Genomic DNA, 57,671 nt, shown 5'->3' with positions numbered 1-57,671 from the left:
CTGACCCGGCGGTGACCGCTGTCACTAACATTTGCGGATCCTCTCCCGATGAAGGCCCTGCTGCTCAAGAAGCTGCCGCTGAGGAGCTGCTGGCCGTACTGTCACGTCATAGTCTTCTGCGCGGCTATGCCGACTCCAAGGGAACAGCCCGGTTATCAATGTTGCAGACGATCCGCGAGTTCGCCCGCGACTGTCTCGAATTACATGCTGATGCCGCAATGGTGAGGCGCCGGCACTGCGAGTACTACCTAGGTGTGGCCGAGTCCGTGGCCCCTCTCCTATGGACAGCGGATCAAGTGGACGCCTTCCGCGCCCTGCATGCAGATGCTCCCGACCTACGCGGCGCTTTCTTGTGGGCTGCCGGACCTGACGGATCCGCTGATCTGGCGTTACGGCTGATGGGGGAACTCTGGCATTTCTGGGAGCTCACCGGGGACGTGGTCGAACAGTGTGAAACCGCCCTGAGGCTAGTCACTGGCACACCGGATGCTTCACCGGCCCTCAGAGCACCCGCACTGAGTGGAACAGCGACGTTTTGCTGGATGCTGGGCCGCAACGACGAGGCCACCGACCTCCACCACAAGGCACTCAACGCATTCGAAGCCGCCGGCAACGACCAAGGGGTTGCCTGGAGCATGGCCTGTCTGGCAGTGCAGGCGTCGGAGCGTGATGACAATGTCACAGCGGAACGGTTGGCCACCAAAGCGCTATCGCTGCCACTTGCCAGCCCGCGCACGCGCATCTGCGCCCAAATCGTACGGAGCCTGGTGGCTTACTACTCCGGTGATATCGATAAGGCTCTTGCCTTGCGCCGCGAGAGTGCCGAACTAGCCCGGCACGTGGGCGACCGATGGATACTAGCAATCGCCCTAACTAATTTGGCTGAGTGTATGGAGCAAGTAGGTGATTACCCTGGAGCTGAACGGCTGCTCCTGGAGGCAATAAGCGGAGCAGTTGACCTTGGCGGGCAGGGCCAGATCGCGGGATTCCTCGAACAACTGGCAGACGCCTACGTTGAAACGCGCCGCACGGAACTCGCCATTCGCGTACTTGCGGCAGTAGATGCTTATCGCAAGGAACGGGGGCTTCCGCTCTTCCCGGCAGAACAACGGCATCTCGATTCGGTTCTGGCCAAGGCAAGAACTCAAGCAGGGCTCGTTCCCTTCGCGTTGGCCTGGGCGGCTGGACAGGAGCTGACTATCGCCCAGATCGTCAATGAAGTACTCACCGCTAATCCACAGGGTGACCAGCAGGACCCATCATTCCCGCAGCAACCGCCATCAGCCTCCATTCAACCACCAATGACGGACTTGAACGCAGCACCGTGGGCTTGACCAATAGCAAAAGGTGCCGTTGCGCTGAATAACTGTTCGGTCCAAGAGGCTGTCAGTCCACGCAGTCAGGCCATAGGTCCCCACCCCATGTGGCGAAGTGATCGTCCGCCATCCTGAGGGGCGGCCACGTTCTGCTTTCCGGGCGAGGCACTTCTAGCGTGGCTGAGAGGGGGGCACCAGCACCTGTTTGGCCGTTGCGGGCCCTGCACGTCTCAATGCGCTTCATGATCAGCATCTCCTCTAAGTCGCTACAGTCAGCGAGGGCTTCAGGTCTGTTGTGACCTCCAGCTGAAATCTTCGGGCTGGTATTAACAGGGTGGCCGGGAGGGCTTAAGCGATCCTTAAATGAGCTCACGACGTTCTCTCGATAACGATGGATTTTGAGAGCGCATCGAATCGAGAAGCAAGAAGGAGCGACTTGCCTTGGTTTCTAGATAGACACTCCCAGCGCCGCTTTTCTCACAAATAGTTCTCGTTTCGGTACGCTTCTCGATGAGCCCCTGATCGGGTTTTGAGAAGAGAGAAGACCCCGACAGTCCATCGCATCGGATATGCAAGAGTCACCACACGGGATCAGAACCTTGGCCTACAACGCGATGCGCTGCGAGCCGCGGGCTGCGACAAAATCTACGAAGACACCATCAGTGGCACACGGGCCAAACGCCCAGGACTGGCGAACGCATTGGACCAGCTGCGTGAGGGTGACACTCTGGTGGTGTGGAAGCTTGACCGGCTGGGCCGAAGCGTAAAGGACCTTCTGGACTTCGCCGGTGGCCTAAACGATCAGGGAATCGGATTTATCAGCCTGACCGACTCCATCGATACCACCACAGCGTCGGGACGTTTCTTCTTCAACGTCATGGCGTCGCTCGCCCAAATGGAGCATGAGCTCATGATCGAGCGCACCCAGGCAGGCCTCCAGGCAGCAAGAGACCAAGGCAGGATCGGAGGCCGCAAACGAATCATGACAGACGCCAAGATCCGCTCGGCCCGGACCTTGCTCAACCAGGGAACGCCGCCGAGAGAAGTAGCCGCTAACCTCGGCGTCTCTGTACCTACGCTGTACCGCTGGGTCCCAGCGACCAAGACCGCCGCAGCTGCAGCACCATGACGAGTCCTTTAGTGCAGAGCACTCTTGAAAAACCGCCCCCTTGTGCACGCGACTCCTGACAAACCTACGTCAGCACTCGCCGGCACTCGCCTTGTCCTTCCGCATGAACTGGTGCAGACGACTTCGGAAACTGACATTTCGAAGGCTTGCCGGCGGCAGGTCAGAAACGGTCGTTATTGATGCGACGTGTGCCCTTGAAGCACAGGGCCCAAGGGGTAGATACAAGAGCGAGAGTTCCGGGGAGACCTCACGAGTCAGGAGAGACTCGCGCATCCTGGCGGCCACCCTAGTAGGACACGAAACCACCACCCTGACCGCTTCCACTGCCAACAGGCAATATGGTGGGCAGAAGTTAGATCGAATTCAGAGTTGGGGATAAAGCGTCGTGTTTTCTGAGTCCTCCGGTACCTACGAGCTGGTGGACTTACCGGAACCGGGGCCTGATACGTATTCACTGGGCGTATCAGGTCCTACCTTGCTGCCTCGCCAATACATAGCGTTCTACTCTCCTTCCGAATGGGAGACGTTCGTCTATGAGTGGGCCCGTGCCTTGGAGGGATACTTTCAAGTCCAGATCCCAGGGGGCGGCGGGGACCGCGGCCTGGACGTCGTTGGGATGCTGTCGGAGCAAGGCACGGACGGCCTATGGGATTGCTTTCAGTGCAAGCACTACAACAGGGCTTTAAAACCCGGAGACGCCTACCCGGAGATGTATAAAGTGATCTGCGGTGTCGTGGATGAGGTGTATGCCCTTCCACGAAGGTATCGATTTTTAGCACCACATGGCTGTGGTCCAACTCTGACCAGGCTGCTAAGTTCGCCCTCCAGGCTCAAGGAGGGCTTCCTTGGTTGGATGGAGGGCAGTTCCAGCCCTCTCCACCATGCGGAGGAACAGAAGAAAGCGCACATTCGCGCCAAGGCACTCGAAATCGATTACAGCTTGTTTAAGGCTGAGGACCTTGAAGATGTTGTGTCTGTTCACCGGCGCTCACCCAACCACGTGCTTCGATTCGGATCCCAGCCCATCACGCGAGCACGGGAGTTGGCGCAGACACCCTCAGAAGTTGACCTGGCCCGCGAAGCGGTTTACGTCAAGAAGCTGGTGGAGGTCTACAACGAACGACATGGGACAGCGTGGAAAACTGAAGCCGAGATCTCAGATGCTTCTTCTCGCGAGCACTTCAAACGCGCGCGTGAAGCCTTTTTTAGCGCAGAGGACCTGCGAGGTAGTGCGCGAGATCAAGTGCCAGCTGCGGTGTTCAGCGATCTCCAACAGGATATCTACGACGGCGTAGTGGATATCGAGCAGATGGATCACGCCAATGGAATGAGCCGGTTAGCTAAGGTCACTGAGAAAGCCTCGACTGTACCTCTGGATTCGAGTCCCTTGATCAGAATCATCCGCCCTCGTGACCGTACTGGGCTCTGCCACCAGTTGGCTAACGATGACCGACTCAACTGGATCCGAGCGGAGTCATAGATGCTTCTCTTTAACGGTCCTGTGGAGGTGGGTATCCGCGCAGTCATTCTGCTTGACGCTGTATTTCCTCAGGCTCTAGATCTGAATCGGATCACCATTCTGGACCACTTGACGCTGCATAGCGGCATGGCAAGTGATCTCCCAAGTGTTCACCCTGACCGGACGAACTCCCTAGGTGAACTCGGCCTGAAGAGGGGCGTCATGGAGCAGGGCCTTCAGTTGATGCGCAGCGCCGGCATGGTGTCAGTAATCGTGTCTGAAGCAGGAATTTCCTATCGAGCGACTGAAGAAGCTGCGGGCTTTCTTGGCCTGATGGAGGCTCCCCTCGTAGCCGCCCTAGAAACGCGCGCAGATTGGGCAGTTCACCACTTCGCGGCACTCAGTGACGCCCAAGTACATCAATTGATGCTCGCACCGTTGCATAGCACGCAAGAAGAACCAGGAAACGGAACGGTATGACTCCCGCCCGAATGAAACTTAGACATCTCACCTTCATTGGGCGGGGAGTGGATTCGGCAAGTATCGAATTCAACGCGAGGCTTACCGCTATAGTCGGCCCTTCTGACACAGGTAAATCATTTATTCTCGACAGCATCGACTATGCGCTGGGCGGCAAGGAGCTCCGCAGCATCCCCGAGATCGACGGATACACCCACTTGCTGCTGGGTTTCAGTATCGATGAGAATCCAACGACCACTTTGCTCCGCCCTCTCAACGGAGGAAAGTTCGAGCTCTACAATCATGACCTGCGTGGTTTCCCTACATCACCCGCAGACCGAGTACTTGAACCAGCGCATAAGGGAAACAACGACAACAGCCTGTCCAAGTATCTACTCGCGGAACTAGGCTTCGCTGACCGAAGGGTCCGAACGAATGCCAGGAACGCTACACGCGGTGTGAGCTTCCGAGACCTCGTCCGGCTCTGCGTCATCTCAGAGGGAAGCATTCAAGCAAAGACGGCTCCAGCTCTCTCTGGGCAGTACTCATCCGGAACCGTCGAGAAATCCGTTCTGAAGCTGCTGCTAGAGGATATAGATGACTCTGAGCTGGTTGAGGCTCCATCCCAGGTCGAAGAAAAGCTCAGTCGCGGTAAATCTGCCCTTCTCGATCAAATTGTGGCAAAGCTTTCCAGCGAATTATCGGATCTTCCCGGCGATGCCACCCAGCAACTCCTACGCTTGGATGCCTCAATAACTGAGCACTACGCGCTGATCGAGGGAACTGTCACGGAACGAGATTCCGTTCTAGGCGAACGGGAAAACCTCAGAGTGGAGCTGTCACGACATGAGGAAAGAGTTGCGGAACTTGAGGAACTGTCAGCACGATTTGGGCTGCTGAGCAGCCAGTACCACTCCGACATCCAACGACTGGAAATGGTCGCCGAGGGCGGCACTCTATTAGGGCTGTTCGAGCCCGGGATTTGCGTATTGTGCGGTGCTCAGAGAGAACACCAGCAGCACGGCCCAGAAGACGTTTCTGGCGCGGAAATGCTCAGAGAGGCGGCGGACGCGGAAATGGCAAAGACCGCAGCCCTGCTCTTCGATCTTGAAGCGACCATTGATTCGATGGCTTCCGAGAAGCGGGACACACAGCAGATGATCCACGCTGCTCGCCAAACTATGGGAGAGCTTGGAACTAGGGTGACAGAGCTAGATAAAGCTCTATCACCAAAGAAGAATGACCTCAACGAACTCGTTGCTGCCAAAGGCAAGATAGAGCGTGCCCTATCAGCCCAAGAGCAAATACAAAGCATCGAGAGCCTGCGAAGCACGATTGAACTAGAGGGAACGAAGCCCAGCAATGGAGGGCCAGCCGGCGACGAAGAGCGGCGCGAACTTGCATCCTTGATTGCCGAGATCCTCCGCAAATGGGGGATGACAGGAACTAGCACAGCGCGCTTGGACGAGAAGACTGAGTTGATCCTAGATGGGCGCCCTCGGGGTTCCAGAGGGAAAGGCACCAGAGCACTACTCCACTCTGCGTTCTCACTCGCTCTGGCCGACTATTGTCTACGCAGAGAAAATCCACACCCCGGCTTCGTCGTACTTGACTCTCCCCTGGTTACCTATCGACAACCAGATCCTGGTGAAGATGAAGCTATCCCGACGTCCGTTTCCGATTCCTTTTACCGGTATTTGGCCACGGAGTTCGACGGCCAGGCAATTGTCCTCGAAAACCAAGATCCCCCTGCCGAAGCATCACCAGACATATCTGTCGTCAGGTTCACGAAGAGGGAAGGCCAAGGAAGATACGGGCTGTTCCCGACCGCATCAGGAAGGCCATAGACCGCTAGCTGAAAACAAAGCGGAAGGGCCTGCTCATTAGAGCCGGCCCTTCCTGGTTTTCCCCCTGCAAAGTCTCCGGTTGGCTTGGGGTCCGCCCGCCACAACCAGCCCTGTCGGAACACGAAGTCACCCTCCACGAGGAACGCCCCGTTGCTGAGAAGGAAACCGTGACGGATGAAGTCACCGCCGAGGAGGAAGTCCGCAAGGAACAACCCATCGACACCAATGGCATCGACGGCATCGACGACACCCGCCGCTAGCCCCATAACCGGCAGACCCCACTCAGGCCAGGGAGAGGGGCGCCAAGCCCCTCGCCCTGGCCAAAGTCCGCGGGTACCAGGTTCGGTAGCCTGACGGCGGCCCTTCACCTAAGCAAGGCCGGAGCGCCCCTCCCCCGCCAGACGGCGACAAAAGACTGATCCAACGCTCATCGGCAGAGATTCCCCCGCCCTATCCTCCGCCGACGCGCGTGTCCGCGCTTTCGCCACAGACAGGCGCGCATAGGGTCTGTAAATGGAAGCGAACCAAGTCGGCGAGCTGGAAGGTCAGACCTCGATCAACGAACTGCTCGACGAACCAGTCGGCACTAATCCCATCCAGATGGTGCTGCCGCTCCATATCCAGCTCTCCTCCGGGGAAATCCGACGTCTGTCATGACCTCGAGAAAGTCGAAAATGCAGCCCCGCATCCTTGGGAGATGCAACGACTCGGCTGGTCGGTGCTCGCGAAAAGCGAGACCCCGTCGGACGAGATGGATGCCAAGGGACATCAAATCTCTTCAGCGCCGGCCGCCCGCCGCAAAGCTTTTTGAAATACATCGGTCAGCTGTTGCAGGCGAGTGGGATCCAGGACTACTGCCTGGCCATGAGCGATGTTGCCCCTCTTCCGCCACCACTCATCGATGTCGTCTGACGCAATGTCTCTGATGCTCACGGTGGACAGAAACGCCCGGACGTGGTCGGGAACCCGATTCTGGGTTGTGTAAAAGACACTATTAATGACCCGATCACTCACTTCGTCTAGTCCCGCAGCTGACAGAACCGGTTCAAGCTTTGACCTAAGTTCGCGCCGCCCCTGCTTAGTAAGCATTGTGGAAACCCTTGGTTGATCCCCAATAGTCCCTACTGCCAACGCTTCCAGCCCAGTAACAGAGAGAAGCCAGCGGTTTTCGGGGCGGGAAGAAAGGACGAGTATGTAATTCAACTCCAGGCAGCTCTTCACATATTCAGGCAGTTCATCACGGCGTTCGAACACAGCAGCCTCAGCCTCAAGGTCTCCTCGACGGGCAATCGCAGCGACGTGGGACTCTATGAATACAACTCCTTGGTCACTCTCAACGACTTCTGCCTGAATGCCCGAGATACGGACTTGGAATGCGCAGTTCCAAGCGGCAAGAATGGCAAGAAAGTCCTCAACGAGCCGGATGGCGTCTAGTTTGGCTGTCCCCGGATCCTGGCTCGAGACCTCAACTTCAGTTACGTATGCCTCCCCGCTGCGACGCAAGGTCATACCTTGAGGCAACTCGGTATCCGGCAACTCAGCTATAACGCTTGACCGCAAATCCTCATGGGATACCGGTTCGAATGGCACCTGCACTCGAAACTTCGCCATGGAGCACAGAGTACAACCCCTTTGAGTGCATAGAACGGCCGCTCGCCCGTAAGTCCCCAAGGAGCACACCCAGAAACGGTCGTTATTGACCATCCCGAACGGCAGGCAGATACTCGTTCGGCCAAACCTCATCTCGGAAGAGTGATGCTCCCGGAGCCTCGTCCACCGCAAAACGCTCTGAGCCGGCGATGATCAGTTGAAGGTAAAGAGGGTCCGTTCCTGCAGATCGATCATGGCGGTCCGGAGCCCCGGGTTGTCCTTCCAGGACGGCAAAGTGGCGATGAGACTGGAGCTGATGAAGTCCATCATCTCGTTGATCGTGAATAGCCCTACGCCTTGGGGCGACCACCGCACCTCGGGTGTGATCGGCGGGTTGCGGCTGGAATCTATGCCCGGTAGCGGGGTGATATTCATGCCGAGCATTGGGATCACTTGCTGAATCCCAGGGAGGGTCATGAAGCGGCGGGCGCCGTCGGCGAGGCCTTCGTGGTTGTAGCTGAAGTGCGCCTGCGGGCCGATGCCGTACCGGCCGTTCCGCTTCTGCGTCCATCCCAGGGACAGCCTGGGCCAGTAGGAGCTGTTGGGGTCAATCAGGTAGACACTGGAGCCGTGCAGGACGGCGTGCTCGATGGGGAACTTCGTGTTCAGTGGTTTCCGTGGTGTGCCGGGGGCCCGGAGGCGGTGGAAGACTGTTACGCCGGGGATCGCGGTGAGCATGTTGATAAGGGCTGCGCTGATCCAGATGTGGCTGACGACGCTGCCGTCGCTGCCTCTGCCCCAGGGGCCCGTGACTTGGCGGTCGCCGTAGACACGTTGCCCTATTGGTGTGGTGCGGGATTCGTATTGGCTGTAGTCGGCGTTCCTCCATGCCCAGGTTTCGGGGCGAATATTGTGCTTGTGCAGCTGCGTTTCGAGACTGTAGGGGTCGGTGGCGCCGTGCTTGGCCATGGCGGTCCATACGGAAGGTCAAGGGCCCCGGAACCGCGGCGATTTTGAAAAACCGCTGTATGGGACTGAGCAGCGGCCGGCTGGAGGACCGGCTTACGGACACCATGCCCCATCCTCAGATGGCAAGTAAGGATGTATTCGGGGCCGCTCGGTGGTTTTCGCTCCAATGTTCCTCGTGGGCCTATCCGGAATGGTTCTGGGGCTATTGTCGAGGAAGACGGCAATGCCAGTGTCGTCCTGGAGTGGCTTGAGCGGACGACCCTCGGCGGCGGGATGGAAAGCACAATGACTAGGTCCGCAACTTCTATGGAGAGGCTGACAGTGAGACTGCACGGAACCACGGGAACCCGTGTCCGGCGCGACGGCGGCGCGTCTTCTCGCTGTCGATACCCGAGAGCTTTAGCTGACTTAGCTCCCGGTCCGTCAGCACACCATCGAAAACGTCAGTAGTACCGCATGATCCAGCGCTGTCGCCGCCACCTGCCTGCGATGGTAAAAGGCACTTCGCAGCCTCGCATGCAGCGCTTGTCGGCCACGGATTTCGATGTGCGTCAGCAGTGCTTGCTCGGGCTATACGAAGTCAAGCGGCCCAGCTGATACTCCTAGCGTGCGCTCAAAGATTGGCAGCGACCGGACATCCTCTGGATGAAGAGGCTGGGCTGCGACTCGCTCTCCCCGGTAGTCGTAGGCGAACAGCGGGCCGGTGACGGAAATGATGTTTGCTAAGTCCTTCAGCTGTCCTGCGTCAAATACCCGTAGTGTACGTAGCTCATTTGCAGCCTCGTCTGTGAGATTGACCGCCGCGCGATCGAACAGACGTACCACGTCAAGACCACTTATCGCCGCGAGGCGGTCGAGGACAGCATCCGTGTTGACGAACCCCGCGCCAACCTGGTGAGCGCCGTAACCTGGCATCGGTTGGGCCGCCGTGAGCAGCAGTGAGCGGACGATCTCGGGAGTGCCAACCACGTCCAAAACAGCGCCCGCTCGCTTCGCGACCGCAAGGCAAGCGGCGACAGCCGTTGGGTCAACGCCGACGACGGGAAGTGCAGTGAGGGTTAAAAGATTACGAGGGCTGGTCCAGATCGAAGACCCGAAGCGATCGACGATTCCGCATCCCACGAGGGGAATGCCATGCGGGTCCGCGCCCTCCTGCACGCGTACTTCGCGGCCCAACTGACAGATTGCGGCGACTACGACCCGGACGAAGTAGGTCACCTTTGGGGCTGCGAACGACGTCCCCTCAGGGTGGGGAGCTACATATGATCGCCCGTCCGCCACAAGATCCGGTCCGGAATTCGGGTCATCTGGGGTTCCGATCGCGGAGTAGGGAGCGAGTTTGGACCCCGTCTCGTCCACCGTCGCACCGACTGACAGCACCCAAGGGGCGCGTGCCCATGCCGCTACGGATCCTTCACCTTGCGCACCACAGTTACCTGCAGCCAACACGAGCAGGACGTCGGCGATTGATCCTGCCAGAGTCGCGATATTGACAATGTCGTTCGAGACGAAGGGGAAGTCCGGCGACCCGGGACCGGCACTGACGTTGATGACGGGAACGAGCGCGGGGGGCGAGGGCCAATCTAGCTCATCATCGAAATCAATCCCGCGGTCGCGCACGTGCACCGGATAACCCTGCGCATCGCCCAGGGCCCGCCCTGGGAACAAGAGCCCGTCGCGATTTCCCGCGTTCTGGGCGCGCGCGATCTGGAGAAGCACGTCGATACCGTTCGCGAACGTGCGCGACTGCTCGAGCGCCCCGAGCGCGGGGACGACCTTCTCAACTCCCGGGATTCTTCGGATATGTTGGATCTGATCGGGGTTTGAATTTATTTCGATTACGGGTACGAGGCGATATGGTCTCGCCCGTAAGCCAAGGTCGCGAACGGATGACAGAACTGCTCCGTATTCGGTGTGGGATGTCAATACGAGAAATTGCGTGTTGGAGAGAGCGATCGTCTCCGATCGGGGCGGACTCAGGCACGCACTCCGACCGTTGTCGAATAGCGTGAAGCAGTCCTCTGTTTCTTTTCCCATGGCTCTGCTACCTTGCATTTTTATCGAGTTGTACCCGAAGCGGCCTTGAGCAACCCTCGGACGATAAAGCCCGAAGGAGAGGTCATGGGAGAAACGGACAACGTCTCGGCTGCGACGGAGAGTTGGAGGTTGCGCGCCGAAAGCGTGATCGATTTCGCGGAGATTGCGGCGCCGGTCGACGAAGGCGAATTCGCGCCGTTTTCAGCCGAGGGAATCGACGACCCGCACGGGGAACTAGACGCAAGAATCGACCGCCTGCTCACTGCGGCTGATGTTGCCGTCGACGCGGCAGGCGAGCTCGGAGGCATCGACATCCTGCTCGGTAACCTCGAGGTCACGAATGTTCTTCTGACCGCCAGCCAGGAGCCCTCGGTCTTCAGTGAAATGGGGGTTGATGGCGGCTCAGTTTCTTTCGATGAAGCGCGGGTGCACATGGCGGCCTTGAAGAGTTCGGCGGAGGGCGTCGGGGAACCGACGCCAAGGAAGCTACCCGACTCGGTTAGGGGCAAGTTCGACGAACTGCAAGACGCCGGAGGAACAGAGCTCGTCGAGCTTGCGAAGAGTCCCACGGTGCATGCAGCTGTCGTAGGCGGAGTGAAAGGCATCGCTGTAGTGGCGGCCGACAAAGCTAAGAAGGCATTCGATGCCGTCGAGAACGCGCTTTCGTGGCTCAAGAAGGCTGCCGTGCGCGTCGTCGAGTGGGTCGTGACCAAACTACGGAAGATGTTGCCCGACGGCTTTCAATCTAAGTTTGACGAGCTGGTCAAAAAGGTCGCGGACAAGCTAGTCGATGGTGCCCCCGGTATCCTGGGTGAGCTGCTCGGGGCGCTGCTCGGACGACCCGGCGCTGAAGAAACGTGGGACGCGCTGCCGGCAGATCGGGTATTGGAACTCGAGCCCAGCCTTGACAAGGCTACGATGAACCAGCTCACGCGGATCGGCTTCATCACCAGGGGCCGTAAAGCCGTCGACAAGTTCGACATTGTCGTCACAGCGCTTACGGGCACAAAGGTATTTCCGCAGGTCCAGATTGCGGCTCTCGCACTAGTCGCCGCGGTCATTGGCTTCGTCGGGTTTCAGGTGTGGGACGGTTTCCACGATCTAAAACGACTAGCGGAGGCGTGACCACGGCCTAATCAGGCCGTTGATGAAGTTCGTGACTCGCGAACGCACTCCTGACGGGTCGGTAGCCTCCGCTGATCCCCTCAGGGACAGCACTATCAAGCGCCAGATAGCGACGTGAAAACGCCGCCATTTATTGCCGAAAGCCACAGGAAGGGGCAACGGCGACCGTCTCATAATCGGTCGTTATTGACCCGCACGCTTCGAGCGGCAGTAGCCTTCTCGCGTCTACCAAGCCAAGAGCTCTTCAACACCGCACTACCTGCAGGTAAGAGGCCCACTCGAAATGGCGTACCCTGCATTCATGAATATCAAGGGCACCGTTGCGGCGTCGGTGCTATATCTCGTTGCCATTGCGGGACTCACATCCTGTACCTCAGCTCTTCCTGCCGTGCCGGCCGGGTCCGTCGCGCCATCAACTGATGCACCATCGACCTACATGCCATCGACTTACACGCCACCGGCCTACACGCCCGAGCCGATGACGCCGCGACCGACGCTACAACCGGCGATGCCGGACGCTGACCACATATATACAGCTGTTTCGGCGCAATATAGGTTGCATGGAATTACACTCACAAGGCTTGAGTGGGATCGTCTGCAGGATGCAGTTTGCACCGACTTCGCCACTACAGGCGAAGGCCTTCTGATATCTGAATCCACCACAGGCCTAGATCCTGAAGACCAGCAATCATTAGCCGAATGGAACAGGGCAGGAGCAGCCATTAATGGCTGCAACAACGGTGTCAGCATGAGTTCTGTCGCCGGAATCTCATGGTCTTTGCTCCTTAGGAACCTCCTTCATCAGCGAGAAATGGACCTTATTCGTCGTGTAGGTGACTTCAACCTGGAGCTGATGGACTGGGGCCAAGAGAATCATGTCGACGTTAGCGGGGGGCTTCTCGACATGCCCCGAAGCACGGGCGGAAGCTTTGGCTACTGCGCCGATGGTGAGACAACCCAAAGCAAGGGCAAGCAGGGAGCCTGCTCTTGGCACGACGGGCTTCGAAGATAGCCCCTTGGCACTCGACCCCTCTTTCGCGGGACCTTATGCGGACGAACCAGAGGAACCGATAGCACCAACGTGAGCTAACAGAAGGCATGAAGAGAAGCCGCGGCGTCTTACTGAAGCCTTCTCCTGGATCTCGTTACCGGACGGCACCTTTGAAGATCGCCGGCTTATCCTCGAAGGTCGGCCTGTTGGCAGCTGGCCGGTGAAGCGCCTTGGGCCAGTCCGCCGGCCCAGGAAAGGGCACCCCCGCTCAGCCGGGCCAGGGGCCTTGCGCAGCATTTTCTTCCGCCACCGGAATGGCCCGCTGACGTGCAGAAACGGCCGTTATTGATTCTCTCTGAATCACTGCCTGAGCAGTTCGAGAACAGCGCCACCAATCGGCCACTCCCCCATTGCGCCCAGGAGCGCATCCAGAAACGGTCGCTATTGACTGTCCACCACCCCCACTGGGAAGAGCGTTTCCAAGTCTTGCTTCACAGTTTCTGTCTCGCACATTTACTTTGGTCCGTGGCTGGCGACTGTGTCTCATAACCGACGGGCTTATGCAGATTCCACCAGAAGGCTGTGAGACATAGTTACGAGAAGTGCAGCCCGGGAGACCGCGGGCGATGCCACAGGCCAGGGCAACTCCCCGTTTGCTGTTGTTGAGTCGGCGAGACGTCTCATTTTCCAAGGGTTGCGAGACATAACAGCCTCCACTTGCGTAACCAAGCGTTGCCCACATTCAGCCGCAACCAGGCTGGCTTCAGCAACAGAAAGAGTGCTTAAAAGGACTTCTTCGAATCCAGGTGCTTCCTACGGGCCGTCGATAATACATCAGTGGCAGTAGGTACCGGTGGGACCATGATCTTCCGGCCTACGAAGGGGTAGTCATGGATGAATGCCGCCGCAAACCGCTTTCCGTTCGCTGTTCCAGAAAGCTACTGGCGGGAGATAATTGGAACTGAATCACCGAAGCTGGGCCGGCGGCGGTAGTGCCTGTGACGCGGGCACGCCTCCCGCAGCCGCCGCCGGCCCACCCGCAGTGTCACTGTTTTGAACGGAGGTCCCTCCAGGTGTTCATCCTGTCGGCAACGGGTTCAGGGGCACGTCGGAAGCCGATGATGAGATGACTGGCATGGCCTTGGCGCCGCGGCATGCCTGACCAACCCTCCCGCCCCCGGGCAACTCACTGAACTCGTCAAACCAGCTCTTGCCGCCAGTGCATTTAGCACGCACGACCGGGATCGCCGGACCTGACCACACCGTCGTGCAGGTCCGGCCGGTGCAGGGGTGCTGCGACGCTGCGACGCTGCGGAAATTCTGGGCTGGCTACCAGCAATTGTTCGGCTGGCTGCCATCTGGGGCTGGCACACTTAATGACATGCCGGTCACACGCAATGTCGCCTGGGACGGTCGATTGGAGTCCTTCAAAGGCAGCGATACCACGAGTTATGTGGTGGCCGCCGCTGCCGCCGCCGAGATCTGCGGTGTATGTGGGGCGCTTCTGCAGGAGGGCGAACCCCTCTCCCTGATCGTGGATATCGCCGAAAGTACCGCGCCTGACGGTACCGCGTACCTCACGTTCCGTGACTGGGCTTGCCACCGTAGCTGCGGGGACCCGGGGCTGCAGATCCACCGGCGGTCATGATTCCGAACCCGTCCGCACAAGCATCTGCAAGGGTTTCAATGGTTGTGTCGGGGCACGTTTCACAGGCGAGGAGTCTGGACGACACGATTCTGGCGGCCGGAGACGGTTATTTGGTGCCGGTAAGGGTAGTCAGCGCGCCGACCGCCTTCTGGATGGCATCGGTCGATAGATCGGATAGCGGTACATTCGGTTTGCGGCTGGCGAAGCGGCTGGACCGGAGGTTCGACGCCACATCCTGGAGTGGAGGGATATCTGCCAGCTGTCGCAGGAACGAATCCAGCACTGAAACGTCCGGCAATTCTTCATCAGACATCTTGGACATTCGCGTGAAGTTGAATTCCACCGATGTTCCCTGACTGCTGAAGGTCAAGAGGGATACGGTGCCCAGGCGAATATTGCGGTGGTCGAAGATCGGCAGGTTCCCAGCGGGCTTCTTGACCGTCTTGGAGCCGACGAACGTCAATCCCGCTGAGCGTGCGGTGGTGAGGAAGAAATCGAACCGGTCGAGATTATCCCGGTCATGCTCTTGCAGCCAGGAACGGAAAGTATCCTCATCCCACGTAATCAGGTCGCCTCTATCCGGAGCCGATTTGGCTTCGGCCAATTCCTGCCCATAGACATGGGGCATCAGAATCTCGATGGAGCCCTGCCGGAGCCGAGAATACTCAACGGCGATCACCGCCGTCCCCGGCCCTGCCATGGCATTGAGGTATTCGACCATCCTCTTAAGCGCCGGGTTGATGACGTCCACGGCGAGGACGATGCGGAACCTGCCCTCCGCTAGGTTCTGGGCGAGGGACTCTCTTAGAGAAAGCCCACCGTCGGCGTCATCGAGAAATAACGCAGTGGATGTACGTGCCCGCCATTGCGCGGCGAACTCTTCGACATCCATCTTCCACAGACGAGAGGCATAGTCGAACATCTGCCCCACCACCTCGCGCCGGATCTGCGGGTTCGACGCCAGTTTGCACTCGACCAGCGTCAACTCCCCTGTCGAGTCCACGACAACAATGTCCGCAGGACCAACGTCCGATTGGAATTCCCGGCAGGTTCTCGCGGCCGCGCTGACTCCCGGAATGAGCTCCGGGTGTGCCGCCAAGATCTCCTGCAGTTCAGACTCCAAGGCGTAGCCGGCATCGGCTGGCTCAAGCCAGGTTCCGTCACCTTGGCGAATCAGTATTCCACTCATGGCTGCGTCCCGCTTCCGTTCGGATCCACCCGTGCACTCTTGGGCAAACCGTCACTGTTCCTCGTCTCCAACGGTAAACATTGCAACCTAATGCTCATCGGTCAAGCCACCCCAACGACGACGGAACGCAGTTTCCTACTGAATTGGCCGCGTCGGATTTAGGGGATCTTCGGCGCCCCTGGTCTTTGCCCGGGCTTCGTGCCTCTCGTATCGTCACGGTCTCGTCCCGGGAAAACGAAGATGCACTGGAGTCGAGAGCACCGCCGGTTGAGGTCCTACACGCTGGCCTACGACCCCCGGGATCTATTCGACTCAATCCTCTAGGCTCTGAGCCATGAAGGCACTTACTGTGAAGCAGCCTTGGGCTTGGGCCATTATTCATGGCGGCAAGGACATCGAAAATAGGAGCCGGAGGACGAACTACCGGGGCGAACTCTACATTCACGCAGGCAAGGGGGAAGACCCGGACGCATACGGCTTCCCCGCGCTGCGTGCCGCCATCCAGACCGAACTGGTCCTTCAGCGAGGGCAGGTGCTGGGGACAGTTACGCTTTTCGGCTGTCACCACTCGAGCGTCTGCGGGAACTCTTGCTCCGAGTGGGCTGAGGACGGCTACTGGCATTGGGAACTCGCTGACTCCCAAGCCATCCCGCACCCATACCCGGCAACAGGAAAGCTCGGTCTCTGGGATCTGGAACGGGAACCAAGCCAAGGCGCACCGTCGGTCGAGAAATCCCCGACAGAAAACGCCTGAGTTTGGAGATCCCTCTTCGACCTCGTGGCCAGTGCCGTTGAATGCTAGCTGCCCGATGTCCGCGGCGGTTCACAAGTGGGCTCGGGCACCTTCCCGTGATCTCAGCAAGGGATCCTCTCCTAAGACAGTCTGTAAGCTGGAAAGCTGATTTCACGATCAAGTTCTAGACCGATTAGCGCGTACGCCACATGTGACTGTTAGTTCAAAATGGCGGTTTCGATGTCTTGAAAACCGCTCTCCCTCGACAGTTTGAGCTCGAAGGGGTCTAACTTCTGGGCATCGTGTAGGTAGGCATCGAACTTCAGTGACGGCTCATTCTGTTGAACGAAAATACCTCTAGGTTCAACAAACCGATAGCAGCATACTCAGAAGCACGTGATGGGAGTTGAGGCTTGCCGTCTCGGGAGCTTCATCAAGCTGTTAGGAGCAACAGTGAAAACAAAGCCTTCCGGACTGAGGGAACCGGGCAGCGCCGGCTTCTGGCTTATCATCGGCGGGATACTGGTGGCTGCGATTGGTTGTTTCCTGTACTTGTACTGGCAGTTTTGATGGTTTGGACACCAGTCGATTCTGCCGATCGGGGCCGTCGATGTGTCAGAGGTGAGCTGCTCAGTCGCGCGCCTTCAGGTTTTTCCAACGTTGAATTCCCACTGCCTCCTATCCCGCCTCCAGCCGGGCCGTCCCGGCCGGTTCCTCCGCAGCCGAGGGACTCAAGAAAACCACCGGAGCGAAGGTCATCAAGGCTTTCAACACCACCTTTGCCGGCACCCTGATGTCCGAAGTTGTCTTTTGCGTCCATTCCAGTCGGTCTGATGTCGCCACGCCGCAGTGTCTTGAGTGCACAGGGATCCCGCCGGGCCCGGCTTTGACGGGGGGTGCAATGCCGGCCAGGCGGACTGGCCCGGAGGGCGCCTCCTCGGCCAAGAGAGATCTTTTCGCTGCGACCTCGGGGAAACCTGACCAATCCTATGAACCGAAACCCCGCCCTCAGAAAGCCCAACCCCAAGGCGGGGTAATCCCCAAGAACGGGGGTTCGCATCAGCGGAGGCACCCCGCGCTGTTCCAAGGTCCACAGGGTATTCACGATGAAGCGATGGCAGAGTCCTCATACAGGGCAGGCGGAACGAAGTGGTTCCGTGGTGGTCGAGATAACCGTCAAGGCCGCCGGTGGCGACCGCCCAGCGGCCGGCAGCAAGAGCAGGCGAAAGGACAGAGACGGTGACTGGTCCCGAACTCCTCCCAACGGTTATCCAACAGCACCCCGTGCCGCCCGCAGCGCAGGCCCTGGTTCAACCGGTACCGTCGGCCCCGGCCGGACCGGGCGAGCTCTTGCGGTTTCAGCTCAAGTGCCTGGTTGGCGAAATCCTCGCTGACCCGGATCTTGATCCGAACATATATGTCTCCCTGCTCGATCATCTGGCCGAGTACCCCGGGCATCCCGAGCAGGCTCTGCTGGCCCACCTCGGTGAGGTCCAGGACCCGGAGGATCTGCCGCCGTACTAAGCCGGCAAGAAGCAACCGCTGCAGTCGTCTCATCCATGGTTGTGATCCGTTAGAGGAAACCTACAGTCCGGCGGTCCAGGCGGACCGCCGGATGGATTCGGTGGTGATTCAGTCACCAGAAAGACCCGTAGGCGGTTCCGATCTCCGGCAGAGGGGACTGCTCATGTAGCGGGGTTCACAGAGACGCTGGGAGCGCGAAGAATGACTTGTAGCCCATCGTCCCTCACGGCATGGGCGCCGTGGGGGGCGGAGGGTTGCGGGTCATCGCGGGAACCGCTAACGGTTCCGGCCCGTCCCATCAATGCAGGTAAGGAGATCACCATGCCGAGCACTGCACGCGACATTATGAGCGGTGGCGTTGAATGCGTCCGCGAAAACGAGACCCTCGAACAGGCTGCCCGGAAGATGAAGGACCTGGATGTGGGCGCGCTTCCGATCTGCGGTGAGGACAATCGCCTCAAGGGAATGCTCACCGACCGGGATATCGTCATTCGCTGCCTGGCCGAGGGCGGAGACCCGCGCACCGCGACCGCAAGGGAGTTCGGGGAGGGCAAACCGGTGACCATCGGGGCCGATGACTCCATCGAAGAGGCGATCCGGACCATGCAAGAGCACAAGGTCCGCCGGCTGCCCGTTATTGACGGCCACGACCTCGTCGGGATCCTAAGCCAGGCGGACATCGCCCGGAACTATCCCGAAGACCGGGTCGGGGAGCTCGTCACGTTCATCTCCTTCTAGACCCACCGCCCGCCCTAGAATCAATGACGACAGCCGATCCCGTAAACCCCACATGGAATCGGCGATCATTTCAACAGGGGGAAATAGTGACTATCCCACCGCTTCCGGAACCCGAGCCGTTTCCGACGGAACCAGGGCCGGCCGCCCCCGGCTCGCCGGACCCTAACTCCCCGGCGCCTAACTCCCCGGCGCCTGAGTCTCCGGACCCGACGTCTCCTGATCCCGGTCCTGTTCCTGGTCCTTTGCCCGAGCCGGGTCCACGGCCGGAAGAGCCAGACCCCAGGCGCAGGTCTTAAGAGGACGTTCCCAAGCCGTCACCGGCATCTCCGGTGCTTGGGTGGCACGCAACGGCCGGCGAGGACGCGGAGGTCATTTCCGCATGACAGGTCCCGAGTGGCGGAGACTAACTCATCCCCTCGCCGGTCCTAAACCCGTCAGCTTTTGGCGGCCCTGATCGTCGTGGACGTTGGCGGCCCACCCGCACGGTGCCCTTGTCCCGCGCTGTCCGCCACCGTAGGTTGGAGACCAGCGGAAAGTCACTTCCGCCCGGTCCCTCGTGGCCGCGGTGGAATGGTGAGTTCTGAGTTCTGTGGGGAGCAACAGGGGTATGGCGACAGGGACAGTGAAATGGTTCAACGCTGAGAAGGGCTTTGGCTTCATAGCCCCCGATGACGGGTCCGGGGATGTCTTTGCCCATGACTCGGCGATTGCCTCCAGTGGCTACCGCTCACTGGAAGAGAACCAGAAGGTCCAGTACGACGTGGTCCAGGGCCAGAAGGGTCCCCAGGCGGAAAACATCCACCCGCTCTAAACCAACACAGCGTCAGCTGGCGCTTCCCAACGGGCTCAGAGCGACGTACCCGAACACCAGTGTGCCCGCCCCGACCGCGGCGCTGAGGTCAAGTGAGTCGTCTGTGATGACAAGGTTGTCCCCGCTGAGAACCAGGACCGAACCGCTGTCTGCTGCTGCCTGCAGCCAGCACGCGTCATCGTCGTCATCCGGATCAAGCTGCTCCCGGTACACCGGCTCCCAGCCGACTAGGAACATCACCAGGCCCCCGAAGGCCACTGTGAAGCTGCAGGTCTCATCCGCTTCGGGAGCCTGTTCCAGCATGGGTGTAGTCCGCGCTCATCACCAAACCAAAGCCGTGTGAAAGCAGGATCGATACCAACGCGGAGGTAAGCTCACCACCGCCCTCCCGGAAGGTCACGACCGGGACCAGAGTATAAACGAGCACGGGCACGACCCTGTCCCCGCCCGACTCGTTGCTCTGGGTCAGGATCACACGCGCGGCCACCGGGGCCAGATCTTCCCGCTTCCACTCCGCGCGGTGGACGCGCACTTCCGGGGCAGCGCAGCCCCGGTGGCACACCCAGTCGCTAAAGGTGAGGTAGTCCGTCCCGTCCGGTGCCCTACTTTCAGCGACATCCACGATCAAGGACAAAAGATCGCCGCTCATCAGCGGCCGACGACACAGCACAAGAACGGGCAATGGCAGCGGCCGTGATGACGTAATTCGTCGTGTCCCGTCCCTTGAAGGATTCCAGCCGCTGGTCCCAAGCGACATTGCACGTGACCGGCATGCCAGCGAGTCTACCCACCCCAGGACCCGACACTAGCCCGCCGAGTCCTCACCCTACGACCTCGGACACTGGCGGTGAGAGGCCTTGTACTTTCTTATCTGACATTTTCAGATCAGCTCGGGTTCTGGCGTCGGACCGCGGCCCTGCCCCCAAAATGCCTAGCGAAACCAGCTGCGCTAGAAAGCGTCAGGGACCTCCGGGAGGATAACAACGGGATCTCCTTCCAGGAACATCCTGCGCGGAGACTGCCCATTGAGCCTTACCCACACGACCGAGCCATCAGGCGTCAGGCCTAACGGCAAATTGCCGATCGGAGCGAGAGTTGTGCAGACGACTTCGGAAGCTGACACGAACCGCCCCAAGCGATTTCGGGTTGGTGGCTTGCCTTGTTCAGCCTGTCCTGGTGGTGAGTTTCGTGTACACCACGTAGTTGTCGTCGAACAGGCCCGTGGCGGGGTTGTAGCCGTCGCAGGTGATGAGCCGCAGTTCCGGGCCTTTGGTATTGCCGTAGACCTCGAGTGTGGGGAAGCTGTTCTTTTTGTAGGCCGCTGCCCGGGTGACCGTGAAGTGGGCCTTGCTGCCGTCCGCGCGCTGGACGGTGATTCCGGCGCCGGTCTTCAGCGCCCGCAGGTCCGCGAAAACCCCTGGGCCGCCGCCGGTGGCGTTGACGTGGCCCAGCATCACGGCCGGGCCGGTCTCCCCCGGGGACGGGGAACCTGAGTACCAGCCCGCGGGCGCACCGGGCCCATCCGGAGGCACCTCCAGCGACCTGTTCTCCCGCAGACCCAACTTCACCAGCGGCGACTGTACGCCGATCGCCGGAATGTTTAGAGTCACGGGAGCGGGGGCCGGCCGGTCAGGAGAGGGCACAATCGCTGTCCGGCCGGCCGCCGCCGCCGTGCATTGGGCCGGGTTCGGTGACAGTGACTTCGACGCCGGGACGGTGGCCCGTGTTGCAGCGCCGGCCGTCGCGGACGATGTGACGTCGTCTGGGGAAGGTGGAATCGATGGGGCTGCGATTCCGCAGCCGCCCAGGACCAGCGCGGCCAGGACCAGGAGCGCGGCCGCCGGGGACTGGGCGGTGCGCCTGCGTACGGATGCTGTAGTCATGGTGTCAGTGGTGTTCTTTCCAGCAGGCCAGGATGGTGGTGGAGACCTGGTAGGCGAAGTCGGTGCGGGCCACCTTTTGCGGGCCGACGCCGGCCGGCAGCTGTGTGGCGTCCACGTACAGCGTGCTGCTGTCCTTGAGGAAGACGACAGACCCGTTACCGGTCTGGGCCGCAGCGAAGCCCAGATTCGCGAGCCCCTTGATCGGTGCCGCGCCGTCGAGTCTGCCCCGCAGAGAGTCGAAGTATTTCCGTGCTGCGGCCGGATCCGGGGATTCCTTCACCGAGATGACCAGGGGCCCGTCAGCGAGGTGGTAGGTGCACGTGTAGATGCGCTCCGCCCAGGTGGCCACGGTGTGGGGCGCGGCTTTGAGGTCCAGCATGGAGGAAATGTCGTCCTTGGTTTCCTGACCGCAAATCATTTTGGTGGCCTCCGACGGGCCGGCGGCCCCGGCTGTGGCCGGGGTGGCGGAGGCAGCTTCCGGGGTGCCTGAGTGGTCTTTCTCCGATTGCTTGGCTGACGGGCCATCCGGGGCCGGTGCCGACGGGGACGCCGGCCCGGTGCTTCCTGCGGCTGTGGCGCAGCCGGAAAGCAACACCGATGCCACGCCCAGGGCAGCCATCGTTTGTTTCCGTTTTCTCATTGCTGTGCTCATCCTCGCTCCTCTCGTTCATCCCGGCAGTTGGCGGGGACGGTACTGGCCGGTGATCGGCGGATGGAAGTCCGGCTACCGCGGGCGCCCCCAAGACGTCCGCGGCAGCCGGAATCCGTTTCCGTCCAGCCCCTGCGCCCGGCCGCCGCGTAGAACAAACGCCCCGGCGACCGGGCAGCGGATGCCTAGGCGGCGTTGGCTGCCTTGCGGCGGCGGACGATGTAGGTTCCGCCCGCAGCGGCGGCGGCCAGGACCAGGCCACCGCCCAGGGCGAGCACGCCGGCATCGTTGTTCTGCGGGGTCTGCGCGACGCCGGTGTCAGCGCCGCCGACCGGCATGTTCATCTGGCCGGCGGTGAGTGTTCCGCAGAGGGCCGGGGAGGTCGCTGCCAGGGGAAGGCTAGGTACGAGGTCGCTCTTGGCGGCCTGGCCGGCGGCGCTCAGCGTTGCGGGATCAAGACCGTGGACGACCACCACGGCGGTGCCGTCGTGGAGGGCTGCCTTGGTCTCGGCGTTCAGCTTGAAGGTGCGGTCGATGGTGTAGGCGCCGCCCTGGCCGGCGAGCTTAAGGTCGAGCCCAGCGGCGGGGCTGGTGTCCCCGCTGGTCGAGAGAGTGGTGCCGATCTTGCCGTAGGACGGGGCGCCCTCGGTGGTGGAGACGACGCCGTCGCCGTCGGTGTCCGCTGCCGGGGCAGGGCACTGGCCCTTGGCTCCGACGTGGATGTGCTGCACGTGCGGGTACGGGGCGTCCTGGAAAGTCGGGGCGAGGCCGGAGACGTTCAGGAGCACGTGGGCCTGGTTACCCGTGACGTGAACGGCCACGGTGCCCGACGCGGAACTGCCATTCAGCTGGCCAAGGGTGGCCTGGTACGAGTGGTCTCCGTCATGGGCCATCGCGGGCGCACCCGAGAGGGCCAGCGCGCCGAGCGCCAGCGTGGGAACAGCCAAAAAACGCAAAGTCTTATTCATGGAAGCAATCTCCTCATGCAAGTGGTGGTGGTTCTCCCCTAGGGGGACACAGGCAATTCGGAGCTGCCCCGGGGCCGGATGGGCCAAAAAGTGAGATGGCATGCATCTTCCCTATTCCCGAGCTTGCCGCAGGGCGGCCAGGTCCTCCACAAAAGCCGGGGCCCCCAGCGAGCAACTTTGCTTGCTTCCCGCCGGAAAGAACTCAACGTTAGGGCCGCTGCCCGCCCCCCCACCAAAGACTGCACCGGACACAGACACAGGATGGTACGTCGTTCCCCCGTGTCAGGCGCCATGAGGTCGGACACGGGCACGAGGCATTCACAAGTCAATGTCCAGGAATCCGTAGTCGGTCCAGCAGCGGGCCCGCCCGACTCCGCCTGGCCGCCCCCGGCAAGGAGCGGCGTCCCCCTGCAACACGACCATGGCCTTATCGCGCCCGACCGTTGCAAGGATGGCATTCAGGATTGTTGGCCGGTCCTGGGGCCCCGAAACCTCGGCTCGATGTGAAGGGAGGAAAGGATGATAATGCCTCCGCCCAGATCCAGACCGGCTGCACGGAGAGCCAGGAAGCAAACAGGCCTATCTTCGGGTAAAGATTCTGTCCCAGACTGGACCCAAGACGTGGGGCAGGACTGTGATGCCGAACCACACCGCGACGAGTATCAGCAGGGCCACGATGACCATGGTGATCCAAAACCCGACCGCCGAGGGCGGTTTGCGGCTGCTTTCATCCATCACTACCCCTTCGTAGGCTGGAGCACCATGGTCCCACCGGCACCGACAGCAATGGAAGTCCTGATGCGGCAAAGAAGCGCAGCGATGATGTCGGCGACACAAGCCATCGAGGACAATGAAGGCGCTGCTTGCCGGCTGGCTGCAGCCTGGGCCAGGTCCTGGCAGCCTCCCGTAAAGGCAGCCCGGTAGCCGTGGCGCTCTCCTCCCCTAGTCCTGGGCCTTCGAGTCAGGGGCGGGCCCCAAGAGTATTTAGGTCGTTCGTGCTCGATCCCAAGGCCTGCGATCTATTCTGGTCCCAGTCATCTGCCCCCTTCTCCGAGCTGCCCGGGAACCCCCGGCGGATGTTTGAGGATGTGGGGTCAAAGAGAAAGCTGGACTGGATGGGCATGGAAGTCAGAAGGACGTTGGCCTGCCGAACGCGGCGGGTCGGGCTGCTGGTCCTTGCGGCGGCCACCGTCGCTGTTGCCGCGTGCCAGGGACCTTCGCCCACGCCTTCTCCCGGCGTCAGCGGCCCGGACCGCCCTGGCCATGTATTTGTCATCAACCTGGAAAACAAGGGCTACGACACCGTCTGGGGTGCTGACTCGGACGCACCCTACCTGGCTGAGACGCTCCGCTCACAGGGGGTGCTGCTGTCCAGGTACTACGCAATCGCCCACCACTCATTGCCAAACTACCTCGCGCAGATTTCCGGGCAGGCAGCCAACCCCGCGACCCGGAACGACTGCGGGACCTATGCCCCCTTCACGCCAACCGGCACAGGCTCGCCCGGCCAGGTCACAGGAACCGGCTGCGTCTACCCGTCGTCCGTCCCGACCGTGGCCGGGCAACTCAGCGCGGCCGGGAAAACCTGGAAAGGCTACATGGAAGACATGGGCACGCCGTGCCGGCACCCCGAGCCGGGGGCCGAAGACGACAGCCAAGACGCCTCGCCGGGGGACCAATACGCCACCCGGCACAACCCGTTCGTCTACTTCGACGCGATCACCTCGTCCCCAGATTGCCAGACCAAGGTCGTCGACTTCACCGAACTTGCCAAGGATCTGAATTCCGCAGCGACAACGCCGAACCTATCCTACATCAGCCCCAACCTATGCAACGACGGACACGACAGCCCCTGCGTGGACGGAAGGGAAGGCGGCCTCGTCAGTGCCAATGTCTGGCTGAAGAAGCACGTCCCCGCGATTTTGGACTCCCCGGCCTTCAAACAGGACGGCATGCTCGTCATCACCTTCGACGAGGCCGAAGGCAACCGGGCCGGGCCAAAGGAGGTTCCCGGAGGGGCAGCGGGTGGCCGCGTCGGCGCGCTCGTCCTCTCGCCTTTCGTCCAAGGGGGCACGAACTCGGACCGGACCTACAACCACTACAGTCTCCTGGCCACCATCGAGGACAGCTTCTCGCTGCCACGCCTCGGGTACGCCGGAGCGCCGGGCCTCGACAGCTTCGGCCCGGATGTCTTCAACGCCCGTCCCTAGCTGCCGCAGAGAGCGACCTGTCACCGGTGCCCGTGCAGATAAAGAATTTATTCGCCCTTGATGGCGGAGGGCAGCAGGGAGCGACTCCCAGTTTTTCCCAAGGAGCGTGCGGGAAGCTCAGCTGTCCCTGCGCGGAACGAATGCGCCCTCCTCCGCAGGGAACGGCCGGGTCCGGACCGCACCCCCCCCAACAAGCACCGGATCCGGCCACAGCCACGCCGATAATTCGGGCTCTACATCGTCCGAGCACACCCGGCAGTGCCCTTCGGGCTCATCCGGCAGCAATAACAACTAGAGCAGGACACCACTGAGGCGTAGCGGGCGAAACCTGATCAGCCTCGACTTAAGATACCGAAGGCCTCGCAAATCTGGCCCCATCGAAGTCCAGAGACGGGCTACCGGCATGTCCTCCCCTAACGGCGTCCGAACAGCGGGAGAACCAGGCCAAATCCGTCCCGCTCCCCACCGCACTCAAGGGTGCATTCAGAATTGAGGATCCACGTAGCAATCCTGAAGGCCGGCCTGAGCGAGCGTCATTTTCCGGAGTCGTCTGCACCGGTGCTCAGGCTCGGCAAAGAGCAGGCATGGCCAAACACACTTGGGACGATACGCCGGGGCCTTAGACTGCCCGTACGGCCTCGTTTCCCTGCTTCGAACGGATCCCCCATGACAGCTCTTGATCCCGATTCCATGACGTTCGCGTACCGCTGCGAGTACCGGGGCATCCCCGGACCGGACCACGACCCGGAAGATTATCCGATGCGTTGGGCCGTCTCGGTCGGGGCGACCATCTGGGATTACGAGGATGACAGCGATGGCGAAGACGTCCGTGTCGGGGACGCCCATTTCACCATCGTGCCCGACGCCGGCGGCATCGATCTGTTCTACACCCTGGATGCGGTGGACCAGGAGCTGGCGAACATCGCAGAGGTGCTTACCACGCAACGGCCAGACCTGCTGGAGGTCGCCGGCCTCGACGTGGGCGGTGACCTCCTTGTACTGTCTTCCCTGTATATCGAGCCGAAGTTCAGGGGCCACAAGACCGGCTATACGATCCTGAACGCCATTCTCGCAACGGTCGGCCGCGACACCGCCATGGTCGTGCTGCAGGCGACACCGCTCCTCACCGAGGACGGACCGGTGGAGGGAACTCCCGACCACGCTGAAGCACGGGCGGCCCTGCGCCGCTACTGGATCGACTACGGATTCCAGGAAGCTGAGGGGGACTATCTCGCGCTCACAGCTGACGTCCTCGGAGCATGACACCGCGGTAGTCAGTTACACGCTTCGCGGGCCAGGCTGCGGCAAGGGGGACTCCACGGGATCTCAACTGTCCGGTACTTCTGCCTTGCCGGGGCGGGAGCGAGGCTGCCCCGCCGCGGTGGGGTTTCATCGGTACATCGCATGGCGAGCCACCCCCTTCCCACCCGGCGTATATGTGACTCCGCCGGGGCAGCCGGCCCCTCCGATCTGAGAACACGGAGCATCTCCGGGGGTTTCATGCTTTTTGCAGGGTCCCGTTGAAACCATGAGTGGGCCGGTCACGGGGCTGCTCACAGTACAGGGGCGTAGTTTAGGGGCCGGCACGGCACCGGGAACGGTTAGCCCTCCCCGGACCCGGTGCCGGCACAACACACTGAACCCGGCTTCTTGCGCGTGAGCGGTACAGGATCCGACAATGCCTGCCGCTGGCGGGAGCGACGGGGCACCTCGGCGGCTTCGGCCGTCAGCCGGCCCCTGGGGTTCGGCCGTTTTTGCAGTGAAAGAACGCTTGTTCCGACAGAAGTACCTTCGAAGCGTCCACCGAAGGACGTTCCCACTAGTGCGGTGGCCAGAGGACCCGGCTTTGCTGACCAGCAGAACCGGGCCAATCGCCGGTCCAAGAGTGTTCGTTCCGTCGGGGACCGCTGGCTCGCGGGCTGGGAGCCTTCTCCGGCCATAACTGGCCATGGGATTTCAAGGGTGTTCAGGCAGGTGCCAAGGCTCTAAGCTTTAGCCCCACCCACCCGACCTCAGGAGACTCTTGTGCGCACCTCTGAACAGATCGACCGGGCCGCTCAGGCCCGCCACCTCCAGGAAGCCCTCCTCACACGCGTTGCCAAGGGCAGGGAATGGGCTACCCCTGGCATTGAAGCTGCACTTCGTCATGCCCTGATGGGCATCGACACCGGCCTGGAGGCAGCGTCACCACGCCTGCAGGCGAGCCTGAGGACCGTCGCCGATGAACTCGCCGGGAGGGTAGAAACAGCCACCCCCCGGCTTCACGAGCGGATAGCGAAGCTTATCCCAGTGGCTGAGACGCCAGCACAACGGGTGCCTCCGCAAAAGACGACCAGGATGCTCTGGTGGTGCATCCCGGCCGCCTTGGCGGCTGTGGCCGGCGGAGTGGCGATGTGGCGAGTCATGCGCTCGGTTCCCGAGCCCGAAAATAGACCAGCGCCCGAAGCTGCAACAGCAGGGGAAACCTCCACAACCCCTCCCCCACAAGCCGCAATGTAAACATGGAGGGCGGGACCCATCCCGTCCTCCAACCCGACACCAGCGCAAAATTTAACCGGCCGGCGACAGACGGCCGGTGTCCCCCATCCCCCGCCGGCTCCGTCGTCGGTCCATATTCGCCCGAACGGGAATGATCTGCGCCGTCATTGCAGTCCGTGTTGTCGGCGGAGGTAACCGATTGCGCTTCGCTCGCCACGGTGCTTCCGGACCCCCAGCTAGCGTTCGATGATCAGGTAGCGCTGGATGATCGGGGACGAATCGGCATCTGACAAGGTGGATACAAATGCTTCCACCGTGTCCAGGGGACCCCGGGAGCTTCTGCCTGAACACTTCGGGCAGGTCCTTGCCGGGCGTTCTGCGCAGTCAAGCCGTCTGCTGGAACAGGGAAGCCCCGCACCCCCTCGGCTGGAGGGTGCGGGACTTCCCTGTTACAACGCAGGAGCACACGTGCAACGCTCCTGCAGCCCTTTGCGTTTATGCTGACTTTGCTTACCTGCGGGTGTCGTCTATGCCGTCGGTTTCAATGCGCTCCTTGCGGACCTCTTCGCTGACGGTCTCCTCGTCGGTCACGGTGTCCTTCTCGAGGCGGACCCGCTCGACAGGAACGGTTTCCTTATCGACCACTGGCCGTTCCTCATGGAGGGTGACTTCATGTTCCTCCTCGCTGAGATCAGGTCCGGAGAGAGCGGCGTCGCGGTTGGCGTCCGTGATCGGTTCACGCTCGATCCTGACCTCTTCACGCCGCACCGGCACCGTCTGAGTGACGTTCTCGGTGGTGACATACTTACGCAGCCGCGCCCGGCCCGTGGCCTGCCGCTCGGTGCCAACATTCAGGCGCTCTTCCGAGCGGGTCATCGCATCATCGGTCGTTGGGCCCGAGGTATCCCTGCCCACCGTTCCACGCGCGTCGAAGTCTCTGTCCATTCCGGCGTCCGCGTCGTCCCGGTAGCCGCCAGTGACGCCGGCATCTGCATCGCCCCGGTACCCGCCGGCGGTGCCGGTGGCATCAGTGTAGGTGCGCTGGCCGCCGAGGCTGTAGTGCTCGTAAAGCCGGTCTTCCTCGGTCGGGTCCAGGTGCCCATCCGGATCAACACCCGGAGCGTCCTTGACCTGGTCCTTGGTGTACGGGACGACGATGTCATCACCCTCCACCCGGGCGCCGTCGAGAGGCACGAAGGATTCGCGGGTGCCGAACAGGCCCGTCTTGACCGTGACCCATTTAGGCTGGCCGGTGTCGTCGTCAGCGTAGACCTGGCCCACACCGCCGCTCTTTTCCCCGTCGGTGCCCACGACATTGCCGCGGCCGGCGAGCAGACGGTCGATATGTTCGTTGCTGATCATGGTTACTCCTTTGGTACTTGGTCCAGCTTCATGTGCGGTTCTTCGTACACCGGGGGACGGCAGAATGCGCCCTTGGCGTCACAGGAGATAGGGGGATCGGCCCCGACGGAGATTTTGCTCCTAGCCATCTACTAAGCCACACCCCACCCAGAAAGCAAGCATGCTTATTAATTTCACAGCGGCATGGGATGCCTGCCCGCGCCGCCCCGGACCGGACAATCGCGGCGGCAGAGCACCCTCAGATCGGTGTGATCGTGCTGACCGGAGCGGTGCTGGTAATCGTCTAGACGGCCCGAAGCAAGCATCGAAGAAATTCGCGGCGTCATGAATGAGATAAGAATGCGCAACGCTGGATCCGCCCGGGATCTATGGCGTGAGCACATCCGCAACGCAACAGCGACGGCGCTGCAGGGAGTAGCCGCCGAGAACCCCTCCCACTATGACGCTCGCCTCATGTGAGACGATCACAGCCATGCGAAGGGGCCACCTCCTATGCGGGCAGGCCCCCACGGCGGCAATTCGTTGGTCGCCCACCTTCAACCATGACGCGGGGTGTCCCACTTCCTTGGAACCGGAACAGCCGTAACTGGGACACTCCCCCGCAGTTTCAGTCCGCGGGGCTTCGCGTAGTCTGCATATCCCGGATGTTATGCCAAACACTCGCTATATATACGCGTCACTGGAGCAACTTTCGGTACCCCGTGCCCGAATGGATATTGGGAATGCACGGAAGTGACCTTCAGCGATAAAGGGCGGCTGCCGCACCGCGTATTTGGGTGCTTGGCGCAGGCCGCAGGGGATCCCTCACCGGACGCCTCGCAAACAGCTCACCACGGGCAGGTCCGATGGTTATGCCGAGGGTGGGCTGACCGGTGCTTGTGCAGCTGTGTTCTTGTTGCTGGTGCTCCAGCTGGCGAGGAAGTCGAGTTGTTCTTGGGCGTGGCTGCCTGGTTCAGCGTGTAGGCGATCATGGTCAGGCCTTCGCCGGGAAGTTCCAGTGCGTCGCCGGTGAGTTCGATCTCACCGACGGCTCGACCGGCTGGCGCGCTCCCTTTCTGATGCCAGGGACATAGCCGATGAGCTGACGGCCAAAGGGGTAGTGCTTAGTCTCGGGGGTAACAGCCACGACCCAGCTGACCCGGTAGGTCGGCTCCTGTTCAATGTCTTGGGAATGGTGGCCGAGTTTGAGGCGGATCTGATCCGGATGCGCACCCGCGAGGGCATGGTGGTCCCAAAAAGCGAAGGGGCGGCTGAAAGGCAAGCAGCCCAAATTGTCCAAAACGCAGCGGAAGCACCTTCTGACACTGCATGACGCGGGCGAGCATACGCAGGCCGAACTGGCCGAGCTGTTCCGGGTGTCACGGACGACTGTGTACCGCGAGCTCCAAAGGCGCACCATCTGAAGACCGAGGCGGCACCGCCTGGTAAGAGTTCCACTTAGCGCTGCAAAAGAACGCCGTTTAGTGTAAGCAGCGGCCATTCCTGTCCCCTCCGGTCCTGCAGCTGGACGCTTGCGAGAACTACAAGTGGAGGTGGAACCGCGTTTACAGAGATAGAACCCCGACAACGACGGGTACACGGTGAACGCTGGCGCACGAGCTGGTATTTGGGAGTCGGAGGTCGACCTGGCCCCTTGCACGGCGTACTCTGGGCGGAATCCTAGGGCTCCCCGCGTGGAGTTCCAAGGAAAGACGGGAGGAATAAGAATGTCACTCAAAGACGAGTGGGAGCGACTTGATGCAGACACGCGCAAGTGGCTACTGGACAATCCGGGATGCGTGCTGCTGCCGAGCGCCATCACCGCCGTCATCCAGCGAGTTTCTGACCGACAAATCGATGTAGATGGGCACGGCCAGATGATCCTGTCCCGTGAGGACCTGGATTTCATCCGGGAAAAGGGAATACCTTTGGGTGCGGGTCAAGTCAACGAGGAATTCCATTTCTTCGATGCAACTCAGCCGGGAAAGCGCAGTTAGATGGCCTGAGAAGTAACCGGGTTCTTACATTGTGCTGACATAGCTTTTGCCGTATGGCTCCTCCACAGCAAGATGTCGGGGCACGCGAATCCGTGGGCAGGGGCGCGAGGGTTTCCGCTTTGGCACCGCAAAACGCCGCCTCGGCAAAGAGATGAGATTGGGTTCGCGGCACGGGTGGTGCAGGTGAGCCGTGGAAGGACGACGTATCCGGTAGGGACATCAATCGGTTTCCGGGGGGGCGCCCACCCCCCAGGATGGGGGCCGGTCTCCCGCGCCAATTGGCTTGCTGCCCCAGATTTGGTGCCCGCACCGGCTCGATCCCTGGCCCGTCCCCTGCTGACTCCAAACGCCCTCTGGGAACATTGCGGCACCGACGAGGGAGCAGTGATAGACATGCTGGGTTATGAATTGCCGGCAACGATGCCGGACTGCCAGGGCGGAATCCAAGTCATCAGCCCAGGCGAAGGCTAATCCGGTGGCCTCACGGCCTGGCGGATGGATAATCCGACGGCAGGTTTCGTGCCTCATCGGCGATGTCCTTAGCGACATGACAGTGGACGAGGAAGCCCGACTCGGACTGCTCCGGCACCTCGCGGAGCACCCCGGAAACCCCGAAGGTGCACTGCTGGCCCACGTAAATGAATGTCAGGATCGACAGGAACGGAAGGAATCAGCCCACTGCGGGAAGCCTGACGGGGCACCCAAACTGGACGGTCCAGTGATGCCGGAACCGGACCCCGGTTAGCTGCGCGGTTCCCGGCCGTGGGCGGTGAGGGGTCCCACGGGGCAGAGCTTGTTCACAGCCTCCGTCAGTTGCTTGGGACGGAAGGGTTTGATCAGATATGCCGAGGCTCCGGAGGCTATACCGGCCATTTCATCGTCGGCCTCTGCCTGGGCGGTAACCAACAGCATCGGCACTTCGGAACGTGTCCGGATATGCCGGGCGACGTCCAGTCCGTCCATGTCTGGCAGGTTCAGATCCACCGTGACCAGGACCGGGCGGTGCTCCCAGGCCGCAGCCACCCCGTGGACGCCATTGGCCACAGCATGAACCTCGAAGCCCATTCGTGTCAGGATCAGCGTGAGCAGATCCCGGATGTCCTGGTCATCCTCGATGACCAGGCAAAGCCCGCGTGAAACCAAAATGCCCCCCGGCCTGTAGAACTGCTGCACAATGTAGAGCGTTCACCTCAAGCCCGAGAGCAGAGCAGCACTAAACCGGTCCAGTCCGGACGGGCGTAGCCTAAAGCAGGCCGGCGGCGGACGAGCCCGACCGTGTCCCCATGCACAGGGCTCACCCCCAGCCCGTCGCCGGTCCCCGCCCCTATTACTCCGACCAGGCCTCCGGGCGGGCGGGAGCCCGACCGCCAGTACCTGAGGAGTCCTGAGGAGCTATTGCACGCGAATGTTCTGTGCGACAGGGCCCTTGGCTCCTTGCCCGACCTCGTACTGGACGTTCTGGTTTTCCTCCAGGGAGCGGTATCCGTTGCCGGCAATCCCTGTGTAGTGGGCGAAGATCTCCCGGGATCCGTCGTCCGGGGTGATGAACCCGAAGCCCTTTTCAGTGTTGAACCACTTGATCGTGCCTGTTGCCATGCCTGATCCCCCTTCTGTTTCTGCGCCGGCCCACGGCCGGTGCCGCGGACACCGTCGTCCGCATCCCACAACGTACGGTCCCACGACCGGGAGGGCAAGCGGGCCAAAGCCTCCGAGCCGGATTCAGGCCGGGGGAAGTGCCGGGAACGGCGGGATCGGCAAGGCAGTAGCCGGCATCACGAGGACGCTCCCTTGCCGTCGGGCCTGACGGTCAACCATGGCTCTTCGCCTCTGTTCCAGCGTCCCGGCGGACCGTACGTGACTAGACTCGTCGTCATGCCAGTCACACGCAATGTCGCCTGGGACGGCCGCCTCGAATCCTTCAAGGGCCCTGACACGGCACACTACGTGCTCACGGCAGCGGACCTGGCCAAGACCTGCGCCGCCTGCCAGGAACCGCTAAAGCCCGATGAACCGCTCTCCCTGCTGGTGAACATCACGCAAAGCACCGCCCCGGACGGCACCGAATATTTCATCTTCACGGACAGCGTCTGCCACCGCGGGTGCAGCCAACCGGCACTGACCGTCAAGCATGCCCCCTGGCACCTTGAAGAGCTCTCCCCTCTAGCCGCGAGGGTCATCCTCACCCATACGTCCGATGCGGGCCAAATAGGTGTGGTCCCGGTTCTCGCCTACACCCTGGTCCCCGTCGTAACCTTCCGCGAACACGGCGGAGAACGGACCTCAGCGTTGGTCACCCTGCTGCTCTCGCACGGTTTCCAGCTGGCGATGAGCCCGGAATACGACGACCTCCTGGACCAGGCCGGCCCGGTGGACGCGGGCTGCAGCTTCACCGTGACACCCGAGGGCGTCATCCAGTTCAGCATTGACTCGGAAACCCTTTACCGCGACCAGCTCGAGCTTGACCCGGACCATCCCCACGACGCGCACTGGCTCCAGGCAGCACGCGCTGCCGGCTACATCCTTGTCATCAGCGGAGACAACCTGGATATCACCGAGGCAATCCTCGACATCCACACAGCTGCCCGGCAGGGAACATTGGTGATCGGCACCGTCCCCCTCATCGAATAGCCACTGAAACGAGAGCCGCCGCCCCCCGGGCTCATGCGCCGGCCGGTTGCCCTCCGCTACCCTTCGCATTCGCGGCAGAACTTCAGGCCGTTGGCTTCCCTGGCCAGCTGGGAACGGTGATGGACCAAAAAGCACGACCCGCACGTAAACTCATCGGCCTTGACCGGAACGACCACGATATTCAACTCTTCACCGGAAAGATCAGCACCTGGAAGCTCGATCCCTTCGGCCGTGTCGCTTTCATCCACGTCAAGGGACGAGGGCTTCCCTGTCACCGCCCGCGACGCCTGCAGCCCCTCCAAAGACTCGGACGGAACGTCCTCTTCGCTTCGGCGCGGGGCATCATAATCAGTTGCCACCGAACCTCCTTCATCCCGCCCTGATACCCGCACCCGGCAGGCCCCACCGGGTTGTTAGTAGGAGATGAAGGCGACGAGTTCCCCGACACGGTCCTCGGGGTAGTTCCGGGCGATGTCGGCCTGGCTGAGCATCCCCACCAGGTCGTGGCCGTCAATCACCGGCAGCCGGCGCACCTTATGGTCCTGCATGGTCTTGATCGCCTCTTCGATCGAGTCGTCAGCGCCGATGGTCACCGGCTTGCCCTGGCCAAACTCCCCCGCGGTTACGGTGCGCGGGTCCCGGCCGTCGGCCAGGCAGCGGATGACAATGTCCCGGTCGGTCAGCATGCCCTTGAGCCGGTTGTCTTCCCCGCAGATCGGCAGGGATCCGACGTCCAGGTCCTTCATTTTCCGTGCGGCCTGTTCCAGGGTTTCGTTTTCGCCGACGCATTCAGCGCCGCCGGTCATGATCTCGCGCGCGGTCGTCATCGTCCTGCTCCTCTTTTGTTGTTGGGTGGATTTGGTTCTAGTGGACCTCTCCGCGCCAGGCGCCGGTTTCGGTGCCTCTGGCTTCGATGAAGTCCTTGAAGCGAAGCAGGTCCGCCCTGACCTGCATGTTGTCGAAGCCCAGCGCTGCCCCGGCCTTCTCGGTGAAGGTCTCCGGGGCCCATTCCAACCGGACCCACACCCGTGTCACCCCGGTCTCTAGCGGTGTGAAGGCCACGGCGCCGGCGTGCGTCTTACCGTCCGTGCTGCGCCAGGCAATCCGCTCATCGGGGCGTTGTTCGATGATTTCAGTATCGAATTCCCGTTCCGCCCCGCCGATGTTCACCACCCAGTGGTTCGTCCGTTCTGTGAGCTGGGTGACCGAGTCCACCCCGGACATGAAATTGGGGAAGGACTCGAACTGTGTCCACTGGTCATATGCGGTGCGCACCGGGACTTCGACGTCAATGGTTTCTTCGACTGTTTGCATGCTCTCCTCCTGATCAAGGGGCGGGCTAGCAGAGGCGGAAAGCAGGCAACCCCTAACGCAGGAGTCCGGCTGCCACCGTTTCTACCGAAGGTAAGCCCGCGAATAATCTGTGTCCATACCCTGCACGGCGATTGCTTTGTCCGGCCTCCTTTATCGGAAGGACCAGCCCACAGGTGCTCCAGGAAAACCATCACGTTCTTCGCCTTGTACCTCGGCGTAAAATTGAAACCGGCCGGCGGCGGACACCCGTGCTGGCGTCCCCCCACGCCAGCCGGTACCCAGCTCCGTCGTCGGTCCCGGGCCCGCAGCGGGCGGAAGGGAACGCTGGGGGTGGGAGGACCAAGTTGGCGCATGTTGTGACATTTAGCTCCGCAAAAATGCCGCCATTTATCGCCGCAATTCACACGACTTTTTGCGGAGGCTAGCCGTGAGCGGCTCAGAAACGGTCGTTATTGACTAGCACCGAATCAGTGACGAGCAACTGAACCTCAGCGCTGGAGTCCTCCACCCCACCTTCCAGGCACAAACGTGTAGCCCAGAAACGGTCGCTTTTGCCGGGCTTCGGCAACGCGCTTCCCGGGAACCCCTGCTATTCACACAGGACATGCCGAAGTTCTATTCCGTCGCTGAAGAGGTCGCGAGCGTTTGTTCGTGGATCATTCATCCGACGTTTTGCTCCCGTGGTCCGGAGGCGTGGCTCGGGGTCAGCGGTCCAGTAGTAGCTGTGCCAGTCGAAGGTAAACTCGGCCGAGGTTGGGGGTGGTGGACGGTCTTACGTCTGAAGTCCTGGCGCGCCACGTGGCGGCTCGCTCACAACTCGCGGAAGAGGGGATCACGTAGGGAGAGTTCACCGACGAGCTGGACCAGGCGCGGAGCGTGAGGTTTCTCGATGGCCTGCATGCGCAGCAGTGCGACGCCTGTGCGCGCCATACTCTCCCAGTCGTCGTAGTAGTCCTTCATGCGAGGGTCCGTGAAAAGCAGCCGCACGTAGTTGCGTTCATGGAGCAATCGCGTCGAGGTCGAGGAGCAGTGCGTTGGCGAGAGGATTCCACGCAATGTAGTCGAGGTATTTGCCCACGACGAACGCTGGGGTGAGCGTGAGCTGGTTGAGGAGCCTTTGGATCTGCGACGCGCGACCGGGGGTTTGCGCCTGGGGGTGGTGCGCACGTCCACCTGCTGCGCGAGCCCTTCTGCGTACGTGCGTTCGGCGGGCGTGAGTCTGAACGGCAACGTCACCGTCAACCTGGACGGCGGCGGAACCCTGCAGTTCAGGGCTCACCGGGTGGTCCGCTGGGAGGCGCACCTGGTTACTGTCATGCCCGCCGTGGAACACAACCCGGTCCCGGAACAACGAGCTCCCCCAGGCTGACGCTGACCGGGCCCTCCGGGGGCAGCTTCGTCCGTATGCACAGCGCCCTGGACTCCGCCGGCCGCACAGGCGACAGGTACTACCACGGCATCGCCTTCGGGGAGGCCGAGGTGGCCGGCTGCGCTGCTGGTCGCCGACGCGGACCCGGAAATGGTCGGGAACGCACGCAGAGAGCTGCCCAAGCTGGGCCTGCCGATCGGCGTCGAGCACGAGAGCCCCGTCAGCGTCTGCGATCAAGAAGCGTACCGCCGCTCCCCTGGACTCCAACCGCGCCCGCCGTCTGGCCGGGTACTTCACCGCCCGGGCTGTGGAGATGCAGACCCACAATGGCGCCATCGCCCAGAAAGACTGGGGCACCGCCGAAGGGGTCACCCGGGAGAAAACGACTACCACGAGAAGAGCTTCACCCGACTCCGGGCTGAAGGCGAAACGAACGCCACCACGATCATCGGCGAGACGTTCGACGAGCTTGCCTGGTAGGAACGCTGTCCGCGGCGCTGTGCGCCCGCAGGAGGCCTTGAAAGCAGATCCCGGGGTCTGCGGTAGTTACGGGAAATACGGCGGCTCCCAGGGCGGCCGCGCGTCTCGGGATGAAATCATTTCCTCCGCGGAGGGAGCGCTAGCAGTTCGGGCAGGTCGCCTCGTCGGTGATAGCCCAGCCACCGCCGACGGCGGCGCGCGGATGGTGACTGCTGCGGTGGTGGATTAGAAGACCGCCGAAGATCCTGTCCTGCAGGCCCGGTCCCCCGCCACGCACTCCAATGGGGTCCGGTATCTGACCTTGATACTCAGTGCATCCCCAACCTTGGAAATATAAGGCAGGGATTTCGAGGCCCACACGTGATGTCTGATAAGGCCATGTAGGGCGGCCTCCGCTACTCGCGGAGTGCGCAAGACTTCACCCTCCGCTTCACACCCCCCAACCAAAAACCCGGTGGCCGGCGGGGTTAAGCCGACGGGGTGTTGCCAGACTGCAAGCCAGCCACGATTGGCCAGCTTGCCACCACGACGGCCCGCCTGCCTGCCTGCCTTCATGCATGAAAGTTTGCTTGGTTGCAAATTGGCATTCCATCCTGCAAGAAGGAGCCAAAGGCAATGGAGTAATCAAAGAGACATGACGCTGGCCACCCTGCATTCATGCATGAAAGAAAGCCAGCCATCACTCACGCAGTCAGACGTGGCGGCCTCCAGGAACTCCGGGGAAACGAACAAACACCCAACCTTTCATGCATGAATGCATGGTGGATTGCACGAACGCATGTATCGGGAGTCGGTCGAGCGCGCACGCTGCGGGCAATGCTTTCAGTCATGCATGAAAGGATGCATGCCGTCACGCCAGGCAGGAAGGCGCAAGCGGCTGATGCCATTTCCAATCCCGCTGCCATCCACCGTGAAGCGGTGCAATCAAGCACGCAAAAATGCTTCTGGATGGAAGGCATGTGAGAAGAGCCGGTGGCGGGCGGCTCAGACAACAACTTCCCCCCTTCTAGCGGAACATGCATGAATGCTTGCAGGCGTGCAGGACAGAAAGCCCGATTGCAGGCACTCATGCAGGGATAAATATGCACGACGCCTGGCATCAGTGCCAGCGTGAATTAACTCATTTCGGCCACGTCCAGGTGGGGACTTTCGCCGTCAAGGAGAGGCTTGAGCGTATACATGCCGTAAAAAGCCCGCCAGCGGTCATTCATGCATGATTGAACGCAAGAACAAGAAGAGGAAAGGCCCCGGGGCCAGCAATATGCAGCCTGCATGCTTACCAGCCAGCTTTCATGCATGCATTCCAGCTCGCATGCTGGCGGGAAACAACTAGGCTCCCATCGGGACGACATGCCATCTTCCATGCAACCTTGCAAGCATTCATGCATGCATGCAAGCCTGACCGCATTCTCGTCCCTAATAGAACGGTCCAATCCAGAGCGGAGGTCAAATAAGCCTGCATCCATCCTTGCCAGCTTTCATTCATGCATGAGAGCACCGAGTCAACGCCGTTCCGGCGCGAGGGGCCTCCATCGCCGCTGATACGTTCAGACCGCCGGAAACAATGCCTTCCACCATTCATACCTGCCAGCCCGCCGGCTATCCTTCGTGCCAGAAAGCCAGCCCGCCTGCAAGCATGCATGAATGCAATTAATCAAAACCATCGCCCATTGCCGTGCACATGGTCACGATCCGGCGGCGTCAGCGCTCTCGACCTTAGCCGGGCCCCGCGGCTGCGGGGACCTAGCCTGCATCCCTACAGGCTGGCTTACTTTCATGCATGAATGCATACCCACCGGCGTTCATCCCTTCAAACAAGGCCCACAGGAGTATCCGATCGGCGGGGGAGTGGTTGTGAGTCCGGGGTGTCGGGCTGCCGCTATGCGGCCGATGAGGGAGACAGTAGCCAGCCTGCATGCGTCCTTTCTTTCATGCATGAATGAAAGAAAGGCGTCATGCCAGTTTGATCACATCGGGGAGTGGTCGGCGTGGCTCCTTGTAACGCACACGTGGACCCGGAAAGCTTGGAGCCATGCAAACAATCATGGTTTACAGCGAGTCAGGTGGCGCCACCAAGACGACATCGGCTGTATCACTTGCCGCTGTAACAGCCGCTTCGGGACGTAAAGTCGTTCTCGTTGATCTCGACCCGCGTGCAGCTGCCAGCAAATGGATAGGTGTAGAACCGAAAGAGGAGGGCCTGCACGTGGGCGCCATCCTGGGAGATCCAGACCCCGAGGGATGGGCCGAAGACCTGGCCGTGGAGTCCTCCTGGTTCCCCAACCTACGTGTCGTTCCGTCCGCACGAAGCGTCTCTAACCGCGAAGCCGACCGCGCCGACCACGCGGAGCTGCGCCTTCGGACATCCCTAGTGGGCATTGACTCCGACGTCGTCGTCATCGACTGCCCTAACCGCCAGGGCGGCCCGCTAACCCTCTCTGCTCTGAACGCCGCTGACACCATCGTGTACGCCGCCGGTGCCACTGTCGACGGGGTGGACGGCGTCGCCGGCGCCCGCCGCAGCGTGGACCAGTTCCGCATGTCGCGCAAGAGGATCGGGGCCCCCGACAACCTCCACGAAGCCGGCATCATCGTCGGCGCTGTAGCCTCCACCGTCATGTCCCGGATCGCGGTCGCCAGCATCGAGGAGCTGCGCGAAACCGGAATGCTGCTCACGCCACTGGTTCCGCACCGGACGATTGTCCAGGAAATGCGAATGACCCAGGAGTGGTACGGGGAGTACCGCAAGGGCCTGCCCGTCGTAGAGGCCTACACCGAGCTAATGAAAGAGATCGTCCGATGACCGAGGCAAGCATTATCAAAGATCGTCCGGCACAGCTACGGCGCAGGCCCCGCCCGGCGCCGGATGAGACCGTGGATCCGGTTGACTACACCCCGTCCAATCCTGTGCCGGCGCCGATGGCCGCGCCTGTTCGGTTGAAAAACGACCCGGCAACCGGTGAGGGAGTGGAGCCTGAACCAGTTCCAGCGGCAGCCGCTGCCTCGGTCGAGGATGCACCGGCTGCCGCAGCGGTCACTGAGCCTGCAGCTCCTGCCGAAGTGGCTCCAGTCCAGGAGGAACCTACCCCGCCTCCTGCAGCTACAGAGCCCACAGCTGCTGCCCAAGCCGCTCCAGTCCAGGAAACGCCGGTGCCGGTTCGCGCCTCAGCACCGACAGGCCCTGCACCGGCCAAACAGTCCACTCGCGCAAGCAAGTCTTCCAAGGCGACCAACAAGAAGTCCTCGCGCCGGGAGGTCACTTTTCCGTTGAGCACCCGGGTGTCGCAGGACATCCTGGATCTGCTCTACGACGCCCAGGAGAACGAGGGGGTCACACTGCGGGACGCGATAGAACAGGGGATCAGGATGCGCTGGAGCTAAAACGCCTACGCCGTCCCGGGCCATGCTTTCCTGCATTCATGCATGAAAGCATGGCCCTGCTTTTTGCCCGGGAAGGGTCACCCGGTCTGACCGAACGCCATGTCTGCCAACGACCATTCATCCGGCGGCCCTTCGAACATCTCCCATGGATAATCCTCGCCGGGGGAGAGGAGCTCCGTGACGGTGGTGACATTCTTGGAAAGCCATTCCCGCCAGACGATCCGCTCGATCCGGTAGCGCTGCATCTGCGCGGCAACCGCCTCCAGGACACCGAAGTATTCGGCCAGTTCCTTCAATGACGTGGACGCCACCACGGACCAGACTCTGGCTGTGCTCCGGCTGATCATTTTCCAGGCAGCCAGGATTTCAAGTGCTTCGGTGACAGCGGTGCGAGACAGCTTGGTTAGGCGCACGAGCTCCATGGTGCGCAAGGGAGTGGGGGACTGCTCCAAGGCCTCGTAGACGAACGCAGCCGGCAGCCCCAGTTCCCTGAAAACCGGCCGCAGCGCATAAATCTTCCCTTTCCTCCAGGTCAGGTCTTCTGCTGCCGTCTTCAAATCCTCCGGGATGGTCAGCATGTACAAATCGCCTTTAGTCCCCCGGCCCTGCTCAACGAGGGTCACCAACGGATTGTTCTCGGAACGCAACGCCCTCAGGTGCGAACCCACGGTCGTGTGGTCCAACCCGGTAGCCACAGCCAAGGACCGGTCGCCGAACTCGATGAAGCGGGAGGCAGTCATATGTGCAGCCTCCCCCAAAGCCCGCAGCACCATTCTTCGTGCCAGACCTGTTCTGGAATCGGTGTATCCCGGCTCTTTCAAACGCAGCGCATTTCGCCATGTCCTGATGTACCGGTGTTCAGCATCGGGATTCGAGGAGTCGATCGATTCTTTTAGAGCTATTAGGGCCCCCGCCTGTGTAGGGGGCTGGCTTGTGGGGGATATATGGACGCTGTTCTTTTTGGCTTCTTTTCCTTGGTTTTTTCGCAGGTGGGAGAGTGCGTTAGCCCAGTCGCGCTTGAGGGCCGGCATTCTGTGGCGGGAAGGGTAGCGTGCGTAGAAGGACGCCAGGCCCGGCCAGATGCCCTGCAATATGCGGCGCTCGACATCCACTAGCTCCATCCCGGCAGCCGCAGCATTCACGATGACTGCCTGGCGGGCGTCGGAGTCCGTGGCGTAGCGGTTGACGTCGTAGAGACCTGTGAGTGCCAGCTGCTGCATGGGCCGCGACATCCTGCCGGCAAGCCGCGGTGCCTTGGGTGTTTCAGCAGTGGCCGGAATGAACGACTGCTCGAGACGCAGAGCCCGCACGGCGGCAATCTCAGCCGCCAAGTCTGCCGTGAGGTTTGCCCAGATTCGCGGGCTGTTGGGGCGGCGGACGACGTCGTAAGCCATGTTCAGGCTCATGGCGAGCTGCTGGTGGCCGCCGCGTTTGTGCGGTGAGCCGGGGGTGCGCATGCAGCCATGCAGGAGGTTTTGGTGCGGGGTCTTGTCCAGGCTCCGGTGGCGGGTGCCCAGGGCCTCGACGAGGTCACGCGCTTCCGTGAAGGTAACACGCTGTTCGAGCGGAATGTAGACGTGCCGGCCGCCGCTGGGGGAGTAGTCCTCGATCCAGCGGGCGCCGCAGGAATGCAGCCAGGTCTGCAGGGCCCGGACATCAGCTTCTACCCAGTCCGCACCGGCGACTGAGGAGTCGAAGTCCAGGAAGATGGCGGCGCAGGTCCCGTCTTTGCCGAAGATGCGTACCGCCGCAGGAAGCGTGGGGAGGGCGTCGGTGAGGTCCCGTTCGAACTTCTGCGGGTAGGTTTTTCCGGCGTCACGGGAGAGACGCACACGGGGCTGCCCTGCCAGAAGAGGTGCCAGCGCCGACCACAGACGTGCGGGGTCGCTTGATTCGCGCGACACGCCAGCATCATGTATGGCTGGCAGCACGCGCGCGTGCTGATGTACGATGAGGACAATCCTTTCGGGGAGATCCTGTTGCAGGGATAACAAAGGGCCGGCCCGCCAAGACCGGTTTCATACAAAAACCAATGGTCGACCTGTGAAGGTCCACCGCCCGACTTACAATCTGTCAGCCGCCAAGCAAATCCAGAATGTAAGTCCCAAGCTCACGACGGCCCGCCTTGTGCGGGCCGTCGTTATTTATGAGGCCAGTCGGCCAAGAGGCAACTCCTCCTGCTGAGATATTGCGTGCAGTTTGGTGTTAGCCAGGCGTTCGTCGACCAAATCGGACAGCCAGTCGCTGACATACTGGTAGCCCTCTGCCTTGGCAATTTGGTCCATTGCGTCGGCTTTGGGCGTTGCGATGCGGAATCCGACGAATTTGCGGTCGCCCTTTGAGCGCCTGCCTGTACGTGTAACTGGAGCCATCATCCCTGTCCTTTGAACTCCGGTGACCCTGGCCAGCCACCGCTACTTCAATAGATTGGTCGAGCCAATTGCCTGTTGGCCCTGAGTCGGTAAATGCTAGGCACTCCACCCTTCTCTGAAACTGAAACTACCACCGGCCTCGTCAGCGATCCGGCATTGAAACAGAAACACCTTTCGGCGTGTTGAAACAGAAACAACATCCGCGTGAGCTGGAGGGACACGCGATTTCATGGGCTTTCGTTTGCACCTGGCGGCAAGTGCTCGCGAAGTCCGGCCTCCAGGGATCATGCCGACCGAGGCGGTATCCACCGCCACAAGGTCCTCGTCCTTGTTCAGGAGTTGAATCTAGCGGCGGACCGGCGGGGGAGAGAAGACGCTGTTTCCTCGCGATCCGGTCTGGCAGCCCGTCGGTCGGTGCAGGGACGCGCAGTGGCGTTGTCATCTTCAGAAGCCCTTTGCTACGGCTGCTGCGGCGGCGAGCCATGCGCGCTGTGTTGCCGGTTGGAGTGCTGCATACCGGATGGGTCCGTTGACGAGGGCGGGGTCGTAGGGGATCCGAACTACGGCTCGTACATGGGGTGCGAAGCCGTCTGCGATCCTTCGGGCTTCGTCCCTGGCGCGTTTGAGTGCGTCGCCGCTCATGCTTCGCTTGGCGTCGGTGGATTCGGAGACGATGACGACGGCGTTGCGGGCCAGTTCGGCATCGTGGCCGCCGCGGGATTCGAGCGTTTGCAGGGTCAGGCGCGCGGCCTCCGCTCGGTCTTCGATGGCTGTCACGGGGACGACGAGCTGGTTGGTGTGGTGGATCATTCGCCGCCAGTTGGCCGCGCGGGCGGTATTGCCTGAGTCCATGACGATGAGACGGTAGTAGCGGGTGAGCACCTGGTGGGCGATGTCCACCTCCTCAGCGGTCACTTCGTGGTCGCCTTCGTCGTTCTCGTCCGAGCGCAGGACGTCGAACTTGTCGGCAGTTTGGTGGTGGACGAATCGGGCGATCTCGGCTGCCTGGGCGCTGGGGGAGAGCAGCGCCTGGGATGAGTCGATGAGATCCAGGACGCTGTTGTCATGGCCGCCTTTTTCGGTGCGCCACCCAAGGGTGCCCTGCGATTCGTTGTTGTCCCAGGCGACGGTCGCTGCGCCGCTGTAGCGGGCCAGGATCGCGCTGAGCATGACGACGGTGGGGGTCTTGTTCGCTCCGCCCTTGCGGTTGACGACGGCGACGGTGCGGGGGCCGGGCCAGTGTTGGCTGACGGTGCGGATGTCTTCGCGTTCGGCCAGCTCTTCGGCCGAGGGGTTCATGCGGAAGCCCAGGCGGCTGAGTACGCCGCGCCAGCCGCGCGTTGCGGGCTGGAGCACGGGCGTGCTGATGAGGAACGAGGTGTCTTTGAGGCTGCGCCGGGCGGCAGGCTCCTCAGCGGCCGATGTGGAGCCCGGTGCAGGTCCCTGGGGGGCCGCGTCCGTGACAGCTGCACCGAAGGTCACCGGCGCAGCGCCGGCAGGTTGTGCTGGCGTTTCCTCGACCGGAGGGGCAGCGGGGGCCGGAGCAGGCACAGTCGCTGACTTGGCCGATTCGGGTGAAGGGGCGGCCTTAACGGGCAAGGTGTCCTGCTCCCGCCGGGAGGTGGGCTTGATCGGTGCGGCCTCGCTGACGACGCCCTCGGGGGAGACGATGATGAGGCCCTGCCCGTCCGGATCGGTGGTGCTGACGCGGACGGGTCGGCCGAGCTGAGCAGCGGTTGCGGTGATGAGGCGCAGGGCGTCAGTAAGGACGGCGGCTTCGTCGGCGGCCTCGATCGCGTGGGAGGTCCCGTTGATGGTGACTTCGCCGGTTCCGTTGGTGCGGAGAACGGCGTTGATCTTAGGGAAGTCGAGTGCTTGGGTTTCCATCATCTGTCCTTACTTTGTGCCGTTCGGGGGTGTGAAACGGTTGACCTGCCAGGGGTTGTCGGCTGCGCTGCGGAGCAGCTGCACGTCGTAGTCGCCGGCGTCGGTGGGAAACACGACATGGCAGCCGAAACCGTTGTTCTCATCGATCCTGAGCCGGCCTGGTCCGGTGATCTTGGTGGCCGGGATGTTGGCAGGGTCAACGTATTGGTAATCGGCGGTTGCTTGGGCGGTCAGGAGCTGCCCGAGCTCCTGGATCCAGACTTTGTCCGTAACCGTGGGGCGGGCATACAGCGTCATGGCCCTGGTCGCGGTTTCCAGCGCCGCAGTTTTGCTCGCCTCGTCCCAGGCAATACCCAAAGTGGCGGGCGCTGTGCCGCCGGGTGCTTGGGGCTTGTTGCCTGCGCTGAGAGTGGCCGGTGCGGTGGTGGAAGTGCTGGGTGCTGGTTCCGCCGCAGGTGTTGAGCTGGCTGCCGGCGCGCAGGCGGTACAGACGAGCAGGGCCGTGAGGGCTGTCAGGGTGCGTTTCATGGTTCCTCCGGTGAGTCGCTGCCGGGCAGGTAGAGAAATGCGCTGGGAGTGCCGTTCTGTACTGTGCGGGTGTAGTAGGTGTGGTCATTGGGGGCGGGGTTGCCGTTGTATCCCTCTTCGAGGAAGCTGCCGTCACCGTTGACGGCTTTGACGACGGCGACGTGGCCGTAGGTGCCGTCTGCGCCTCCGGCGCCGGGGGAGTACCAGACGACCGCTCCTACCCGTGGCGTTGTGCCGGTGGGCCAGCCTTTGGCGTCCCAGCCGTCCTTCCAGGTCAGGGCAGAGCCGAGGAGGGCACCGTCGGGCCGGAAGGTGCCGTTAAGGATCTTGTAGGGGGCGGTGGTGCTGCCCAGCTGCTGGTTGATGCGCCAGAGGGCGAAGTCGACGCATTCGCGGTTGAACATGCCCAGCGGGGATGGCTCGTAGATCTTGGCTGTGCTCCACGGCAGGTCATCGCCTGTGCCGGATTGGCCGGGGATGCCGCAGGAGCTTTCGCCGCCGGCGTCGATCTTCACGTCGCCCAGGGCGGCGACGACCTCGACGGCGGCCGCCCAGTAGGACTGGTAGTGGAACGGGTCAGCGTTGCGCTGGACCCTGTGTGCGGCCGTGGTGGGTTCGAGCTGTTCCCAGCCGTTGATCTTCTGGAGGGCCTTGAAGAAGTTGCTGGCGGAGGCCGTGGGGTTCATGCGGTCCTGATAGGTGCCCCAGGCGCCGTTGCCGCGCTGCTGGAACAGTCCCCGGGAATCAGGTCCCGGTCCGTCGCCGTGGTCCAGGACACGCAGCCCGGACTCGCCCATGGCCGTCATGACACCGACCGTCTGGCCCCGGGCAGACAGGCCAAGGGCTTTGCCTGCGTTGATGACCACGGCCGCGTTTTTCAGCTGCTCGCCCTCGTAGCCGGCGACAGCGACCTTGGGCAGCTGGCTTGCGTCGACGCTGACGCTGGAACCGGTCGGCGAGCAGACGTCGGCCGCGGCCTGAGAGCCCCCGCCGAACAGGATGATGGACAGCACCAAACCGACGGGCGCAAGGACGGCACCGGCGACCAGCACGGGCCAGCTCCTTGGTGATTGCATGTGTCCCCCTCACATCTGTCCGACTCACATCTGTCTGGTTGCTTCGCCCTAGGGCTGGTCCTCGGTCACTTCCGGTGTCTGGCCCTTCCTCAGGGTGTTCCGGTTCTCCCAGACCCAGTCCTTGACTTGATCTCTGGCGATCAACCATGTCTTCTCGACTTGGTAAGCAGGAATCACTCCGGTTTGTAGCCAGCGGTACACGGTGTTTCGGGACAACCCGAAGATCTCTTCGAGGTCCTGAGGCGTAAGACGCTCCGGGTACTTGGCGAAGAGTGCTTCCAGGTACTTGGGGTCCACGCTCAGTCCGTCCCACCGCTTAGAGCCAGCATAGACCACAAATGTGTACTGTGATGTACTGGAAGTGATTGAAAGGTACTAAAGCTGTTATTGGGAGTCACTTATGGCCTTTCGTGTCGGATGGTACCGATACGATCTTTGCGGACATTACTAGGGGATGTGAAATGCCGGTCTCAAAGAATCGCTGGGTGACGCTCGGCGCAGAAACTATCGACGAACCTGTTCCAGCCATCCCGGAAGAGCCGTCTTTCATCCCTACGGGGGCGACGAGGCCGCAGCTCAGTGTTCCGCAGCCAGACCTTGCGGACCGGCTGCCCCGAAGGAACGCAGCGGGGAAGGAACCGGGTTTCTGGTGGCTTGGCGTGCACGGCGGCGCGGGCGAAACGTCGCTTGCACGTCTGGACAAGAACAGCAGGGCAGCCGATCATCACTGGCCTTTAACGGCAGCCGGGTCCGTCGTCGTCCTGGTTGCCCGTTCCAATATCCCCGGCCTGCGCGCGGCACGGTTGGCGGCAACTGAATGGGCTTCAAGGTCGCTTCCCGGGATCCAGGTCGCTGGCCTGGTGGTCATGGCCGACGCTCCCGGACGGCTCCCCAAAGAAATCCGCGACTTCTCCCGCGTCGTCGGCGGGGGAGTTCCCCACGTTTGGAACTTTCCGTGGGTGGACGGATGGCGCTACGGCCACGACGTTGCCCCCGAAGAACTGCCCAAAGAAGCCCGCACCATCCTTGAGCAGGTACACCTCGCAGTAACCGCCACCGCCGCACTCCCGGCCAAGTAGAAAGAAGAAACCCCTATGTTGTTCTCCAAGGCCATGGAATGGTCAAGCTTTGCCATCACCGAGATACCGAACCCGGGCACAGGTGAAGCACCTCCCGGATCCGAAGGCTTGCTGACACTCCTCAAATGGATCGCCTGGATCGTCTTCGGCTTGGCCGTGGCCGGCATCCTGATCACGGCCGGAACGATGATGATCAATAACCGACGCGGCGAAGGCGGCGAGCACGCCGGCCGCCTGGCATGGGTCCTGGGCGGCTGCATCCTCGCAGCCTCCGCAGGCGGTGTCGTAGGCGCCCTGGTCTAAGGAGTCGAGCCCATGACTGAACCGACAGTGAACGAAGACCAGAGCCCGCTGACCAAACCTAAGTTCATCATCTCGGCCGTTGTCGTGGCGATCATCGTCGCGCTTGGGATCATCCTGGCCCTGCTCCCCAAAGGGGGAGGAAACCCGGCATCCGAGCCGAGCATTTCCGGATCTGCCACCGCCAGCACACAACCCAGCGCGGCGGCGGACGCCAGCGTGTGCGGCCTGCCCTCCGGCGACCAGGCCAAACCAGCCACCGCTCCGGCTGACACCAAGTGGGAATTGGTTGGCAAGATTGCCGCGCCAACATCCCCTACTCAGTTCGGTCCCGGTAAGACCGAAGCCAACGGCCTCCGCTCCTGCTTCGCACACTCACCAACCGGGGCGCTGTACGCCGCGGCAAACATGACCGCATTGTCAGCATCTGGAAAAGCGAACCTCGTTTACGGGCAGCTGGCGGTACCAGGCCCAGAGCGGGATGCTGTGCTGAAATCATCCCCTACAGCTGCCCCCAACACTGTCACCGCACAATTGGCCGGATTCACCTTCCGCTCGTATGAGGCTGACCGAGCCGTCATTGATCTTGCCTTCAAAGGAGCCAACGGAACCTTCGTCTCCATTCCGGTTCCGCTCCAGTGGTACGGCGGCGACTGGAAGTTCGTAGTCCCCGCTACAGGGGACACTGGTGCACGGCAGATTACAGACCTTGGCGGCTACATCGAATGGTCTGGCGTCTAAATGGCTGACTGCTCAGGCCTGAATGTCATAAATCCCTTTTGCCAGGCAGGTGCGGCAATCGAGGACGCCGCGAACGACTCAATCAAAAACATGGCCAAAGCGATTGCCGAAGCCGTAGGACAGACAGTGAAGACGCTCGGGACGTTCTGGGTGAACGTTGGAACTCCCGACCTAACCGCCGCTCCAGGAGGATCCACCGGGAGTGATCCGGTGTTGTTCCTGCAGAACAGTCTCTACTTTTGGACAGCGTCCCTGGCGGTGATGTCTGTCCTCGTGGGGGCGGCAAAGATGGTGATCGAACGCAGGGGTGCACCCCTGCGTGATCTGGCGCGTTCGCTCGCGACCCTGATCGTCGTGTCCGGCGCGGGCGTAGCAGCAGTAGGCCTTCTGACGGTCGCGGCCGATAAATTCTCTGCCTGGATCATCAACAACTCCACCGATGGAACGTCGTTCAACGACAACATCACCTCCCTGTTGGCACTTTCGGCCACCAGCCCGATCGGTTCGATCATGATCATCCTCCTGGGGCTGATCGCGATTCTCGCCTCTGTGATGCAGATCGTCCTCATGATCGTCCGCGGTGGCCTGCTCGTCATCCTGACGGGAATCTTCCCTACGGCTGCAGCTTTCACGAACACCGAGGCCGGCAAGGGCTGGTTCCAGAAGTGCACCGCCTGGCTGATCGCCTTCATTCTCTACAAGCCCGCGGCCGCCATCGTCTACGCCACGGCCTTCCAACTTAGCGGCAGCAAGATCTTCGGGAACGTTGGTGACGGCAAGGACTTCGGCTCCGCGCTCCAGACAACGGTCACAGGCCTGGCCCTGATGATCATTGCTCTGTTCGCCATGCCAGCCCTCATGCGGTTCGTCACCCCAATGGTGGGTGCCGTCGCCGGCGGCGGTGGAGCTTTGGCTGCGGGAACGGTCGGCGCACTCGCTTCCGGTGCCATCAGCATGGGCAGCGCCGGCCGCGGCGGGGGCAGTGGCGGTTCGGTTGCTGCCGCACCGGCCAGCAGCTCAAACGAATCAGGGGGCTCCGCGGGTCCATCCGGGGCCGGGGACTCTGGAACGGCCGGTTCGTCGGGGACAGCGGGCGAAAGTGGGGGAGAGGGCACTTCCTCGGGCACCCCGTCTGGAGCCGGCGCAGAGGCTGCCGCAACAGAAACCGCCGGCAGCGGAGCTACGGCGGCCGGGGGCAGTGGTGCTACGGCAGCCGGAGGCACCGGCGCCGCCTCCGGCGGGGCAGCAGCAGGCGGGGCAGCCGCGGCGGGCCCTGCTGCACTTGGCGTGGCCGCGGCCCAGAAGGGCATTGAGGCCGGCCAGGCTGCCGCCGGTGCCGTGAAGACCATGACCGAAGAATCAACGGGGGGTGCCTGAAATGGCAGCGATCGAGAACACCTACAGGGAACCGACCTACGGCAACTGGCGACGTCCGCGGAAGGCCGGCATCGGTACTCTTGGTGGGCTGGCCACAGCAGGGCTGTTTGTTGGCCTCATCATCACGGTGATTTGCTTCTTCGTCGGCGGCTGGTTCCCCGGGCTGGTTGCTCTGCTCGTCCTTGGGTTGGCGCTGGCCGTCGTCTCGGTGACCGACAAGCACAACAAGTCTGTGGGGGAGCGGGTCTTCGGCCGGTTGGCGTTCGGCTTGGCGCGGCGCAGACGCGCCAACATCTACCGTTCCGGTCCGTTGGGACTGACGCCCTGGGGCGAGTTCCAGCTGCCAGGGATCGCTGCCGGTTCCAAGCTGTACGAGTTCACGGACTCCTATGGGCGCGAGTTCGCGTTGATCCACCTTCCTTCCACCGCGCACTACACCGTTGTCTTCGGGACGCAGCCTGACGGGGCGTCGCTGGTTGATCCCGAGCAGATTGATGCTTGGGTGGCTAACTGGGGCGGCTGGCTGGCTTCGCTGTCGAATGAACCTGCCGTCGTGGCCGCATCCGTCACGGTCGAAACCGCTCCGGATTCCGGGGCACGGCTGCGCCGGGAAGTTGAATCGAACATCCACGACGCCGCCCCGGACATTGCCAAGGCCATGCTCCGGGAGGCCCTGGAAACCTACCCGCAGGGATCGGCCACGATCCGGGCGTGGGTCGCGCTGACGTTCAGCGCCGCTGCCCGGGCCGGCGGCAAGCGACGCACCGCCGACGAGATCGCAAAGGATCTCGCGTCACGGCTTCCCAGCCTCACCGAGCGCCTGGAATCCACCGGCGCCGGTGCCTGCGCGCCGTTGAACGCCCAGGAACTGTGTGAGGTCGTTCGGGTCGCGTACGACCCTGCAGCGGCCCGCCTCATCGACGAAGCCCATTACCAGGGCACCCCCGTTGACCTGGACTGGAGCCACGTCGGACCGTCCGCCCATCAAGCCGACTGGGACGGCTACCGCCACGATTCCGGCCACTCGGTGTCCTGGACGATGACGGGCGCACCCCGCGGCCACATCCTGGCATCAGCTTTGGCCCGGTTGGTGGCACCTCATGGGGAGATTGCACGCAAACGCGTCACCTTGCTGTACCGGCCGATCGAAGCCGGCCGCGCGGCCGCCATAGTGGAGTCGGACCAGACAAATGCACTCACCCGGGCATCCTCGACCAACCGGCCCACAGCCCGCGCCCTGGTCGACGCCCGCGCAGCGCAGGCCACCGCAGCGGAGGAAGCCAAAGGGGCCGGGCTGGTCAACTTCGGCATGGTGGTCACCGCCACGGTGCTGTCCTCCCGTGACCTCGATGACGCCGTGGCCGTGGTGGAGGGCAACCTCGGCCCGTCGGCACGCCTGCTGTTGCGGCGCGCCTACGGCTCACAGGATTCTGCCTTTGCCGCGTCCCTGCCGCTGGGACTGGTCCTGCCCAAGCACCTGAAGGTTCCCGAAGAAATCCGCGAGGCCATGTGATGTTCGGCAGGAAAACCAGACACCAGCGCACCCAAGCCCCTGCCACCAAGCAGGCCCCTGCCACGAAGCTCGCGGCCGCGGTCGGGCGCCGCCCGGGCCTGCGGGGCTGGCGCGGCCGCGGACAGGGCGAAGCCGTCTACGTCACGGCCGCCGACGAATGGCGCGGAACCTCGGTCCAGGTCTGCGGTCTCTGGCCGTTCGTGGGCGGGTCCGGCACCCCGATCCTGGGAGTGCCGATCGGCGTTCACACCGACACCGGAGCGCCCTTCGGGGCCGATCCCATCAGCTGGTTCATGCACGGCATGATCAACAACCCCTCCATGTTCGTCCTCGGCCTGCCGCACTACGGCAAGTCCACCCTGGTCCGGCACATCGTCCTGGGCCTGGCAGGTCGGAGCATCAACCCGTTGATCCTCGGTGACCTGAAGCCCGACTACGTTGACCTCATCGAAGCCCTCGGCGGGCAGGTCATCAGCTTGGGTCCCGGGCGCGGCCACTTGAACGTCCTGGACCCCGGTGAAGCCACCGGCGCCGCCGTCAGGCTGCTCGCCTCGGCCGAGGAACACCGGGCCAAAGCGAACCGGGCCCTCAACGAGCCAGATGGCGGCCAGGCCGCGGCCGCACCGCTGCTTGCTGCAGCGGTGAAGGCGGAGAAGCTGGCAGAACAGCTGATGGCCGACTCGCACAACCGGCGCCTGAACATGATCACGGCGCTGATCACCATCGTGCGGAACGCCAAGCCCAGCGCCCACGAGGAATCCCTGATTGACCGGGCCCTGCACATCCTGGACGAGCGCCTGGACCGCGTGCCCCTGATCGGGGATCTGATCGAGGTCATCAAAGACGCCCCCGACGAGCTGCGGGCCATTGCCCTGGACCGTGGCGACATGAGCCGCTACCTCGACGCGACCGACCAGCTGCGCCAGTCGCTGTACTCCCTCGACGGTTCGGGCCGGTTCTCGGACATGTTCTCCAAGCCCACCGACCAGCCAATGGACCTGACCAAACCCGTGGTCTTTGACCTGTCAGGGATCTCCGACACCCAGCGCGACATCCAGGCGGCCTGCCTGCTGGCCTGCTGGTCAACCGGGTTCGCCACCGTCCAGGTCGCCCACACCCTGGCCGACGCCGGCCTGGAACCGCGGCGGAACTACTTCGTCGTCATGGACGAGCTCTGGCGGGCCCTGCGCTCCGGTGAAGGGATGGTCGACCGGGTTGACTCACTCACCCGGCTGAACCGGACCGAAGGCGTCGGGCAGGCCATGATCACGCACACCATGAGCGACCTCGAAGCCCTGCCAACAGAAGCCGAACGGATGAAAGCGCGCGGGTTCGTCGAACGCTCCGGCATGGTCGTCTGCGGCGCGCTCCCCGGGGCCGAAATGGAAAAGCTCAACAAAGCCGTCACCCTCTCCCGGGCCGAGCAATCCCGGCTCATCTCGTGGGCTGACCCGGGGTCATGGACCGACGTCGGTGGATCCCGCAAACGCGTACGCCCGGGCTTGGGCAAGTTCCTGTTCAAAGTCGGCGGCCGCCCCGGAATCCCCGTCGCACTCAAATTGACCAGCGTTGAGAAGAAACTGCACGACACAAACAAGCGCTGGACGATCAGCCGGAACGGCGAAGGGGGGAACTGATGGGTGCACCAAGCAGCGGCAAACGCTCACAGCTCGACACCGAAACGCTCCTGCTCTGGGTGTGCATCACCGTCGTGGTGCTCGGTGTCGGCTCGGTGACCGGCGCCGTGCACCTCGGGTCAATGCTGTCCCATGACGGGCAGAAGCTGCCCGCCAACCCGTTTGAACTGGTCTTCGGCCTGTTATCACACAAGGTCACCTGGCCCGCCGCCGCCACATGGGTCCTGATCGGCTTCGGCGTCCTCATCATCGTCGTGGCCGTTCTGGTGATGCGTGCGGGGCTGCGCCGACGCTCCAAACGTTCCCGGGTGGACGCCGCCGCTCAGCACATGGCCAAAGCCCGCGACCTGCGCGCCCTGAGCCTGCACGGGGCCACAGCCACCGCCGAACGTCTCGGAGTCAAAGGCTCACCCGGCGTCCCGGTCGGCAAGACCGTTCTGGGCGGGCAAATGGTCTACGGCTCCTGGGAAGACATGCACATCGACATCTGGGGACCCCGCACGGGCAAGACCACCTCTCGTGCCATCCCCGCAATCCTCGCCGCCCCAGGATCCGCCCTGGTGACCTCCAACAAGCGGGACATCGTCGACGGGACCCGCGACGTCCGCGCGGCCGAAGGTCCGGTGTGGGTGTTCGATCCGCAGTCTGTCGCCCTCGAGGAACCTTCTTGGTGGTGGAACCCCCTGTCCTATGTCACAGACGAAGTGAAAGCGGCACGGCTTGCCGACCACTTCGCCGCCGGATCCCGCGGCCCGGACGCCAAAACGGACGCCTACTTCGATCCCGCCGGCCAGGATCTCCTCGCCGGCCTCCTGCTCGCCGCCGCCCTCGACGGCCAGCCGATCACCCAGGTCCACACCTGGCTGACCCGACCCGCCGACGATGAAGCAGTAGACATACTCAAAGCCCACGGCTACCTGCAGACCGCCAACGCCGTCGGCGGCGTCATCAACGCACCCGAGAAGCAACGCGGCGGCGTGTACGGCACGGCACTGCAGATGGCCTCCTGCCTCACCAACCGCCAGGTCGCCCGATGGGTCACACCCCAGGGCGACAACGACCAGCGGCCCCAGTTCGACCCGGCAGCATTCGTACGCTCCAAAGGCACGCTGTACAGCCTTTCCAAGGAAGGCAAGGGCACCGCCGGCCCGTTGGTGACGGCGCTGACCGTGGCCACGGTCGAGGCTGCCGAGGAACTCGCCGTACATTCACCCGGCGGCCGGCTGGCCACACCCATGGTCGGTGTTTTGGATGAAGCAGCCAACGTCTGCCGGTGGCGTGAGCTACCGAACCTCTACAGCCACTACGGCTCCCGCGGTATCGTCCTGATGACCATCCTCCAGTCCTGGTCCCAGGGCGTTGAAGTGTGGGGACGGGACGGGATGCGCAAGCTCTGGAGCGCGTCCAACATCAAGGTCTACGGCGGCGGTGTCGCCGAAGCCGAATTCCTAAACGAGCTCGCGCAGCTCGTGGGTGAATACCGGTACTCCAACATGACCAGAAGCCGCTCCAAACAGGGCACCTCCTACAGCCACGACAACGACCGCAAAGAACGCACCCTCGACGTCTCCGACCTGGCCGCATTTCCCCGCGGCAGGGCCATCATGTTCGCCTCCGGCGCCCCCGCCGCACTGCTGGAAACGGTGCCCTGGATGAACGGCCCGCACGCTGAAGCAGTCCGCGCCTCCCTCACCGCACACGACCCGGCCAACAAACCCGCGGCAGCGGCCGGAAGCCGGTGGATCACCGCGGGTGCCTCTCATGAGTGAGGGCCTGGGGGAGTGGGACGACGAACTGGAGGACACCGCAGCCCCCGCGGAGTCAGCCGAGGAGGATTCGGACGCCCCTGAGCTGTTCTACCCAAACGTCGCCGAATTCGTCAGCGGCAAGCTGGCCACCACCTACCGCCGGCAACTCAACGTCCAAGGCGGCGTCACCTGGTGCCCCCAGTGGTGGAAACACGCCGAAGCCATCAGCCGCCTCGAAGCCCTCTGGCGCGCCTGGGAATTCCTGCGCCTGGACGGAACCACAGGGATGAGCGTGTGGTGGCGCGACCACGCAGACCACCACATGTCCGTCCTGCTCTCAACCGATGGGCCGTTCAAAGGCTGCACCCCGGACGACGGCCACCGCTCCAAACTCACCCCACTACCCTGCGAGGAACCACCCACAGGGCTGTTCTAAACCGGGTGTTGTCAGCCAACGCTCAAGGTGACCACGCGCGCTGTCCACAGTTGGGGTCAATCCGGGTTATCCACGGACTGAAAATAGGGAGCCATCGGGAAGCTCCCTCAGCAGCAGTAGCGGTGGATAACCCGTCAGGATTGTCCCCGGCTGTGGGCATCGGGAGCCACAGTCCGGACGGTACGGCGTGAACGGCGAGCAGATGACCGAACTGCGCCCCGTTCCGCAGCTGATCCAGCACGAGGACTGCCTATATACTCTGGCTAATCATTACGCATATGGGGGTTTCGTGGGCCGTGCAGTACGTGCAGTCATTTCTGCGGGTCTGGCCGCGACCGTGGTCCTTTCAGGGACGTTGGTGGCATCTCCTGCCATTGCGGTCTCGGCGTACCCCTGCGGAGCAGAATCATCGTCAGCCGTTGGAGCCCTCGAATCCTTGGCTTTGCCGGCAACCGTCATTGCCGGCGACGAGTTGCGGATGCAGGTCAGCATTCGATGCGAGGGGGACCAGCAGGCCGTCCTGGGCGCTCAAGGCAGGCGTTCCAGCCGAGGTCCGCTTCCCGGTCTGGGGTACGGGAGCAGTCCTGAGCTACCGCTGGCTCCTGGAAGACGGGACCCAGGTAGCTGACCGGCGAGAATACATCCCCACGGCAGGCAGCGTCTCGCGGATCGTCGTCACCGGGACGTGGCCGGACGGCACGGTTCAGGAGCGGTCCTCACAGCTGGTCCGCACCGTCGAAGGCGCCGGCGGATTCAACGACGTGACCGTTGGGGAAGCAAGGCCCTACAGTTACGCCCCCGTCCGGGTTGCCCGGACCGCCCCGGATCCGAGCACGAAGTCCGGCTGGTACCGGCTGAGGTCCGACGGAAGCTTCCCGTCAACGCCGGAAGCTGCACCGGATTCCTGGTATCCGAAACCGACAGATGTGGGGCAGAGATTCCAGTTCATCGAAGCCGGCGTCCGTGCAAGGGGAGCCTCCCAAGTAATCACCGTCGCTCCGGCACCCCTCCCGGGGGACCGGCGCAGCGGCTACATCCAGGGCGACACCCTCGTGAACACGGTGGCAGAACTGCAGCCACGGCTCCAACCCGGCTACCGGCTGACCGCTAACAATCCCTGGCCTGCCGGACAGGCAGTAACCTACGCCTGGCTGCGTAACGGGCAGACTGTGCCCGGGGCGACCACAGCCGCGTACACCCTCAAGGTCGCTGACGCCGGAGCTACCATCCAGGCAGTGGTTCGAACGGGCAGCCCCGGCTACATCTCCAACGAAGCCAAGACCTCCGCGGTTAAGATCCCGCTCGTGAAACTGAGCTCCGCCGAACCGCTCGTCTCAGGAAGCGCGCGCGTCGGAGTGACCCTGCGCGCGTCTACCCCCGGGTGGACCGCAGGGACAAGATTCACCTACCAGTGGCTTCGTAACGGCCAGGCCATCCCGGGCGCCACACGCTCCACCTACACCGTGCCGGCCAAGGACCATAACGCGGTCCTGCAGGTGAGGGTCACAGGCACGCAGACCTTTTACACCGCGGTCACCAGGACCGGCGCCCAGCACCTCATCAACTACGGCATCCTGACCGCCCCTACACCCTCTATAACGGGGATCCCGAAAGCGGGACAGATCCTAACAGCCCATGCCGGGGTGTGGACCCCCGGAACACAACTTCGCTACCAGTGGTACCGGAACAACCAGCCAATCAGGGGCGCCACCGCAGCCACCTACCGGCCCGGAACCGTTGACAGGGGCCAAGCAATTAATGTCCAAGTCCGGGGAAGTAAAGAAGGGTACATGGGCGTGTGGCGGAACTCCGCCCAGAAACGCGTTCAGCCCTAATCGCGAGCCCCCAAACCCGCGAGGTTCGACTTGCCAGCGGACCGTCCCTCTCCAAACACCGGATTAGAAAGCCAAGACGTCGGTGGGTGGGCGTCAGGAAACAGGAGGTCCCACGAATGTGGCAGAAGATCAGGCACTACGCGAGGACCCGGTCTCCTGGGTATCTTCAGGAAGCCGCCGGCGCCCGGGACCCGCCTGCACGACCCCGGCGAGCCTATCCATTGATTCCGGGCTCCAGGCCAGCTCGACCTTGCCTGAGTCCGTCAGGAGGGTCACTGCCTGGTACCCATACCCGGCAGGTATTTGCGGTCTTTGCCACTGACCTTGCGGCCGCTCCGGAAGAACTTCCTTCACCTTTAGCTCAGTCGCTCGCTCCGAAGGTGCACGGTTCCAGGTCGTCTCGAAACCCTAGAGTTTCGAGGCAAAGAGTTTGGGATACAGCGGGTATGGGGAGCCTCTGCCAGGGCGACGGGTCCCGCCGTATGCTCTAGCTGGATGGATCAGTTGCACCTCGTCCGGCTTGGACCTGGTCTAAAGCGGTCAGCAGATCGTGGGCGTCTGGGACGTCAAAAAAGGCTACGTTCTGTCCCATGCCAAGGCTGAAGAAGTCCATCCCTGTGTTCTGATACATGCCGAACATGCCCATGGCGCCGCCCTGGTAACCGAAAGTCACACTCACGTGTTGGCCGTCCTTGGACCTGTCCACCTTGGTTGGCATGGCCCTGACGGGAGTATCAGCAACTGACCTGTTGCCTGTGCAAACGATCGCCCGACTGTCTGTGAGTCCGTACACTGTTGCCAGCTTTCGCCGTTTTTTGGCGATGAAACGGCCGAAAATAAAGTAGAGGCCCACCAGAACAAATGGAATTCCCCAAACTG

The 57,671-nt window shown here is 62.3% G+C and carries 52 protein-coding genes and 1 pseudogene (1 of these 53 running past the window's edge); 29 read left to right on the top strand and 24 right to left on the bottom strand.

The features are described 5' to 3' along the window. From AC5RWD_RS15910 to AC5RWD_RS15885, 6 genes are all read left to right on the top strand, one after another. On the top strand, positions 1-1,334 hold the 3' portion of the coding sequence (locus tag AC5RWD_RS15910; protein ID WP_494020936.1) for an ATP-binding protein. 1,528 nt of this gene lie to the left of the window's left edge; only the last 1,334 of its 2,862 coding nucleotides appear in the window; its start codon lies beyond the left edge, outside the window; its stop codon occupies positions 1,332-1,334. A gap of 511 nt (positions 1,335-1,845) precedes the next feature. After that, the gene (locus AC5RWD_RS15905) at positions 1,846-2,445 is read left to right on the top strand and encodes a recombinase family protein (protein WP_494020935.1); all 600 of its coding nucleotides are present in this window, start codon (positions 1,846-1,848) and stop codon (positions 2,443-2,445) included. Positions 2,446-2,830: 385 nt separating this feature from the next. After that, a complete protein-coding gene (locus AC5RWD_RS15900) occupies positions 2,831-3,925 on the top strand; it encodes an ABC-three component system protein (protein ID WP_494020934.1) in 1,095 nt (364 codons plus the stop codon). Further along, complete coding sequence (locus AC5RWD_RS15895; RefSeq protein ID WP_494020933.1) at positions 3,926-4,384, top strand: ABC-three component system middle component 2; 459 nt, start codon at positions 3,926-3,928, stop codon at positions 4,382-4,384. Next, complete coding sequence (locus AC5RWD_RS15890; RefSeq protein ID WP_494020932.1) at positions 4,381-6,210, top strand: AAA family ATPase; 1,830 nt, start codon at positions 4,381-4,383, stop codon at positions 6,208-6,210. Before AC5RWD_RS15895 ends, AC5RWD_RS15890 begins: the two co-directional genes overlap by 4 nt. Before the next feature lie 513 nt (positions 6,211-6,723). Further along, positions 6,724-6,867, top strand: coding sequence for a hypothetical protein (locus AC5RWD_RS15885; RefSeq protein WP_494020931.1), 144 nt, complete (start codon positions 6,724-6,726; stop codon positions 6,865-6,867). 111 nt (positions 6,868-6,978) lie between these two features. On the opposite strand, the gene AC5RWD_RS15880 is transcribed toward AC5RWD_RS15885, so the two are convergent. The 3 genes from AC5RWD_RS15880 to AC5RWD_RS15870 all read right to left on the bottom strand — a co-directional run bounded on the left by AC5RWD_RS15880 (position 6,979) and on the right by AC5RWD_RS15870 (position 10,806). Next, a complete protein-coding gene (locus AC5RWD_RS15880; protein ID WP_494020930.1) occupies positions 6,979-7,719 on the bottom strand; it encodes a hypothetical protein in 741 nt (246 codons plus the stop codon). A gap of 294 nt (positions 7,720-8,013) precedes the next feature. After that, a complete protein-coding gene (locus AC5RWD_RS15875; protein ID WP_494020929.1) occupies positions 8,014-8,769 on the bottom strand; it encodes a hypothetical protein in 756 nt (251 codons plus the stop codon). 570 nt (positions 8,770-9,339) lie between these two features. After that, positions 9,340-10,806 (bottom strand): S8 family serine peptidase, encoded by a 1,467-nt coding sequence (locus AC5RWD_RS15870; RefSeq protein WP_494020928.1) that lies wholly within the window; start codon positions 10,804-10,806, stop codon positions 9,340-9,342. An 84-nt stretch (positions 10,807-10,890) separates the two neighbouring features. On the opposite strand from AC5RWD_RS15870, the gene AC5RWD_RS15865 reads away from it, so the two are divergent. Both AC5RWD_RS15865 and AC5RWD_RS15860 read left to right on the top strand, forming a co-directional pair. Further along, positions 10,891-11,931 (top strand): hypothetical protein, encoded by a 1,041-nt coding sequence (locus AC5RWD_RS15865; protein WP_494020927.1) that lies wholly within the window; start codon positions 10,891-10,893, stop codon positions 11,929-11,931. Between the two features lie 301 nt (positions 11,932-12,232). Then, the gene (locus AC5RWD_RS15860) at positions 12,233-12,943 is read left to right on the top strand and encodes a hypothetical protein (RefSeq protein WP_494020926.1); all 711 of its coding nucleotides are present in this window, start codon (positions 12,233-12,235) and stop codon (positions 12,941-12,943) included. Between the two features lie 1,733 nt (positions 12,944-14,676). Here AC5RWD_RS15860 and AC5RWD_RS15855 read toward each other — a convergent pair. Beyond that, the gene (locus tag AC5RWD_RS15855; protein WP_494020925.1) at positions 14,677-15,759 is read right to left on the bottom strand and encodes a hypothetical protein; all 1,083 of its coding nucleotides are present in this window, start codon (positions 15,757-15,759) and stop codon (positions 14,677-14,679) included. Between the two features lie 334 nt (positions 15,760-16,093). Here AC5RWD_RS15855 and AC5RWD_RS15850 point away from each other — a divergent pair, with 334 nt between their 5' ends. The 4 genes from AC5RWD_RS15850 to AC5RWD_RS15835 all read left to right on the top strand — a co-directional run bounded on the left by AC5RWD_RS15850 (position 16,094) and on the right by AC5RWD_RS15835 (position 19,565). Further along, positions 16,094-16,513 (top strand): ASCH domain-containing protein, encoded by a 420-nt coding sequence (locus AC5RWD_RS15850; protein ID WP_494020924.1) that lies wholly within the window; start codon positions 16,094-16,096, stop codon positions 16,511-16,513. A 1,218-nt stretch (positions 16,514-17,731) separates the two neighbouring features. Next, a complete protein-coding gene (locus AC5RWD_RS15845; protein WP_494020923.1) occupies positions 17,732-18,016 on the top strand; it encodes a hypothetical protein in 285 nt (94 codons plus the stop codon). Between the two features lie 321 nt (positions 18,017-18,337). Continuing rightward, positions 18,338-18,754, top strand: a complete 417-nt coding sequence (locus tag AC5RWD_RS15840) for a CBS domain-containing protein (protein ID WP_494020922.1) — start codon at positions 18,338-18,340, stop codon at positions 18,752-18,754. 607 nt (positions 18,755-19,361) lie between these two features. After that, positions 19,362-19,565: a cold-shock protein gene (locus tag AC5RWD_RS15835; RefSeq protein WP_494020921.1), complete on the top strand. Its 204-nt coding sequence runs from the start codon at positions 19,362-19,364 to the stop codon at positions 19,563-19,565. Between the two features lie 12 nt (positions 19,566-19,577). Here AC5RWD_RS15835 and AC5RWD_RS15830 read toward each other — a convergent pair whose 3' ends face one another. The 5 genes from AC5RWD_RS15830 to AC5RWD_RS15810 form a co-directional block, all read right to left on the bottom strand. Then, positions 19,578-19,868, bottom strand: coding sequence for a hypothetical protein (locus AC5RWD_RS15830; RefSeq protein WP_494020920.1), 291 nt, complete (start codon positions 19,866-19,868; stop codon positions 19,578-19,580). Between the two features lie 860 nt (positions 19,869-20,728). Beyond that, the gene (locus tag AC5RWD_RS15825) at positions 20,729-21,448 is read right to left on the bottom strand and encodes a class F sortase (RefSeq protein WP_494020919.1); all 720 of its coding nucleotides are present in this window, start codon (positions 21,446-21,448) and stop codon (positions 20,729-20,731) included. A 4-nt stretch (positions 21,449-21,452) separates the two neighbouring features. After that, positions 21,453-22,100, bottom strand: a complete 648-nt coding sequence (locus AC5RWD_RS15820) for a hypothetical protein (protein WP_494020918.1) — start codon at positions 22,098-22,100, stop codon at positions 21,453-21,455. Positions 22,101-22,282: 182 nt separating this feature from the next. After that, entirely contained in the window at positions 22,283-23,065 is a 783-nt protein-coding gene (locus AC5RWD_RS15815) for a GVDTG sorting domain-containing protein (RefSeq protein WP_494020917.1), read from the bottom strand. A gap of 579 nt (positions 23,066-23,644) precedes the next feature. Next, positions 23,645-23,800, bottom strand: coding sequence for a hypothetical protein (locus AC5RWD_RS15810; RefSeq protein WP_494020916.1), 156 nt, complete (start codon positions 23,798-23,800; stop codon positions 23,645-23,647). A gap of 380 nt (positions 23,801-24,180) precedes the next feature. On the opposite strand from AC5RWD_RS15810, the gene AC5RWD_RS15805 reads away from it, so the two are divergent. Next, positions 24,181-25,275: an alkaline phosphatase family protein gene (locus tag AC5RWD_RS15805; RefSeq protein WP_494020915.1), complete on the top strand. Its 1,095-nt coding sequence runs from the start codon at positions 24,181-24,183 to the stop codon at positions 25,273-25,275. Positions 25,276-25,941: 666 nt separating this feature from the next. Continuing rightward, positions 25,942-26,538 carry a hypothetical protein gene (locus AC5RWD_RS15800; protein WP_494020914.1) on the top strand — a complete coding sequence of 199 codons (597 nt, stop codon included), beginning with the start codon at positions 25,942-25,944 and terminating at the stop codon, positions 26,536-26,538. A 1,725-nt stretch (positions 26,539-28,263) separates the two neighbouring features. Here the strand turns inward: AC5RWD_RS15800 and AC5RWD_RS15795 are convergent. Beyond that, positions 28,264-29,115 carry a DUF2382 domain-containing protein gene (locus AC5RWD_RS15795; RefSeq protein ID WP_494020913.1) on the bottom strand — a complete coding sequence of 284 codons (852 nt, stop codon included), beginning with the start codon at positions 29,113-29,115 and terminating at the stop codon, positions 28,264-28,266. A gap of 1,027 nt (positions 29,116-30,142) precedes the next feature. Between AC5RWD_RS15795 and AC5RWD_RS15790 the strand changes: the two are divergent. Together AC5RWD_RS15790 and AC5RWD_RS15785 are read left to right on the top strand one after the other, a co-directional pair. Continuing rightward, positions 30,143-30,518, top strand: a pseudogene (locus tag AC5RWD_RS15790) (recombinase family protein); the annotation flags it as partial. A 303-nt stretch (positions 30,519-30,821) separates the two neighbouring features. Next, positions 30,822-31,091: a hypothetical protein gene (locus AC5RWD_RS15785; RefSeq protein ID WP_494020912.1), complete on the top strand. Its 270-nt coding sequence runs from the start codon at positions 30,822-30,824 to the stop codon at positions 31,089-31,091. Between the two features lie 741 nt (positions 31,092-31,832). Here AC5RWD_RS15785 and AC5RWD_RS15780 read toward each other — a convergent pair. Then, positions 31,833-32,264, bottom strand: a complete 432-nt coding sequence (locus tag AC5RWD_RS15780) for a response regulator transcription factor (protein WP_494020911.1) — start codon at positions 32,262-32,264, stop codon at positions 31,833-31,835. A gap of 219 nt (positions 32,265-32,483) precedes the next feature. Beyond that, positions 32,484-32,687 carry a cold-shock protein gene (locus AC5RWD_RS15775; protein ID WP_494020910.1) on the bottom strand — a complete coding sequence of 68 codons (204 nt, stop codon included), beginning with the start codon at positions 32,685-32,687 and terminating at the stop codon, positions 32,484-32,486. A gap of 276 nt (positions 32,688-32,963) precedes the next feature. Between AC5RWD_RS15775 and AC5RWD_RS15770 the strand changes: the two genes are divergently transcribed. Beyond that, positions 32,964-33,719 carry a hypothetical protein gene (locus AC5RWD_RS15770; RefSeq protein WP_494020909.1) on the top strand — a complete coding sequence of 252 codons (756 nt, stop codon included), beginning with the start codon at positions 32,964-32,966 and terminating at the stop codon, positions 33,717-33,719. A gap of 56 nt (positions 33,720-33,775) precedes the next feature. Here the strand turns inward: AC5RWD_RS15770 and AC5RWD_RS15765 are convergent, their stop codons facing one another. The 5 genes from AC5RWD_RS15765 to AC5RWD_RS15745 all read right to left on the bottom strand — a co-directional run bounded on the left by AC5RWD_RS15765 (position 33,776) and on the right by AC5RWD_RS15745 (position 36,111). Then, positions 33,776-34,078: a DUF4193 domain-containing protein gene (locus AC5RWD_RS15765; RefSeq protein WP_494020908.1), complete on the bottom strand. Its 303-nt coding sequence runs from the start codon at positions 34,076-34,078 to the stop codon at positions 33,776-33,778. Between the two features lie 54 nt (positions 34,079-34,132). Further along, entirely contained in the window at positions 34,133-34,546 is a 414-nt protein-coding gene (locus AC5RWD_RS15760) for a CBS domain-containing protein (protein ID WP_494020907.1), read from the bottom strand. Between the two features lie 37 nt (positions 34,547-34,583). Then, on the bottom strand, positions 34,584-35,033 hold the full coding sequence (locus AC5RWD_RS15755) for an SRPBCC family protein (protein ID WP_494020906.1): 450 nt from the start codon (positions 35,031-35,033) through the stop codon (positions 34,584-34,586). Between the two features lie 810 nt (positions 35,034-35,843). Further along, a complete protein-coding gene (locus tag AC5RWD_RS15750) occupies positions 35,844-36,041 on the bottom strand; it encodes an MmyB family transcriptional regulator (RefSeq protein ID WP_494020905.1) in 198 nt (65 codons plus the stop codon). Then, positions 36,031-36,111: a hypothetical protein gene (locus AC5RWD_RS15745; RefSeq protein ID WP_494020968.1), complete on the bottom strand. Its 81-nt coding sequence runs from the start codon at positions 36,109-36,111 to the stop codon at positions 36,031-36,033. Before AC5RWD_RS15745 ends, AC5RWD_RS15750 begins: the two co-directional genes overlap by 11 nt. A gap of 135 nt (positions 36,112-36,246) precedes the next feature. On the opposite strand from AC5RWD_RS15745, the gene AC5RWD_RS15740 reads away from it, so the two are divergent. The 3 genes from AC5RWD_RS15740 (at position 36,247) to AC5RWD_RS15730 (ending at position 39,685) form a co-directional block, all read left to right on the top strand. Further along, on the top strand, positions 36,247-36,402 hold the full coding sequence (locus AC5RWD_RS15740) for a hypothetical protein (RefSeq protein ID WP_494020970.1): 156 nt from the start codon (positions 36,247-36,249) through the stop codon (positions 36,400-36,402). Between the two features lie 1,296 nt (positions 36,403-37,698). After that, the gene (locus tag AC5RWD_RS15735) at positions 37,699-37,845 is read left to right on the top strand and encodes a hypothetical protein (protein WP_494020904.1); all 147 of its coding nucleotides are present in this window, start codon (positions 37,699-37,701) and stop codon (positions 37,843-37,845) included. A gap of 1,069 nt (positions 37,846-38,914) precedes the next feature. Next, the gene (locus AC5RWD_RS15730) at positions 38,915-39,685 is read left to right on the top strand and encodes a ParA family protein (protein WP_494020903.1); all 771 of its coding nucleotides are present in this window, start codon (positions 38,915-38,917) and stop codon (positions 39,683-39,685) included. Between the two features lie 655 nt (positions 39,686-40,340). Here the strand turns inward: AC5RWD_RS15730 and AC5RWD_RS15725 are convergent. The 6 genes from AC5RWD_RS15725 to AC5RWD_RS15700 form a co-directional block, all read right to left on the bottom strand. Beyond that, on the bottom strand, positions 40,341-42,167 hold the full coding sequence (locus tag AC5RWD_RS15725; RefSeq protein ID WP_494020902.1) for a MarR family transcriptional regulator: 1,827 nt from the start codon (positions 42,165-42,167) through the stop codon (positions 40,341-40,343). A gap of 240 nt (positions 42,168-42,407) precedes the next feature. Continuing rightward, entirely contained in the window at positions 42,408-42,635 is a 228-nt protein-coding gene (locus AC5RWD_RS15720) for a hypothetical protein (protein ID WP_214857211.1), read from the bottom strand. A gap of 444 nt (positions 42,636-43,079) precedes the next feature. Beyond that, the gene (locus AC5RWD_RS15715; RefSeq protein WP_494020901.1) at positions 43,080-44,525 is read right to left on the bottom strand and encodes a chromosome partitioning protein ParA; all 1,446 of its coding nucleotides are present in this window, start codon (positions 44,523-44,525) and stop codon (positions 43,080-43,082) included. 6 nt (positions 44,526-44,531) lie between these two features. After that, the gene (locus AC5RWD_RS15710; protein WP_494020900.1) at positions 44,532-45,050 is read right to left on the bottom strand and encodes a hypothetical protein; all 519 of its coding nucleotides are present in this window, start codon (positions 45,048-45,050) and stop codon (positions 44,532-44,534) included. After that, the gene (locus AC5RWD_RS15705) at positions 45,047-46,126 is read right to left on the bottom strand and encodes a CHAP domain-containing protein (protein WP_494020899.1); all 1,080 of its coding nucleotides are present in this window, start codon (positions 46,124-46,126) and stop codon (positions 45,047-45,049) included. The genes AC5RWD_RS15710 and AC5RWD_RS15705 overlap by 4 nt, the downstream gene beginning before the upstream one ends. Positions 46,127-46,174: 48 nt before the next feature. Beyond that, on the bottom strand, positions 46,175-46,423 hold the full coding sequence (locus tag AC5RWD_RS15700; RefSeq protein WP_494020898.1) for a helix-turn-helix domain-containing protein: 249 nt from the start codon (positions 46,421-46,423) through the stop codon (positions 46,175-46,177). Between the two features lie 188 nt (positions 46,424-46,611). Between AC5RWD_RS15700 and AC5RWD_RS15695 the strand changes: the two genes are divergently transcribed. The 9 genes from AC5RWD_RS15695 (at position 46,612) to AC5RWD_RS15655 (ending at position 56,792) form a co-directional block, all read left to right on the top strand. Further along, entirely contained in the window at positions 46,612-47,205 is a 594-nt protein-coding gene (locus tag AC5RWD_RS15695) for a DUF6668 family protein (RefSeq protein WP_494020897.1), read from the top strand. 15 nt (positions 47,206-47,220) lie between these two features. Then, positions 47,221-47,508, top strand: coding sequence for a hypothetical protein (locus AC5RWD_RS15690; RefSeq protein ID WP_494020896.1), 288 nt, complete (start codon positions 47,221-47,223; stop codon positions 47,506-47,508). Between the two features lie 12 nt (positions 47,509-47,520). Next, positions 47,521-48,246: a DUF8175 domain-containg protein gene (locus tag AC5RWD_RS15685; protein WP_494020895.1), complete on the top strand. Its 726-nt coding sequence runs from the start codon at positions 47,521-47,523 to the stop codon at positions 48,244-48,246. Between the two features lie 90 nt (positions 48,247-48,336). Further along, positions 48,337-49,623: a TrbL/VirB6 family protein gene (locus AC5RWD_RS15680; RefSeq protein WP_494020894.1), complete on the top strand. Its 1,287-nt coding sequence runs from the start codon at positions 48,337-48,339 to the stop codon at positions 49,621-49,623. Between the two features lies 1 nt (position 49,624). After that, positions 49,625-51,136, top strand: coding sequence for an SCO6880 family protein (locus AC5RWD_RS15675; protein ID WP_494020967.1), 1,512 nt, complete (start codon positions 49,625-49,627; stop codon positions 51,134-51,136). Continuing rightward, complete coding sequence (locus AC5RWD_RS15670) at positions 51,136-52,773, top strand: putative type IV secretion/conjugal transfer ATPase (RefSeq protein WP_494020893.1); 1,638 nt, start codon at positions 51,136-51,138, stop codon at positions 52,771-52,773. Before AC5RWD_RS15675 ends, AC5RWD_RS15670 begins: the two co-directional genes overlap by 1 nt. Beyond that, positions 52,773-54,542, top strand: a complete 1,770-nt coding sequence (locus AC5RWD_RS15665) for a type IV secretory system conjugative DNA transfer family protein (RefSeq protein WP_494020892.1) — start codon at positions 52,773-52,775, stop codon at positions 54,540-54,542. Before AC5RWD_RS15670 ends, AC5RWD_RS15665 begins: the two co-directional genes overlap by 1 nt. Further along, the gene (locus AC5RWD_RS15660) at positions 54,535-54,957 is read left to right on the top strand and encodes a DUF4913 domain-containing protein (RefSeq protein ID WP_494020891.1); all 423 of its coding nucleotides are present in this window, start codon (positions 54,535-54,537) and stop codon (positions 54,955-54,957) included. The genes AC5RWD_RS15665 and AC5RWD_RS15660 overlap by 8 nt, the downstream gene beginning before the upstream one ends. Before the next feature lie 458 nt (positions 54,958-55,415). Continuing rightward, positions 55,416-56,792, top strand: a complete 1,377-nt coding sequence (locus AC5RWD_RS15655) for a hypothetical protein (protein ID WP_494020890.1) — start codon at positions 55,416-55,418, stop codon at positions 56,790-56,792. Positions 56,793-57,279: 487 nt separating this feature from the next. On the opposite strand, the gene AC5RWD_RS15650 is transcribed toward AC5RWD_RS15655, so the two are convergent. Further along, positions 57,280-57,671: hypothetical protein (locus AC5RWD_RS15650; RefSeq protein ID WP_494020889.1), on the bottom strand; the 392-nt coding region annotated here is incomplete at its 5' end.

The sequence above is a fragment of the Arthrobacter sp. CMU6 genome, from assembly GCF_059090205.1.
Note: the sequence above shows the minus strand (reverse complement) of the source record. Positions and strands in the feature narration are given on the sequence as shown.

Coding starts and splice junctions, on each gene's coding strand:
- AC5RWD_RS15885 (WP_494020931.1), top strand. CDS start 6,724: ATGGAAGCGAACCAAGTCGGCGAGCTGGAAGGTCAGACCTCGATCAAC.
- AC5RWD_RS15820 (WP_494020918.1), bottom strand. CDS start 22,100: ATGAGCACAGCAATGAGAAAACGGAAACAAACGATGGCTGCCCTGGGC.
- AC5RWD_RS15795 (WP_494020913.1), bottom strand. CDS start 29,115: ATGATCAGCAACGAACATATCGACCGTCTGCTCGCCGGCCGCGGCAAT.
- AC5RWD_RS15800 (WP_494020914.1), top strand. CDS start 25,942: ATGACAGCTCTTGATCCCGATTCCATGACGTTCGCGTACCGCTGCGAG.
- AC5RWD_RS15735 (WP_494020904.1), top strand. CDS start 37,699: ATGCTTTCAGTCATGCATGAAAGGATGCATGCCGTCACGCCAGGCAGG.
- AC5RWD_RS15870 (WP_494020928.1), bottom strand. CDS start 10,806: ATGGGAAAAGAAACAGAGGACTGCTTCACGCTATTCGACAACGGTCGG.
- AC5RWD_RS15890 (WP_494020932.1), top strand. CDS start 4,381: ATGACTCCCGCCCGAATGAAACTTAGACATCTCACCTTCATTGGGCGG.
- AC5RWD_RS15895 (WP_494020933.1), top strand. CDS start 3,926: ATGCTTCTCTTTAACGGTCCTGTGGAGGTGGGTATCCGCGCAGTCATT.
- AC5RWD_RS15805 (WP_494020915.1), top strand. CDS start 24,181: ATGGGCATGGAAGTCAGAAGGACGTTGGCCTGCCGAACGCGGCGGGTC.
- AC5RWD_RS15810 (WP_494020916.1), bottom strand. CDS start 23,800: ATGGATGAAAGCAGCCGCAAACCGCCCTCGGCGGTCGGGTTTTGGATC.
- AC5RWD_RS15855 (WP_494020925.1), bottom strand. CDS start 15,759: ATGAGTGGAATACTGATTCGCCAAGGTGACGGAACCTGGCTTGAGCCA.
- AC5RWD_RS15840 (WP_494020922.1), top strand. CDS start 18,338: ATGCCGAGCACTGCACGCGACATTATGAGCGGTGGCGTTGAATGCGTC.
- AC5RWD_RS15775 (WP_494020910.1), bottom strand. CDS start 32,687: ATGGCAACAGGCACGATCAAGTGGTTCAACACTGAAAAGGGCTTCGGG.
- AC5RWD_RS15760 (WP_494020907.1), bottom strand. CDS start 34,546: ATGACGACCGCGCGCGAGATCATGACCGGCGGCGCTGAATGCGTCGGC.
- AC5RWD_RS15880 (WP_494020930.1), bottom strand. CDS start 7,719: ATGACCTTGCGTCGCAGCGGGGAGGCATACGTAACTGAAGTTGAGGTC.
- AC5RWD_RS15830 (WP_494020920.1), bottom strand. CDS start 19,868: ATGCTGGAACAGGCTCCCGAAGCGGATGAGACCTGCAGCTTCACAGTG.
- AC5RWD_RS15715 (WP_494020901.1), bottom strand. CDS start 44,525: ATGATGGAAACCCAAGCACTCGACTTCCCTAAGATCAACGCCGTTCTC.
- AC5RWD_RS15670 (WP_494020893.1), top strand. CDS start 51,136: ATGTTCGGCAGGAAAACCAGACACCAGCGCACCCAAGCCCCTGCCACC.
- AC5RWD_RS15860 (WP_494020926.1), top strand. CDS start 12,233: ATGAATATCAAGGGCACCGTTGCGGCGTCGGTGCTATATCTCGTTGCC.
- AC5RWD_RS15825 (WP_494020919.1), bottom strand. CDS start 21,448: ATGACTACAGCATCCGTACGCAGGCGCACCGCCCAGTCCCCGGCGGCC.
- AC5RWD_RS15680 (WP_494020894.1), top strand. CDS start 48,337: ATGGCCAAAGCGATTGCCGAAGCCGTAGGACAGACAGTGAAGACGCTC.
- AC5RWD_RS15690 (WP_494020896.1), top strand. CDS start 47,221: ATGTTGTTCTCCAAGGCCATGGAATGGTCAAGCTTTGCCATCACCGAG.
- AC5RWD_RS15785 (WP_494020912.1), top strand. CDS start 30,822: ATGTCACTCAAAGACGAGTGGGAGCGACTTGATGCAGACACGCGCAAG.
- AC5RWD_RS15850 (WP_494020924.1), top strand. CDS start 16,094: ATGAAGGCACTTACTGTGAAGCAGCCTTGGGCTTGGGCCATTATTCAT.
- AC5RWD_RS15665 (WP_494020892.1), top strand. CDS start 52,773: ATGGGTGCACCAAGCAGCGGCAAACGCTCACAGCTCGACACCGAAACG.
- AC5RWD_RS15815 (WP_494020917.1), bottom strand. CDS start 23,065: ATGAATAAGACTTTGCGTTTTTTGGCTGTTCCCACGCTGGCGCTCGGC.
- AC5RWD_RS15685 (WP_494020895.1), top strand. CDS start 47,521: ATGACTGAACCGACAGTGAACGAAGACCAGAGCCCGCTGACCAAACCT.
- AC5RWD_RS15875 (WP_494020929.1), bottom strand. CDS start 8,769: ATGGCCAAGCACGGCGCCACCGACCCCTACAGTCTCGAAACGCAGCTG.
- AC5RWD_RS15755 (WP_494020906.1), bottom strand. CDS start 35,033: ATGCAAACAGTCGAAGAAACCATTGACGTCGAAGTCCCGGTGCGCACC.
- AC5RWD_RS15835 (WP_494020921.1), top strand. CDS start 19,362: ATGGCGACAGGGACAGTGAAATGGTTCAACGCTGAGAAGGGCTTTGGC.
- AC5RWD_RS15705 (WP_494020899.1), bottom strand. CDS start 46,126: ATGCAATCACCAAGGAGCTGGCCCGTGCTGGTCGCCGGTGCCGTCCTT.
- AC5RWD_RS15720 (WP_214857211.1), bottom strand. CDS start 42,635: ATGGCTCCAGTTACACGTACAGGCAGGCGCTCAAAGGGCGACCGCAAA.
- AC5RWD_RS15710 (WP_494020900.1), bottom strand. CDS start 45,050: ATGAAACGCACCCTGACAGCCCTCACGGCCCTGCTCGTCTGTACCGCC.
- AC5RWD_RS15660 (WP_494020891.1), top strand. CDS start 54,535: ATGAGTGAGGGCCTGGGGGAGTGGGACGACGAACTGGAGGACACCGCA.
- AC5RWD_RS15865 (WP_494020927.1), top strand. CDS start 10,891: ATGGGAGAAACGGACAACGTCTCGGCTGCGACGGAGAGTTGGAGGTTG.
- AC5RWD_RS15770 (WP_494020909.1), top strand. CDS start 32,964: ATGCCAGTCACACGCAATGTCGCCTGGGACGGCCGCCTCGAATCCTTC.
- AC5RWD_RS15730 (WP_494020903.1), top strand. CDS start 38,915: ATGCAAACAATCATGGTTTACAGCGAGTCAGGTGGCGCCACCAAGACG.
- AC5RWD_RS15675 (WP_494020967.1), top strand. CDS start 49,625: ATGGCAGCGATCGAGAACACCTACAGGGAACCGACCTACGGCAACTGG.